Raw genomic sequence first — 43614 nt, forward strand, 5'->3', positions numbered from 1 at the left:
CGACATCGGCACCGACGTGGCGCTGATGCACCTCAACGGCATCGCGAACAAGGTCAAGTTCAAGGGCCTCAAGGAACGCGCCGAGGAGAAGATGCGGGCGGTGGCCGAGCGGATCGGCCTCAGCAGCGAGCAGCTCGCCGACCGGCTGGTGCCCGACCTGGGCCTGGACACCGACGGGTCGATGGTCCTCGACTACGGGCCGCGCAAGTTCACCGTCGGCTTCGACGAACAGCTCAAGCCCTTCGTCACCGACGAGAACGGGTCTCCCCGCAAGGTGCTGCCCAAGCCCGGCGCGAAGGACGACGAGGACCTGGCCCCGCAGGCGTACAAGCTGTTCGCGGGCTTGAAGAAAGACGTCAAGACCGTGGCCGCCGACCAGGTCCGCAGGCTGGAACGGGCCATGGTGTCGGGCAGGCGGTGGAGCGGGCGGGAGTTCACCGAGCTGTTCGCCGCCCACCCGCTGCTGTGGCACCTGGCCCGGCGACTGGTCTGGGGTGTCTTCGGCGAGTCGGGCGAGCTGCTGGGCTCGTTCCGGCTGGCCGAGGACCGCACCCTCGCCGACGCCGAGGACAACGCCTTCACCCTGCCCGACGACGACACGACCACCGTCGGCGTGGCACACCCGCTCACCCTGGGCGAGTCGGTGGGGGCCTGGGGTGAGCTGTTCGCCGACTACGAGATCCTGCAACCGTTCCCGCAGCTCGGCCGCCCCGTGCACCGGCTCACCGACGAGGACCGCACGTCGCGGCGCCTCACCCGGTTCGCGGGCGCCACCGTCCCGACCGGGCGCGTGCTGGGCCTGGTCCACCGCGGCTGGGTCCGGGGCGAGCCGCAGGACGGCGGTGTGGAGCTCTGGATCACCAAGCCGGTGGACGCCGACCGGGTCCTGGTGCTCGACCTCGCCGAGGGCATCGCGATCGGCTACGTCGACGCCTTCCCCGAACAGCGGATCGAGGGTGTCCGCCTGGCCGCGACGGCGCGCGACTACTGGACCCACAAGGACGACGGGGACATCTTCGACGACATCGACCCCGTCGTGGCCTCGGAGTTCCTGGGCGACCTGGCCATGCTGACCGGCAAGGCCACGCCATGACCACGACCGCCGTCGACTGGCCCGACGAGGACCGCTACGACCCGCCCGCCGAGCTGATGCGGTGGGCGCTGCCCCGCCGCGGCAGGCCGTGGCCGCGCCAGGAGATCACACCGGACCTGCTGGCGCGAGCCGAAGCGCTGCTCGCGGAGGCCGAGCTCGGTGTCGTCGCCGGGCTGGCGAGCCCCCGGACCGATCCGGAGCTGCGCGACGCCGGGACCGGTCAGCTCCGGGGGGCGCCGTCGCCGCTGGGCGCGGCGGTGGTCTACCACCTCGCCGTCCGCAGGCGGGGCCTGGGGTCGGAGGCGTCGTTGGCCGTCCTCGCCGACCAGTGGGTGGCGCGGTGGGGGCTCGCGTTCGCCGTCGAGGCGCTGATGGCGTTGACCGACCTCACCGCCCGCGGCAAGCACCAGTCCGACAACCACGTCGAGTACTGGATCGAGCGCGGTGGGCGGCAAGATCTGCGGACCTGGTGCGGGGAGCCGGTGGCCGACCGGCTTCGGGACAGCATGGCCAGTGCGGACGAGGAAGAGCACGCACGCGCCATCGAGGTGCTGGCCGGGCTGCGGGACACCCCGCGGCGGCAGGCCATCGCCGCCTACCTGGCGCCCGCGGAGCGGCACTGGGTGGCGCAGGCCCGGCTGGCCCCCCGCGGCGGGCCGGACACCCTCGAGATCCGCATGGTGCTGGGGACGGTGGAGACCCTGGCGGAGGCCGTGGCGATGGTGGGCAGGAACGCGCCGTGGGGTTACTCGCTGAGGCAGGTGAGCGTGTCGCCCGCCGCGCTGCCGACGCTGGTCGAGCAGGTCGGGCCGGAGATCGCACCGCTGCTGGAGTGGTGGCTGGGCGCCGACGGCGGGCCCATGGACGGGGTCCTCCTGGGTCACCTGGCCAGCTTCCCGACCGACGAGGCCGTGGCGGTCCTGGCGCGGCGGGCGGCGCAGCGCGGGGTGGTCCCGTTCCTGCGGGAGGCGCTGCGGCGATTCCCCCGGCGCGGGGCTCGGGTCCTCGCCGATGTCATCGCCGCGCGCACGGATGCCGCCATCGAGGAAACGCTCTTGGCGGCGCACCTGCTGGCCTGGCCCGGTGTGGCTGACGTGGCGGAGATGTCCGCGCGCGGCAGGGCGGTGGTCGACCGGCTGCTCGCCACGACCACGGCGCGGCTGCCGGTCGCCGACCTCGCCGACCTGCCGCCGGTGCTGGTCGACCCGCCGTGGACGCGCGAGCGGACCAAGGTCAAGTCCGTGGTCGTCGCGGGCTTGACACCGCTGGGCGCGGACGCGGTGGTGTGGGCCGAAGGCGAGCGGCAGCGGTGGGTCGACTCCGCCGCGAGGTCCGAGCGGCCGTACGAGGTGGTCGGCGACGTCGACTGGGGCGCTCTGTTCCGGCAGTACGGCGGGGCCACCGACAGCGACCACTGGTTGACCATGCCGATGATGGCCCTCGGCCCCGAGGAGGACGCTTGCGGCCTGCTGCGGCGCTGGCGCCCCGAGCACCTGACGTCGGTGGACGGCTGGGGCCGCGCGATCGTGGGCCGGTTCGGGCTCGACGCGCTCGACGCCTTCCTGCACGTCGCGGGCACACAGCCCGCGCTGGCCGCCCCCTGCCTGCTGCCGTTCACCGGCCCCCGGGTCGCGCGGGTCATGGCCGACTGGGCGGCTCGGCGCAAAGCGGTGCGCGGCAAGGCTTTGGCCTGGTTCGCCCGACACGGCGCGGACGGCATCCGGCCGCTGGTGCCCGGCGCGCTGGCCAAGGCGGGCAAGGCGCGCACCGCCGCCGAGGGCGCGCTGCGCCTGGTCGCCCAGCGCGCGGGTGACGACGCCGTGCTGGCGGTCGCCCGCGAGTACGGGCCCGACGCCGAGGCGGGGGTGCGCGCGCTGCTCGCGGCCGATTCGTTGAATGTGCTGCCCGCCAAGCTGCCCGCCATCGGCGACTGGGCCAACCCCGCCTTGCTGCCGCGGCTCGCGCTGGCCGATGGCCGGTCGGCGGTGCCCGCCGAGCAGGTCGGGCACCTGCTCACCATCCTGGCGCTGGGCAAGCCCGGCGAGCCCTACGCCGGTCTGGCCCAGGTCAAGGCGGCCACCGACCCGGCGTCGCTGGCCCGGTTCGGCTGGCGGCTGTTCTGCCTGTGGATGATCGACGGGTACGCCGCCGAGGACGGCTGGGTGCTCACCGCGCTCGGTGCGGTCGGCGACGACGAGGTGGTGCGCGGGCTGTCGCCGTTGATCCGCGCCTGGCCGGGGGACGGCGGGCACCAGCGCGCCGTCGCCGGGCTGGACGTGCTCGCCGAGATCGGCACCGACGTCGCGCTCATGCACCTCAACGGCATCGCGAACAAGGTCAAGTTCAAGGGGCTCAAGACCAAGGCCGTCGAGAAGGTGGCGGCCGTGGCCGACGGCCTGGGCCGCACCGGCGAGCAGCTAGCCGACCGGCTGGTCCCCGACCTGGGCCTGGACGCCAACGGGGCGATGGTCCTCGACTACGGGCCGCGCAAGTTCACCGTCGGCTTCGACGAGCAGCTCAAACCGTTCGTCACCGATGAGGACGGAGTGCCCCGCAAGGTCCTGCCCAAGCCCGGGGCGAACGACGACCAGGACCTGGCCCCGCAGGCGTACAAGCTCTTCGCCGGGTTGAAGAAGGACGTCAAGACCGTCGCCACCGACCAGGTCCGCAGGCTGCAACGGGCCATGGTCACCGGCAGGCGGTGGAGCGCCCACGAGTTCACCGAGCTGTTCGCCACCCACCCCCTGCTGTGGCACTTGGTTCGGCGACTGGTCTGGGGCGTCTACACCGGATCGGGCGCGCTCACCGCCTCGTTCCGGCTGGCCGAGGACCGCACCCTCGCCGACGCCGACGACACCGCGTTCACCCTCCCCGACGACTCCTCGGTCGGCGTGGCGCACCCGCTGCACCTGGGCGAGTCGGTCGACCGGTGGGGCGAGCTGTTCGCCGACTACGAGATCCTGCAACCGTTCCCCCAGCTCGGCCGCGAGGTGCACGCGCTGACCGAGGACGACCGGCACTCGCGGCGGCTCACCCGGTTCGAGGGCGTCACCGTCCCCACCGGACGCGTGCTGGGCCTGGTCCACCGCGGCTGGGAGCGGAACTCGGGCATGGCGCGCCGGGTCACCAAGCACGTCGGGCCCGACCGGGTCCTGGTCGTGGCCCTGGACCCGGGGATCTCCGCGGGCTACATGGACAATGACCCCGAGATGACGATCGAGCGCGTGTGGCTGGCAGGCGACACCGGCGGCCGGTACCGGGCGGGCGAGGACGACGGGCACACCTTCGACGGCCTCGACCCGGTCGCGGCCTCGGAGTTCCTGGCCGACCTGACCGCGCTGACAGGCGAACGGGCCTTGAGGGGAAACGGGAGAGCATGAGCAAGCAGGACGAGACCCTTCAGCGGCCGCCCGCGGAGGTCCGCTACGCCGACGAGCTGGCGCGGCTGCGCGTGGGCGACACCTCGCCCAGGCCGCCGGGCTGGTGGCTGAGCATGGACGCCGCGCGCCGGTTCATCGTCGGCGACGAGCGAAACGGCATCAGCCGCAAGTTCGTCGGCGACCCGTCGCTGATCGACCGGTCGCTGGTGACCCTGGCGACCAGCCGGGGGCTGATGCTGGTCGGCGAGCCGGGCACGGCCAAGTCGCTGCTGTCGGAGCTGATCGCCGCGGCGGTCAGCGGGGTGTCGACGCTGACCGTGCAGGGCGGCGCGGCCACGACCGAGGACCAGATCAAGTACTCCTGGAACTACGCGCTGCTGGTGTCCGAGGGCCCGTCGGCCCGGTCGCTGGTGCCCGCGCCGATGCTGCGCGGCATGGCCGAGGGCAAGGTGGTCCGGTTCGAGGAGATCACCCGCTGCCCGCTGGAGGTGCAGGACTCGATGCTGTCGCTGCTGTCCGAGCGGGTCATCGCGGTGCCGGAGCTGACCGGGCCCGACGGCATGGTGTTCGCCCGCGAGGGGTTCAACGTCATCGCCACCGCCAACACCCGCGACCGGGGCGTCAACGAGATGAGCGCGGCGCTCAAGCGGCGGTTCAACTTCGAGACGGTGTTCCCGATCTCCGACTTCGCCACCGAGCTGGCGCTGGTGGAGCAGGAGGCGGAGCGGCTGCTCGCGCAGTCCGGTGTGCAGGCCCCGCAGCGCAAGGACGTGCTGGAGGTGCTCGTGCGGGCCTTCCGCGACCTGCGCTCCGGGACCGGCGGCCGCGACGGCGAGAAGCTCTCGACGGTGATGTCCACGGCGGAGGCGGTGTCGGTCGCGCACGCGGTGGGCCTGCGCGGGTGGTTCCTGCGCGGCGAGTCCGGGTCGGCCGAGGACATCGTGGCCTGCCTGGCGGGCACCGCGGCCAAGGACGACGCCGAGGACCTGGCCCGGCTGCGCCGCTACCTGGAGCAGCAGGCGCCGCGGCGCAAGGGCGCGGCCTGGTCGGAGCTGCACGGCGCCCGCTACCTGCTGCCCGGCTGATGCCCGCGGTCTTCATTGGCGTGCGCCACCACAGCCCGGCGTGCGCGCGGCTGGTCCGGGAGCGCGTCCGCGAGCTGGCGCCCGCGCACGTGCTCATCGAGGGCCCGGTCGACATGAACGACCGGCTCGACGAGCTGCTGCTGGACCACGAGCTGCCGGTGGCGGTGTTCAGCTACCTGCGCACCGATGAGGGCACCCGGCTGTCGTGGTCGCCGTTCTGCGAGTACTCCCCGGAGTGGGTGGCGCTCACCGAGGGCACGGCGGCGGGCGCCCGGGTCCGGTTCATCGACCTGCCCGCGTGGCACCGCGCGTTCGCCGACCGCGACAACCGGTACTCCGACGGGGAGATGCGCTACAGCGAGGTCACCGCGCGGCTGTGCCGGGAGTTCGCCGTCGACAACAACGACACGCTCTGGGACCACATGGTCGAGATCCGCGCGGGCTACGGCCCGGGCTGGGCCGATGAGCTGTCCGAGCGCCTGGAGACCTACTTCGACCTGCTGCGCGGCGAGACCGACAGCTCCGCGGCCGACACCGAGCGCGAGGCGTACATGGCCGCGTGGGTGCGCGCGGCGGTGGCCGACGCGGGCGACCGGCCGGTGCTGGTGGTGACCGGCGGGCTGCACCGGCCCGCGCTGATCCCGTTGGCGGCCACCGGCGGCACGGCCTGGCCGGAGGTCCCGGAGCCGCAGGCGGGCGCGGTGGGCGGCAGCTACCTGGTGCCGTACTCGAACCAGCGGCTGGACGCCTTCCGCGGCTACCAGTCCGGGATGCCCTCCCCCGGCTACTACGAGCGCCTGTGGGCCGACGGCCCGGAGCGGGCGGCGCAGGGGTTGCTGGAGTCGGTGGCGCTGCGGCTGCGCAAGCGCAGGCAGCGGGTGTCCACAGCGGACCTGATCGCCGCGCGCACCCAGGCGGGCGGGTTGGCCGCGCTGCGCGGGCACGCGGTCCCGGCGCGCACCGACGTGCTCGACGCGCTGGTGTCCGCGCTCGTGTCCGACGCGCTCGAGCAGCGGCTGCCGTGGACCTCCGACGGTGTGATGGCCCCGGGCGCGCACCCGGCCGTCGTCGAGATGGTCAACGCGCTGACCGGCGAGACCAAGGGCAGGCTGCACGCCGACACACCGCTGCCGCCGCTGCTGTCCGCCGTGGACACCGAGCTGGCCGAACTGGGCCTCGACGGCGACGGCCGGGTGCGGCTGGACCTGACCGGTGAGCAGGACCTGCGCCGCAGCCGGGTGCTGCACCGGCTGCGGGTGCTGGGCATCCCCGGCGTCGACCGGCACAGCGGCCCGAGCGGCGGCGCCGACCCGACCGCGGTCGAGGAGTGGTCGCTGCGCCGGTCGGACCTGTGGCTGGCCGCGCTGATCGAGGCCGCCGCGCACGGGGCGACCCTGCCCGGGGCGGCGACGGTGGCGCTGCGGCGCCGGGCCGGGCCGGGCGCGGGTGTCGGCGCGCTGGCCGGGGTGCTGTTCGACGCCGCGCTGTGCGGGGTCGACGTGCTCACCTCCGGCCTCGGCGACCGCGTCGCCGAGGGGGTGGCCACCGCCAGCGACCTGGGCGCGGTGGGCGAGGTGCTGGGGACCGTGCTGGGCCTGTGGCGCCACGACCGGCTGCTGGGCAGCGCGGGCAGCCCGCTGCTGGCCGAGGTGCTCGACGCGGCGGCGGTGCGGGTCATGTGGCTGGCGGAGGGCACGCTCGGGTCCGGCCCCGCCGACCTGGCCCGGCTGGCGGCCATCGCCGCGCTGCGCGACGCGCTGCGCCACGCCGGGGACGTGCTGTCGGTGCACGCGGGCGACGCGCTGGGACTGGCGCGGCGGATCGCGACCCACCCCGGGGTCCCGGTCGACCTGGCGGGCGCCGGGATGGGGCTGAGCTGGGCGCTGGGCGCCCCCGGTGAGCTGCGGCTGCCGACGGACCCCAAGCGCGCCGGCGACTACCTGGCCGGGCTGTTCGCGCTGGCCCGCGAGGAGGTCATCGCCGACGACGAGGTGCTCAGCGCGCTCGACGCCCACGTCGACGGCCTGACCGAGCACGAGTTCCTGGTGGCGCTGCCCGCACTGCGGCTGGCGTTCGAGTTCTTCCCGCCGCTGGAACGGGAGGCCATCGCGCGCGGCCTGCTGGCCCGACGCGGTCTGCGCGGCCCGGCCACGGCGCTGCTGCGCGGCCCGGCCGACCCGCTGCTGGCCGCCGAGGCCGCCGAGCTGGAGGCCAGGGTGGCGGGCCTGCTCGCCCGCGAGGGCCTGCTGGGCGCGCCGACCACTGTGGAGGTCCAAGATGACTGAGCCCGATCCCGCGCTGCAGCGTTGGCGACTCGTCCTGGGCGAACCCGCCAGCACTCTGTGCCCCGAGGGCTTGAGCCAGGGCGCCACCGAGCAGGACAACACGCTGAACTGGCTCTACGGCCGCGACCCGGACAACACCAAGCGCGACCTGCGCGGCGGCACGGGCGACTCCGACCTGACCACCGTCGACTGGCTCGACAACGTGCACCGGCTGTTCCCCAAGGAGACCATCGAACGGCTCGAGCGCGACGCCGTCGAGCGCTACCAGATCGACGACGTGGTCACCAACCCCGAGGTGCTGGCCAGGGTCGAGCCCAACCAGGCGCTGCTAGGCGCGGTGCTGCGCACCAAGCACCTGATGAACCCCGAGGTGCTGGCCCTGGCCAGGCGCATCGTCGAGCACGTCGTGCGCGAGCTGTTGGAGAAGCTGCGCACCGAGGTGCGGGTCAGCTTCCACGGCACCCGGGTGCGCAGGCCGTCGAACATCCCGCTGGCCCGCAACTTCGACTTCCGCGGCACCATCAAGGCCAACCTGGGCCACTACCGCCCCGAGGACAAGCGGCTGGTGATCGAGCGCCCCCGGTTCCACTCGCGGGCGCGCAAGCACGTCGAGCAGTGGCAACTCGTGCTGCTGGTCGACCAGTCCGGTTCGATGGTCGACTCGGTGATCCACTCCGCGGTCACCGCGGCCTGCCTGTGGGGCCTGCCGGGCCTGCGCACCCACCTGATCGCCTTCGACACCAACGTCGTCGACCTGACCGCCGACGTGACCGACCCGGTGGAGCTGCTGATGAAGGTGCAGCTCGGCGGCGGCACCAACATCGCCAAGGCGGTGCAGTACGGGGCAGGCCTCATCACCACCCCCCGCCGCTCCATCGTCGCCCTCATCAGCGACTTCTACGAGGGCGGCGACTCCGAGCGGCTGGTCGGCCTGGTGCGGGCGCTGTGCCAGCAGGGCACCGAGTTCCTCGGCCTGGCAGCGCTGGACAGCGAGGCGACCCCCAACTACGACCGGGAGATGGGCAAGCGGCTGGTGGGCGTCGGGGCGCACGTGGGCGCGATGACACCGGGCCAACTCGCCGACTTCGTCGCGGAGAGGATCGGGCGATGAGCCGGGCGGACCTGCTGGCACTGACCCCGGACGCACTCGCCGCACTGGCCAACCGGGGCCTGGTCAAACGCGCCGCGAAGGAACTGGACAACGGTGTCGTACCGGAGGTCTCGGTCGACGCCGACAAGGTGGTGCACGGCGTGTTCCCGGACGGGGTCACCACCACCCTGCCCCCCGGCGCCGGACTGGACGCGGGCACCTGCTCCTGCGGGGCACCAGGGGCGTGCAGACACCGGATCGCACTCGTGCTGGCCTTCCAACGCGTGGCGACCGCCAAACCCGCGCCAGCCGAGGCCACCGCCACCCTGCCTCCCGACGCCCTCGGGTTGACTCCTCAGCGATCGGGGGCCGCCGAACCCGCGCAACCGGTCGTTCAGCGGGCAGACCTGATGGCACTGACCCAAGACGCACTCACCGCACTGGCCAACCGGGGCCTGGTCAAACGCGCCGCGAAGGAACTGGACAACGGTGTCGCGCCGGAGGTGTCGGTCGACGACGACGGGACTGTGCGCGGGGTGTTCCCGGACGGGGCCACCGCCACCCTGCCTCCCGGCGTCGGCCTGGACGCGGGCGATTGCTCGTGCGGGGCACCAGGGGCGTGCAGGCACCGGATCGGGCTCGTGTTGGCCTTTCAGCGTGTGGGGGCCGCTGAACCCGCGCAACCGGTGGCGCAGCGGGCAGACCTGATGGCACTGACCCAAGACGCACTCACCGCACTGGCCAACCGGGGCCTGGTCAAACGCGCCGCGAAGGAACTCGATTCCGGCGTCACGCCAGAGGTGTCTATCGACAACGACGGGACTGTGCGTGGTGCCTTCCCCGACGACGTGGTTGCCGCGCTTCCGCCGGGTGTCGGTTTGGAAGCGGGTGTCTGCTCGTGCGGGGCGCCGGGGGTGTGCAGGCACCGGATCGCGCTGGTGCTGGCCTTCCAGCGGCGCGCGGGTGACGCGCCAGCGGAGGAGTCCGTCGTCGACTGGTCCCCCGGTGAGTTCACCGATGAGCAGCTCGACAGCGCGTTCGGGGCGCGGACGATGGCGGCCGCCCGCAAGGCGTGGCGGGCGGGGTACCCGGCCCACGTGCGCCGCCCGGTGGGCGACGACCCGGCCCTGGTCGAGTTGGCCGCCTCCACCGTGCGCTTCCTGGTGCGCGGCGAACTCGGCTACGTCGACACCGACACCACCGCCACCCGCCGCGACCTCAACGTCGTCCTCGCCGTCTGGGCGTTCCGCGCGGCGGACGACCGCGACCGCGCGGCCCCGTCGCAGCGCATCGATGTCGGTGGGACCGGCGAGGCCGCCGACACCGGTCTGGGCACCGCCCTGGCCGCGGTCGACGACGTGCTGCGGTCGGGGGCGGTGCACGCGGGGCCGGTCCTCGCCGCGTCGCTGCGCCGGGCCGCCGACGAGGCGGAGTCGCGCAACCTGCGGTGGCCCGTCGCCGTCCTGGAAGACCTCAGCGGCCAGCTCACCGCGTACCAGGAACGGGCCGCCACCTACCGCTCCGAGCGGCTGGCCGCCCTGGTCGCCGAACTGCACGCCCGCCACCGCGCCGTCACCTCCGGCGGGGCGAGCCTGCGCTCCCGGGTCCTGGGCACCGAGGAACGCGCCAGCACCCCCCTGCGCCGAGTCCGCCTGGTCGGCCTCGGCTGCCGGGTCACCGGCGTCGGCGAGGCCCGGCAGGTCGAGGTCTACCTGGCCGACCCGCACACCGGCACCGTCCTGGTCCTGCGCCGCGAATGGGCCGCCGAGGACACCACCACCGGCCACGACCTGGCAGGCCGCCGCATCGTCGGCGCGTCCCTGCGCTCCCTGTCGATCTCGAACGTCGTCAGCGAGTCAGCCACCCGCAGTGCGGGCCGCGAAATCCGCATCAGCCAGGGCCAGCTAGCGAAGACCGCAGTGACGCCTCTGGGCGAGGCGTGGTCGTCGTTGCCTCCGTCGCTGCGGGTTGAGTCGTACGCGGAGCTGTCGGCGGAGCTGGCCGAGCTGCCGCCGTGGTGCGTGCGGCCGAGGGTGGCGGCGGAGTTCGTGCGCGTGCTGCGGGTCGAGTCTGTGTCTTGGGTGTCTTACGCGCCGGGGGCGCAGCGGCTCACCGCGGAGATCGTGGACGGGACGGGGGCCTCGGCGATCGTGGTGTGCGATCACCGGTCGGTGGCGCCGGGGGCGTTGGACGCGTTGGCGGCGTCGTTGCAGGACGCGGTGTACCTCAGCGGGACCGTTCGCCGGATGGGCGGGACGGTGTTCGTCGAGCCGATCGCTGTGCACCGGGGGGCGGCGGTGGAGGTGTTGGACCTGGCCGCCGCCAAGCGCGGGGAGTTGGCGACGGTGGAGCGGGAGGAGTCCGATCCGCTGGTGGCGGCGTTGGACTCGGGGTTGGCGGTGTTGGCGGAGGCCGCGCATCGGGGGGTGCAGCATGCCTCGCCGACGTACGCCGATCGGGTCGCGGCGGCGGCGGAGGGGTTGGGACGGGTGGGGTTGGGGCGTTGTGCGGCGGCTTTGCGTGGGTCTGTGGGGTCGTTGAAGGATTGGGTGGACGCGTTTTTGTTGCTGTCCACCGTTTCGGAGTTCCGGTAGCGGGGGTGCTGGGCCGGGTGGGGCCGCGGGAACGGTGCTAGTTGGCGCGTTCCGGTTCGGTTTCTACTCGGCGGACGTCGGCTCCCAGGCGCTGCATGTTCTCCACGAACTTGGGGTAGCCGCGGTCGATGTGGAAGACGTCCCAGACCTCGGTGGTGCCCTCGGCGCAGAGGCCTGCCAGGACCAGGCCCACGCCCGCGCGGATGTCGCTGGCCCAGACCGGGGCGCTGGACAGGGTCGGCACGCCGCGGATCACGGCGTGGTGGCCGTCGGTGCGGGCGTCGGCGCCGAGGCGGACCATTTCCTCGACGAAGCGGAAGCGGGCCTCGAAGAGGTTCTCGGTGATCATGCTGGTGCCGTCGGCGATGGCGGTCAGGGCGATCGCGAAGGGTTGCAGGTCGGTGGCGAAGCCGGGGTAGGGCAGGGTCACGAAGTCGACCGCGCCGGGGCGGTCGCGTTGCAGGACGCGGAAGCCGTCGTCGTGGATGGTGATCTCGGCGCCCGCGGTGCGCAGCTTCTCCAGGACCAGGTCCAGGTGGTGCGGGTCGACACCGCGCACGGTGATGTCGCCCCGGGTCATGACGGCGGCGAAGGCCCAGGTGGCGCCGACGATGCGGTCGCCGACGACGCGGTGTTCGGTGGGGCGCAGCGACTCGACGCCGTGGACGGTCAGGGTGGAGGTGCCCGCGCCCTCGATCTTGGCGCCCATCTGCTGGAGCATGACGCACAGGTCGACGATCTCGGGCTCGCGGGCGGCGTTGTCCAGGACGGTGACCCCGTCGGCCAGGACGGCGGCCATCAGGATGTTCTCGGTGGCGCCGACGCTGGGGAAGTCCAGCCAGATCTGGGCGCCGTGCAGGCCCTCGGCCTCGGCCACCACGCAGCCGTGCTCGATCTCGGTGGTCGCGCCGAGCTGGCGCAGGCCGTTCTGGTGCATGTCCAGCGGCCGCGAGCCGATCGCGTCCCCGCCGGGCAGGGCGACGACGGCGCGCTTGCACCGGCCGACCAGCGGGCCCAGCACGCACACCGAGGCGCGCAGCTTGCCCATCGACGACGAGTCGGCGCGGTGGTTGAGCTGGGCCGGGGTGGTGATCGTGGCGGTGTCGCCCGCCAGCACCACCTCGCAGCCCAGGCTGCGCAGCACCTCGGCCATCAGCGGGACGTCGAGGATGTCCGGGCAGTTGGTCACCGTGGTCGTGCCCTCGGCCAACAGCGCGGCGGCCATCAGCTTGAGCACGCTGTTCTTGGCGCCCACGACGTCGACCTCGCCGACGAGGCGGGCGCCGCCGTTGACCTGGAAATGCTCTGTCACGTGCGCAATCATGCCCCGGTGTCCCAGCGGGTGGACCGGTGGGGGGCCGCCCCCCGGTTACCCTGGCCGCATGTCGGTCCACATCACGCGCGTTTACACCAAAGTCGGCGACAAGGGCACCACGGCGCTGGGCGACGGCAGCCGCGTCCCCAAGACCTCGACCCGGCTCGCCGCCTACGCCGACGTCGACGAGGCGAACTCGGCGATCGGCGTCGCGGTCGCCGTCGGCGGGCTGTCCGCGGACCTCGTGGAGGTCCTGCGCGCGGTCCAGAACGACCTGTTCGACGTCGGCGCCGACCTGTGCGCCCCGGTCGTCCCCGACCCGCCGTACCCGCCGCTGCGGGTCACCGAGGCCTACGTGACCCGGCTCGAGGGCTGGATCGACGAGCACAACGCCCGGCTGTCCAAGCTGAACTCGTTCATCCTGCCCGGCGGCACTCCCGGCGCGGCCTACCTGCACGTGGCGCGCACGGTCTCGCGCCGCGCGGAGCGCTCGGCGTGGGCGCTGCTGGAGGAGGACGCGGACCGGACCAACATCCTCGCCGCCAAGTACCTCAACCGGCTCTCGGACCTGCTGTTCGTCCTGGGCCGGGTGGCCAACCCGGACGGCGACGTGCTCTGGCAGCCCGGTCAGGGCGCCTGACGCGCCGATCAGCCCAGCGCCTGACGCGCCGATCAGCCCAGCGCCTGACGCGCCGATGGGGGCGGGGAAACCCCGCCCCCATCAGGACGTGCGAAGCTCAGGAAGCCCAGGGCAGGCGACGCCCCGGCGGGGCGCTCTCCAACCAGGACAGGAAACCGGTCAGCGCGTCCGGGCTCATCGCCAGCTCGAACGGCGTGATCCCGGTGGCCGCGGGCGGGTCGAACCGCAGCACCCGCGACCCGGCGGGCATGTTCGGCGTCTCACCGCGCTCGGGCTCCCGGCGCGAGGCGATCTCCAGGCCCTCGCGGGCGATGAGCCGGTCCGGTCCGGCCCGCAGGCTCAGCGCCCGGAACCAGGCGAACTCGTCGCCCTGGTAGCGCCCGACGCCCAGGTGCCAGCCCTTGCCGGAGTCGTCGACCCTGACCCGCATGGCGACGTGCACCCCACCGGAGCGCAGCAGCCGGACGCGGCGGTAGACCAGGGCGAGCAGGACGACGAGGACCGCGGCCAGGACCGCGACGACGACCTCGCTGATGTCCACCCCGGCCGCTCCCGCCCTGTCGCCCGCCGCGCGCTAGACCGACTGGCCTGCCGCGCGCAAGCTCGCCTGCGCCCTGGCGCGCTCGGCCGCGTCGTCCGCGTCGAGCCGGGAGCGCGCGGAGTTCACGTCGATCTCAGAGGAGAGCTGCGCCGACTCGGCGAGCACGCTGACCGTGTCGGCGGTGACCGACAGGAAGCCGCCGAAGACGGCCGCGGTGACCTTCTCGCCGTCGGCGGCGGTGATCGTGACGACCCCACCCTCGACCAACTGGCCGAGCAGCGGCTCGTGGCCGGGCATGATGCCGATCTCGCCCTCGGTGGTCTGGGCGACGACAAAGGTGCCGGTGCCCGACCAGAGGCGTCGTTCCACGGCGACCAGTTGGACGGACATCTCAGCCACGCGATTCTCCTTCGTCTCGCTAGTTACCCGTGAGTCTAGTCGGAACCGGCGCAACCTCCCGAGGCAGGCCGGTGTCAACCACCACATGGAGATGAACTGGGGGTGGCTGGGATCGACGCTGACGAGTTCTCCGACTTCGTGACCCACCGGTCCGCCGCACTGCTGTCGACCGCCTACCTGCTCTGCGGCGGCGACCGGGAGGCGGCCCGGGATCTGCTGCAGGACGTGCTGGAACGGGTCTACCTGCGACGCAGGCGGGTAACCGGGCCGCTCGAGCCGTACGTGCGCGCGGCGCTGGCCAACGCCTCCGCGAACCGCTGGCGCACCCGGTCGCGCAGGGTGCTCGAGACCCCGTTGGAGTCATCACCCGAGCAGGGGACCGATGGCCCCGAGGCAGCGGTCGCCGACCGCGACCAGGTGGCCAGGGCCCTGGGCGGGCTGCCGCCGAGGATGCGCGCGGTCCTCGTCCTGCGCTTCTTCGACGACCTGTCCGAGGCCGAGACAGCCGCGGCGCTGGGCTGCTCCACGGGCACGGTCAAGAGCCAGACCTCGCGCGGCCTGGACCGGCTGCGCACCATCCTCGACACCGAGGCGGTGATCCAGTGAACGAGACTGAGCGGCTCTCCCACGCGCTGCGCGCGGCAGTGGCCGACATCCGACCCGACCCGGGTCTGGCGGGGGCGGTGGTGCGCGGCGCCAAGCGCAGGCGCAGGACGCGCTGGACCGCCGCCACGGCGGGCACGGTGCTGGTCGCCGTCTTCGCCATCGGGGCAGCGACCTCCCTGGCGGGCAAGCCGGTGGGCGAGGTCGCCAACACCGTGCCCGCCGAGGTGTGGATGCAGGGACCGACGCGCGGTTCCCTGGGCGGCGACAGGGCCTTCTTGGACCGCGCCCTAGCCGCTTGGGCCACCGGCATCCAGGTGAGCCCCAACAAGGACCACCTGATCGGACTGACCGGTCAAGCGCACGTCTACTGGGCGGGCACCACCCCCGCCGGGCCCACGGCCATCGTCGCTGAGGACGCGGTCGCGGGCGGGGAGCGCTGGCCCGTGCTGGGCCTGCTGGTCGGCGAGACCCCCCGGCTGGTCACCGATCTGCCGACCGTGTCGCTGGAGCGGCGGGACGCCCCCGTCGCTTTCCAGTTCGGTGACGGAGACCTGGTGACCCTGGTCCCCAACCCGCTCGACGAGCCCCGCTACCTGTCCCCCGCCTTCGACCGAGCCGAGCCCGGCGGGCGCGCGTGGCTGCCCATGGCAGGGCTGGACGGGGTCGCGCTGACCACCCTCCCGGCCGGGTCGGACCCCGCGGACGTCCGGGTGGCCGCCACGCCGGACCCCGACATCCGGGACGCCTACTTCACCTACCCCAGCGCCCACTACACAGGCGGCTTCGCCCAGCAGTCGCAAGGCGGGCCCGTCGAATTCGGGCCACTGTCCCGGGAGACCATCGAGCGCTCCGACGAAGCCCTGCTCGTCCCGGGCAACACCTCGGGCAGCCTGTGGGCTCTGGAGTCCGCGTCGCACAGGGAGGTGTTCAAGGAGTGGATCGACCCGCTGGCGAGAGCCACCTACTTCGGCTACGAGACCGTCGTCGACCTCGGGGACGGCCGCACGGCGCACGCGTTCCCCTTCTGGCAGAAGCCCGACCACCTGCAACTGCTGGTTGTCGAGCGGAAGGAGGGCGAACCGGACCGCGTCTTCGAGGGCTCGGTCGTGCAGGCGGAGCCGTTCCTGGCCACCGCACCCCTGCCCGGGGGGCGCACACTGGTGACCTCCCTCTTCGGGGAGGTCAGCCACACCACCGGCGGCACCTGGATCGCAGCCACGGGCAGCGCCGCGGTCCTGCCCGCCGACGCCACCGCCTTCCGGGTCGCCGGGACGGGGTTCCCTGGGGGTGACATCCCGCTCTGAGCCACCCGGGAACGCACTGGGGCCCGGTATCCGAATCGGATACCGGGCCCCAGTGGTGCTTGCGAGAAGATCAGATCTTCTTGCCGGTGAGCTCCTGGTAGCGGCGCTCCAGGTCGTCCAGGCCACCGATCGAGAGGAAGGCCTGCTCCGGGACGTGGTCGAACTCGCCGCGGGCGACCTTGTCGAAGGCCTCGATGGTGTCCGAGAGCTTGACGAACGAGCCCACGTCGCCGGTGAACTTCTCCGCGACGAAGAAGTTCTGCGACAGGAAGCGCTCGATGCGCCGCGCGCGGTTCACCGTCACCTTGTCCTCTTCGGACAGCTCGTCCATGCCGAGGATGGCGATGATGTCCTGCAGCTCCTTGTACTTCTGCAGGATGCGCTTGACCTCCTGGGCCACCCGGTAGTGCTCGTCGCCGACCACGCTCGGGTCGAGGATGCGGGAGGACGAGGTCAGCGGGTCGACCGCCGGGTAGATGCCCTTCTGGGAGATCGGACGGGAGAGCTCCGTCGTCGCGTCCAGGTGGGCGAAGGTCGTCGCCGGGGCCGGGTCGGTGTAGTCGTCCGCGGGGACGTAGATCGCCTGCATCGAGGTGATCGAGCGGCCCCGGGTCGAGGTGATGCGCTCCTGCAGCTCGCCCATCTCGTCAGCCAGGGTGGGCTGGTAGCCGACGGCGGAGGGCATGCGGCCCAGCAGCGTCGACACCTCGGAGCCCGCCTGGGTGAAGCGGAAGATGTTGTCGATGAACAGCAGCACGTCCTGGTTCTGGACGTCGCGGAAGTACTCCGCCATCGTCAGCGCGGACAGCGCGACGCGCATGCGGGTGCCCGGCGGCTCGTCCATCTGACCGAAGACCAGCGCGGTGTCCGGGAGAACGCCCATCTCCTCCATCTCGAGGAAGAGGTCGGTGCCCTCACGGGTGCGCTCGCCGACCCCGGCGAACACCGAGGTGCCACCGAAGTTGCGGGCGATACGGGTGATCATCTCCTGGATGAGCACCGTCTTGCCGACGCCCGCGCCGCCGAACAGGCCGATCTTGCCGCCCTCGACGTACGGGGTGAGCAGGTCGATGACCTTGACGCCGGTCTCCAGCATCTTGGTCTTGCCCTCGAGCTGGTCGAAGGCCGGGGGACGGCGGTGGATGCTCCAGCGCTCGGCGTCCGCGGCGTGGCCCGGGGTGTCCAGGCACTCGCCGAGGGCGTTGAACACGTGGCCCTTGACCGCGTCGCCGACCGGCACCGAGATGGCCTTGCCGGTGTCGATCACCGGGGTGCCGCGGACCAGGCCGTCCTGGGGCGCCATGGAGATGCAGCGCACCAGGTTGTCGCCGAGGTGCTGGGCGACCTCGAGGGTGATGGTCTTCTTCAGCGCCTCGAGCTCGACGTCGACCTTGAGGGCGTTGAACAGCTCCGGCACCGAGTCGCGGGGGAACTCGACGTCGACGACGGGGCCGATGACGCGGACCACGCGGCCGGTGTTGGTGCGGGTGGTGGGTTCCTGGACAGCGGTCATGGCTTATTCATCACTTCCTGCGGCGGAGAGCGCCTCGACGCCGCCGACGATCTCGCTGATCTCCTGGGTGATCTGCGCCTGGCGGACCTGGTTGGCAACGCGGGTGAAGCTGCGGACGAGCTCGTCGGCGTTGTCGGTGGCGGCCTTCATGGCCGTCCGGCGGGCCGCCGACTCCGAGGCCGCCGACTCCAGCAGCGCCGCGAAGATCCGCGTGTTGACGTACTTCGGGAGCAGGTTGCCGAGGAGGACCTCGGCGCTCGGCTCGAACGCGTACGCCGAGCTGAGGCCGCTGGGGGCGGCGCCCTCCTCGGCGTACTCGACCTCGAGCGGGGCGATCCGCTTGGCCACCGGCTTCTGCGACAGCATCGACACGAACTCCGTGTAGACGATGTGCAGCTCGTCGACACCGGCGACGCCGTCGGGGCCGGGCTCGTCAGCCTGGTCGTCGGCGCCGTCGAGGAACGCCTTGATCAGGACCCCGCCCGCCTCGGCCGCGTTGACGTAACCGGGGGCCTCGGAGAACCCGCTCCAACTGTCCGCCACCGCGCGCTGGCGGAAGCGGAAGTAGTTGAGGCCCTTGCGCCCGATCACGTAGATCACCGGGGTCTTGCCCTGCTCGCGCAGCAGCGATTGCAGCTCCTCGGCCGCACGCAGGACGTTGGCGTTGTACCCGCCGCACAGACCGCGGTCGGAGGTCACCACGAGCACGCCGACGCGGCCCGTGCGCTTGCGCTCGACCAGCAGCGGCGAGTCCAGGTTGGACGCGCCGGTGGCCAGGGCGGTCAGCACGTTGGTGATCTCGTCCGAGTACGGCTTGGCGGCCGCGACCCTCGCCTGCGCCTTGCTGATCCGCGAGGTGGCGATCAGCTCCTGCGCCTTGAAGATCTTCTTGAACGACTGCGCGGACTTGATCCGCTGTCGGATTTCCCGGAGTTGTGCCATCTCGTCAGGCCTTCGGCGCGGGCTTGTTGACCTTCACCGTCTCCTGGCCGACCGCGGACTCCTCGAGCGCCTCGGCCTCGGCCTCGGTGCCCAGCGGCTTGCCGTCGGAGCCGGTGAAGGACTTCTTGAAGTCCTCGACCGCCAGCTTCAAGCGCTCGGTGTTGTCCTCGGTCAGCTTCTTGTCGGTGCGGATCTCGTCCAGGATGCCCGCGTTGCGGTGCCGGAGGCTGTCCAGGAACTCCGCCTCGAAGCGGCGCACGTCAGCGACGGCCACGTCGTCGAGGAAGCCCTTGGTGCCGATCCAGATGGAGACGACCTGCTCCTCCATCGCGACCGGGGAGAACTGGCCCTGCTTGAGCAGCTCCATCATCCGGGTGCCGCGCTCGAGCTGGGCCTTCGAGGTGGCGTCCAGGTCGGAGGCGAAGGCGGCGAACGCCTCCAGCTCGCGGTACTGGGCCAGCTCCAGGCGCAGCGTCGAGGCGACCGACTTCATCGCCTTGGTCTGCGCGGCGGTGCCGACGCGCGACACCGAGGTGCCGACGTTGACCGCCGGGCGCTGACCGGAGTTGAACAGGTCCGACTCCAGGAAGCACTGGCCGTCGGTGATGGAGATGACGTTGGTGGGGATGTAGGCGGAGATGTCGTTCGCCTTGGTCTCGATGATCGGCAGACCGGTCATCGAGCCGCCACCGAGCTCGTCGGAGAGCTTCGCGCAGCGCTCCAGCAGGCGGGAGTGCAAGTAGAAGACGTCGCCGGGGTAGGCCTCGCGGCCCGGCGGGCGGCGCAGCAGCAGCGAGATCGCGCGGTAGGCCTCGGCCTGCTTGGTCAGGTCGTCGAAGATGATCAGGACGTGCTTGCCCTGGTACATCCAGTGCTGGCCGAGCGCGGAGCCGGTGTAGGGCGCGAGCCACTTGAAGCCAGCGGAGTCCGAGGCGGGGGCGGCGACGATGGTCGTGTACTCCAGCGCGCCCGCCTCCTGCAGCGCGGACTGGACACCGGCGATCGTGGAGCCCTTCTGGCCGATCGCGACGTAGATGCAGCGGACCTGCTGCTTCGGGTCGCCGGTCTCCCAGGCCTTCTTCTGGTTGATGATCGTGTCGACGCAGACCGTGGTCTTGCCGGTCTTGCGGTCGCCGATGATGAGCTGGCGCTGGCCGCGGCCGATCGGGGTCATCGCGTCGATGGCCTTGATGCCGGTGGGCATCGGCTCCTCGACCGGCTGGCGCTGCACCACGGTCGCGGCCTGCAGCTCCAGGACGCGGACCTCCTCGGCCTCGATCTCGCCGAGGCCGTCGATCGGCTTGCCCAGCGGGTCGATGACCCGGCCGAGGAAGTTGTCGCCGACCGGCACCGACAGGACCTTGCCGGTCCGCTTGACCTCCTGGCCCTCCTCGATCTTGTCGGAGTCGCCGAGGATGGCGACACCGATCTCGCGGGAGTCCAGGTTCAGCGCCACGCCCACGACGCCGCCGGGGAACTCCAGCAGCTCGTTGGCCATGGCCGAGGGCAGGCCCTCCACGTGGGCGATGCCGTCACCGGTGTCGGAGACGACGCCGACCTCTTCCCGGTTGACGTCCGGGGAGTAGCTGGAGACGTAGTTCTCGATCGCACTGCGGATCTCGTCCGACGAGATCGTCAGCTCCGCCATTGAAGTTCCTGCTCTCGCTTCGTTACTGGAAAAGTTCTAGGGGGATTCAGGAGAACCGGCGCCGCAACGCGTCGAGCCGTCCTCGGGTGCTGCCGTCGATGACCTCGTCGCCGACCTTGATGACCAGGCCGCCGCCCAGGCCGGGGTCGACCTCGACGTGCAGCGCGATCGGGCGGGAGTAGATCCGCCGCAGCGACGCGGCCAGGGACTCCTGCTGCGCCGCCGAGAGGGGGCCCGCGGAGACCACGTGCGCCACCGAGCGCTCGCGCCGCTTGGCCGCCGCCGCGGCCAGTGCCTCCAGACCGCCGACGAGGTCCCGACCGCGCGGCTGCGCGACCAGGTTCTCGACCAGCACGGCCGTCAGCGGGTCGGTCTTGGCGCCGATCAGCTCGCGCACGAGGGAGAGCTTGCCCTCGGTCGCGGCCGTCCGGTCGGACAGCACCTGGTCCAGGCGGGTGTCGCCCGCGACGATGCGGCCGAGCCGGAACAGCTCGTCCTCCACCGCGTCGAGCCGCCCGGCGCGCTCGGCGCGCACCAGGACCGCCGTGGTGGCCAGGTCCTCGACGCCGTCGACGAACTGGCGCGGGCTCGACCAGCGGGCCACCACCGCGGCGACGACGACGTCGAGCACGTCGCCGCTGACCTTGCCGCCGAGCAGGTCGCGCACCAGGCGCTCGCGGTCGGCGGGTTCGGTGGAGGGGTCGGCCAGCGCCCGGCGCAGGCCGATCTCCCGGTCGAGCAGGCCCGCCACCGCGAACAACTGCTGGCCGAAGTCATCGGTCGTCGAGTCCTCGAGCGCGCCGATCAGGGTCAGCTCGACCCCGGCCAGCGCCTCCCTGCTCGCGGCTTGCAGTGCCATCTGAGTTGCCCCTTAGTTCTTCGCCGGAGCGGAGACCGAGTCCAGCTCGGACAGGAAGCGGTCGACGGTGCCCCGACGCCGAACCTCGTCCTCAAGGGACTCGCCGACGATGCGCTCGGCCAGCGTGACGGCCTGGCGACCCAGGTCGGCACGCAGCTCGGCGACGATCTGGGCACGCTGCGCCGACAGCCGGGCCTCGCCCTGGCTGACGATGCGGTCGGCCTCCTCCTGGGCCTGGGCCCGGAGTTCGTCGCGGATCTGCTCGGCCTCGGCACGGGCGTCGTCGCGGATGCGAGCGGCCTCCGCGCGGGCCTCGGCGAGCTGCGCCTTGTACTGCTCCAGCGCGGCAGCAGCCTCGGCCTGGGCCTTCTCCGCCTTCTCAATGCCGCCCTGGATCTCCTCGGTCCGCTTCTCGTAGAGCGCCTCGAAGCGCGGCGAGACGAACTTGGAGATCACGAACAGCAGCAGCAGGAAAGCGATGAACCCGATGATCATCTCGATCGGGTGCGGGACAACCGGGTTCAGTTCTCCCTCGGCGGCAAGGATCACTTGCGCTTGAAGCATGGCGCCTCCCTCTATCTAGGCAGGAACCGGATCAGACCAGGAAGAAGACGACGAGGCCGATCAGCGCGAGCACCTCGACGAGCACGAAGGTCGTCCAGGCGATGCCCATGAGCTTGCTCTGGGCCTCCGGCTGACGGGCGGTGCCGTTGATGACGGCGGACCAGATCAGGGCCACACCGATGGCGGAGCCGATGACGCCGAGGCCGTAGCCGATGGCGGCGAGACCGCTGGCCAGGGCCTCAAGACCCTCGACGGGCGTCTGGGCGAGAACGAGAGCGCTCACTTTTGCGTTTCCCTTTCCAAATTCGCTCCGCGGTCAACCCGCGGATCGGGGGGTTTGTCGAGGGGCCGGCTCTGCCTGCCCCGTCGGGTCAGGTCAGTGGTCCTCGGCCAGCGCCATTCCGATGTAGGTGGCGGACAGCAGAGCGAAGATGTAGGCCTGCAGGATCTGGATGAAGGCCTCGAGGAAGGTCATCGCGATGGCGAAGGCCCACGAGATGAGCGAGACGGGCTTGGCCAGGATCGGTCCGTGCAGCAGCAGGAACTCGCCCGCGAGGGTGAACACCAGCAGGATCAAGTGGCCTGCGAACATCGCCGCGAACACCCGGAGTGCCAGGGTGATCGGGTTCAGCAGGAACTTCTGCAGGAACTCAATCGGCGCGAGCAGGATGTAGACCGGCCAGGGCGCCCCTGGGGGCAGCAACTGGTTCTTCATGTACTGCGAGAAACCGTGCCGCTTGAAGCCGACGAAGTGGTACACCGGGTAAACGACGAACACCGCGATCGCCAACGGGAAGCCAAAGTGCGACATCGTCGGAAACTGGACCACCGGGATGATGCCGAAGATGTTGTTCACCAGCACGAAGGTGAACAACGAGACAATCAGCGGGATGAAGGGCTTGAAATCCTTCGACCCGATCTGCTCCCTGGCGATGTTGTTGCGGCCGAAGTCGTAGATGGACTCCACCGCGAACTGCATCTTGCCGGGGATGATCTTGAGGTTGCGCGACGTCACCAGGAAGAACACCGAGATGATGATGACCGAGAAGACCACCAGCACCATGGGCTTGGTGACCCCGCCGAAGATCGGCGGGAGGAAAAAGTCCCTGACAGAAGGCGGAACGAACTCCGCGCTCTCGGCCAATACCAGCCTGCCCACCTTCGGGCTCCTTCCGGTTCTCCCGGCCGGCGTTCACTCCGCCGGGGGAATCGTCACGATCAGGACCAAACTACCTGAATCACCTGGGGCACCCTGACACCGCCCCTCGCCTTGTGGCGAGGTGCCCCTGAGTGCCCGACCTGCGCCGCAGGCCGCTGACGAGGGGAACCTTATCAGCGGCCGAACGCGGGTCTCACACCCGTACCCGTCAGTAACCCGGGGTGTTGCTCAAGACTCCGAACTTGGGATGATCGTCGGGAGCTTGGTCTTGCGGAAGGCGATCGCCTCGGCGGCCGCGGTGACCAGCACGACCGCGATCATCGTGATGGCCAGCGCCCTCGAATTGACCGCCTCGACCCCCCGCATCGGCAGCATGACGGCCGTCAGCAGGGCGAGCTTGAGGATCATCCCGCCCATCGAGGCGGCGAGCCCGAAGTGCGGACCCAGGTCGGCCGTCGCCCGCATGAGGGCGATGGTGGCCAGCGAGGACACGATCGCGAGCGCCCCGCCGATCAGCGCGCCCACCAGCCCCGGACCGCCGCGCAGGACTCCGAAGAGGACGACGCCGAGCACCGCGGTCGCCAGGGACGGCCACAGCGCGTAGCGGAACATGGCGCCTGCCAAGGTGAGCAGCGCCCGGCCGTGTGGACTCGGTCCCGCCGCCGCGGGACCGGTGCTGTCGAGGTTGTCGCTCATCGGGCATCAGTGTAGGTATCGGGCATCGGACTCTCGACGGCAGGACCCGGCCGCGGGCGCGGATCGCGCGCCCAACGGGACCCCGCCGTCACGGCGAGTATCCCGGCCGGGACGGACGGGCGGTACTCCGCCAAGATCACACGGGCGAGAGGGCCTCGTTTTGTGCTCACCTGGATGAGCGCACCGAGGGCAGGAATGATGCCGCCGCCGCGATGACCACCGCGATGACCAGGCCCCAGGTGACGAAGAACACGTCGAAGATCGTGAACGCCACCGCGCCGAACGCGAGGACCCCGGCCCACAGGTAGATGAGCAGGACGGCGCGGCGCTGGGAGTGGCCGACGGCCAGCATCCGGTGGTGCAGGTGCATCTTGTCGGCGGAGAAAGGACTCTCGCCGCGCCTGGTGCGCCGCACGACCGCCATCAGCAGGTCCAGCAGGGGGACGAAGAGGACAGCGGCCACGATGAACAGTGGGGAAAATACCGCGATCGATTCGGTGGCGCCCCACAGCGACGGGTTCGCCCGGCCCGACACCGAGGTGCTCGCCGCCGCCGCCATCAGTCCGATGAGCATCGATCCGGAGTCGCCCATGAAGATGCGCGCGGGTTGGAAGTTGTGCGGCAGGAAGCCCAGGCACGCCCCGGCGAGCGTCGCGGCGATCAGCGCGGGCGGGTAGTTGTTGACGTCGCCTTTGGACTCGTCGAGCAGGTGCAGCGAGAACGCGCAGGTGGCCGCCGCGGCGATCAGGCCGATCCCGGCGGCGAGGCCGTCGAGGCCGTCGACGAAGTTCATCGCGTTGATCAGGGTGACGGCCAGCAGGATGGCCAGCAGCCCGCCCTGGTTCTGGTCCAGGATCAGCACCGACCCGCCGGTGTCGGAGTCCCCGCCCCACGGCACCCACAGCACCACCCACTGGATGCCGAACAGCACCAGGATGCCCGCGCAGGTGGTCTGCCCGGCGAACTTGGTCAGCGAGTCCAGCTCGAACCGGTCGTCGACCATCCCGATGAGCACCAGGATGCCGCCGCCGATGAGGATCGCGTAGGGGTCCCAGGAGAAGTCGAAGGCCCGGCGCAGCACCGGGAGCTGGTGGGCCAGCAGCATCCCGCCGCACACGCCCAGGTACATCGCCACCCCGCCCATCCGCGGGATCGGCACCACGTGCACGTCGCGCTGGCGGGGGTAGGCGACCGCGCCGAGCCGGATGGCCAGCAGCCGGATGAGCCCGGTGAGCAGGAACGTCAGCACCGCGGTGACCAACGCGACGAGCAGGAACTCCCGCACCGGGAGCACCGAGCCCGCGTCGCCGCCGAGCGGGGACTGGCCCACTAGCTGCTCCGGGCGGGGTGCGGTGCGGGCACGGGGGACTGCCTTTCCTGCTGGGTTGCGCTGCGTGGTGCTCGGTGGTGCGGGGGGTGCGTGCGGGTCAGTCCGCGAGGACCTCGACGCCCAGTGCCTCGGCCACGGCCGAGAGCGCGACCGCGCCCTCGCGCAGCACCCGGGGCTCGGGGCCGGTGAGGTCGACGATGGTCGAGGGGACCGGCTCGCCGACCGGGCCGCCGTCGAGGTAGACCGGCACGTCGTCGCCGAACTGCTCGACGGCCTCGGCGGCGCTGGCCGCCGCGGGCAGGCCGGAGCGGTTGGCGCTGGAGACGGCCATCGGGCCGACCTCGCGCAGCAGCTCCAGCGCCACCGGGTGCAGCGGCATCCGCAGCATGACCGTGCCGCCGGTGCGGCCGAGGTCCCACTGCAGCGACGGGGCGTGCGGCAGCACGATCGACAGGTCGCCCGGCCAGAACGCCTCGACCAGGGTCCTGGCGTGCTGCGGCACCGACAGCACCAGCCCGTCGATGGTGGACCAGGAGCCCACGAGCACCCCGACCGGCATGTCCGGGCCCCGGCCCTTGGTGGCCAGCAGCGCGGTGACCGCGCCCTGGGAGAACGCGTCGCACCCGATGCCGTAGACGGTGTCGGTGGGGAGCACGACCGACCGACCGCCGCGCACGGCGCTGGCGGCGGCGCGGAGGCCGTCGGCGCGCTCGTCCGGGACGCTGCAGTCGTAGACCGTGGTCACCCGGGCGACTCTAGCGGTGCCCGAATCCCGCGTCCCAGGTGCCTCGGGCAGCGTTTCGGGCTCTCCCCCGGCCCGGCGACCACGCACACAGCTTCCGCGCGGCCTCCTGCGGAATCAGACACAGGCCTGCGGCGGCTCAGCCGCCGCGGCGGGCCCGCGCGAGGCGCCAGCGCTGCCTGCGGCAGCGGACGATGATCAGGTAGAGCAGGGCGCTGCCGAGCACGATCCCGGCCAGGACGACGGGCACGCTGCCCGCCGCGCCGCCGATGGCGACGAGGGTCAGGCCGAGCGAGACCGCCAGCACGGCCAGGCTCACCGCGATCCCCTCCGGCCGCCACTGGTAGCGCCTGCCCGCGCGCACCTCGGACAGCAGCCGCTCGGCGACCCGGTTCAGCTCGTCGTCGTCGACCTCGAGCTCGAGGATGCGCAGGGCGGCGTGCTCGCAGACCTCGAGCTGGTGCTCGTCGGTGAAGACCAGGACCTCCTCGGCCGTGCGGTCGCGGACCTGGTCGGCGGCCGAGCACCAGGTGCTGGCCAGGTAGTAGCGCAGCACCGGGTCGGTCCCGTCGGCGCCGAAGGCGGCCTCCAGCTCGTCGGCCACCGCCTCGGCGTCGCCGCCCGCCACCCTGGCCTGGGACAGGCCGAGCAGCGCCAGCCGGTCGTCCGGGTCGAGGTCGAGCGCGGCCCGGTACTCGGTGACCGCCGAGCGCACCCGCCCCCTGGCCAGCGCGACGTCGCCGAGGCCGACGTGGTCGTGCGGGTGGGCGCGGTCCGCCGCGGCGCGGCCGAAGGCGGCGAGCGCGGTGTCGAGGTCCCCGCTGAGCAGGGCGGACCTGCCGTCGCGGTGCTCGCTCGGCCCCTCGTCGGGGGCCAGCCGCCACTTGGCGGTGACGTCTTGCCAGGTACGAAGCATTGGATCACCCGGGACGGCACGCTACCCTCAGTGCGCCGAAACCGGGGAGCCGACCAGGGGAGTCGCCACGTACCGCCGACCATCACCGCGACAGCGGCGGGCGAGCGCGCAGCAGATGAGCTCGCGCTGGCTCGCCTCGTCCCTCGTGGTCGCGTACGCCGGGGTGAGCGCCGCCGTGGGCATCGTCCTGCTCAACGCGCCGAAGGACCCGGTCGCCCTCGACGCCCCCGCCATCACCTACGTCGACGTCCCGCCACCGGGCCAGGCCACCCCGCGGCAGGGCCCCGGCCCATCCCGGGTGTCGATGCCCGCGCCCGCGGGCTTCGAGCGGATCACCGGCCCCGCGGGCCTGGTCACCGCCATCCCGGCGGGCTGGCTGATCACCCGCGCCACCGGCCCCGGCGCCCTGCAGGCCACCGACCCCACCGACCCGCTGCGCTACCTGCGCTTCGGCGGCGCCCCCGCCCCCGCCGACGACCTCCTGCGCTCGCACGAGGAGTACGAGGCCCGCTTCGCCCCGCCCCGCCGCGACTACCAGCGCTTGAGCCTGGGCACGGCCGCCTACCGCGGCACCACGGCCGTGGACTGGGAGTTCGAGCACGACACCGCCGACGGCCCCCGCACCCACGTGCGCTCGATGTACTGGCGCGCGGGCGGCGTCGAGTACTTCATCTACGCCGCCTCCCCCGCGGCCCGCTGGGCGGAGACGGCCCCGATCTACTCCACGATGATCGCCCAGTCGACGACCCCGTGATCGGGGAGCAGCCCGCACCCGTCCACGCGAGCGGTCCGGCGTCGCGCTAGCCGCGCCGGGCTGTGGTGAAGCGGGGGCGTTCGGCCAGGTCGTGGTGCAGTTCCACGTCGGTGAACAGGGTCCGGGCGCTGAACAGGGCGGGGACCGCCGCGCCGTGGGTGTCGTCGTGCTCGACGCCGAGGGCGGCGCCGGGGCGCAGGAGTCGGGCCATCAGGGTGACCAGGGGCCGGATGACGTCGAGGCCGTCCGCGCCCGCGAAGACGGCCTCGTGCGGGTCGGTGGCGACCTCCGGGGAGACCCGGACGCCCGCGGGGACGTACGGCGGGTTCGACACGACCAGGTCCACACGGGACTCCAGGTCGGCCAGCACGTCCGGGGCGGTGACGTCGGCGGAGTGCAGGGTGACCGGGGTGTCGCCCGCGGCGGCCCTGGCGTCGGCGTTGCGGCGGGCCCAGGACAGCGCGGACGGCGACTTCTCCACCGCGTGCACCACCGCGTCCGGGCGGGCGTGGGCGATCGCCAGCGCGAGCGCGCCGGTGCCCGTGCACAGGTCCACCACGACGGGGGACGGGACGCCCCGGAGCGCTGAGAGCGCCCAGGCGAGCAACTGCTCGGTCTCCGGGCGGGGGACGAACACGCCGGGGCCGACCGCCAGGTCCAGCGCGCCCAGCGGGGCGGTGCCGGTGATGTGCTGCAGCGGCTCGCGCGCCGCCCGCCGGGCGACCATCGCGCCCAGCGCGGTGACGACCTCGGCGTCGACGAGCGGCACCATCAGCAGCTTGCCCCGGTCGACCCCGAGCAGGTGCGCGGCGAGCAGTTCCGCGTCGGTGCGCGGACTGTCCACTCCGGCCTCGGTGAGCACCCTGACCGCCTCGGACACCGCCAGCCGCAGCAGGGTCCTGGTCACGTGTGCGCGGAGAGGCGGTCGGCGCGGTCGGCGACGGCCAGGGCGTCCAGCACGGCGTCGAGGTCGCCGTCGAGAACCGCCTCCAGGTTGTGCGCCTTGTAGCCCACCCGGTGGTCGGAGATGCGGTTCTCCGGGTAGTTGTAGGTGCGCACCCGCTCGGAGCGGTCGACGGTGCGGACCTGGCTGCGGCGGGCGTCGGAGGCCTGCTTGGCCGCCTCCTCCTCGGCCGCGGCGGCGAGGCGGGCGCGCAGCACCTGCATGGCGCGCGCCTTGTTCTGCAACTGCGAGCGCTCGTTCTGGCAGGACACCACGATGCCGGTCGGCAGGTGCGTGATGCGCACGGCCGAGTCGGTGGTGTTGACGCTCTGCCCGCCCTTGCCCGAGGACCGGTAGACGTCGATGCGCAGGTCCTTGTCGGCGATCTCCTCGTCGGCGACGTCGTCGGCCTCCGGGTAGACCAGCACGCCCGCGGCGGAGGTGTGGATGCGGCCCTGCGACTCGGTGGCGGGCACCCGCTGCACCCGGTGCACGCCGCCCTCGAACTTGAGCCGGGCCCACACGCCCTCGGGGTCGCTGGCCTTGGCCTTGATCGCGACCGTGACGTCCTTGTACCCGCCCAGGTCGGACTCGGTGCCGTCGAGGACCTCGGTGTTCCAGCCGTGCCGCTCGGCGTAGCGCAGGTACATGCGCAGCAGGTCGCCCGCGAACAGCGCCGACTCCTCGCCGCCCTCGCCGGACTTGACCTCCAGCACCACGTCGTCGCCGTCGTGCGGGTCGCGCGGCAGCAGCAGTTCGGTGAGCCGGTCCTCCAGCTCGGGCACGCGCACGGCCAACTGCTCGGCCTCCTCGGCGAACGCCGCGTCCTCGTCCGCGAGCTCCTTGGCCGCCCCCAGGTCGCTGCGGGCGGACTCCAGCTCGCGCAGCGTCTTCACCACGGGGGTGAGCTGGGCGTAGCGGCGGCCGAGCTTGCGGGCGCGCGCCTGGTCGGCGTGCACGGCCGGGTCGGCCAGCGCCTGCTCCAGCTCGCCGTACTCGGCGACCAGGTCGGAAAGAGAGGTCGAGTCCACCGGGGTCACCTGCTGTTCTGCTCGGTCGGGTTGGTCAGGACGTGAGACGGCGCCCGCCCCTGGTGCGGGGCGGGCGCCGTCCGGCTGGCTAGAAGATGGTGGTGTGCCGGGTGTGCGTCGCGCGCCGCGCTGTCGTCCGCATGCTGGTCGCCTCCCCTTGGCTCAAACCGACAGTGTGCCAGACCGGGCGGGCGCGGGCTGCGACGCGGCGGGGCCACGCGTTCTCGCGATGCAGTATTCCGACCATTCACCGCGCCCCAGTCCCTGTTCGTCGCTGCCGGCCGCCGCTCGCAGACGCCCAGCGCCTGCCGTCGCCCGCTGTCGCAGACTGGATCGCGTGTTGTGCGGGGTGGAACGGCCACTGTCGGTGTCGGCCTGGCTCGGCGCGCCCGCGTTGTTCGCCGCCGCCGTGGTGGGGCTGACCGGCGCGGGCGGGCTGGTGCTGCGCGCGGACTGGCCGGTGACGCTGCCGAGCTGGCTCTGCGGCAGCGGCGCCGCGCTCGCCATCGCCCTGGCCGAGTCGGTGGCGTGGCGTTCCCCGGCCCAGCGCCGCCTGCTGGCCGTCGGGTACCCGCTGATCCTGCTGGGGCTCGGGTTGCTGACGGGCGGGGTCGCCCTGCCGCTGCCGGTGGCCATGGCCCTCGGCCTGCCCGGCGCGGTGGTGTTGGTCGGAGTGGTGCTGCACCGCCTCGCCGAACCCACCCCGCCCGCGCCACCGCGCACCCCGCCCCGGAAACGGACCAGGCCCCCACCGCTGACGGTGAGGGCCTGGCGAGGAACTGGCTCCAAAGCCGTGAACTCCTGACCACCTACCGCCCACCTCCCCGACCGGCGGCCCTCCCGCCAAGTCGGGGACGATGCCGGGCGGGGACGTGGGGGTGGGTGGCGGGAGAAATAAACTCAGTCGTCGTTGGACGATCCCGGCGTGGTCTTGGCGACCTGCATGAGGAACTCGATGTTCGTCCGCGACTTGCGCAGCCGGTCGAGCAGCAGCTCGATCGCGGCCTGACCGTCGAGCGCGTGCAGCACCCGGCGCAGCTTGACCGTGACGGCCAGCTCGTCCGGGGACAGCAGCAGCTCCTCCTTGCGGGTGGACGACTGGTCGACGTCCACCGCCGGGAAGGTCCGCTTGTCGGCGATCTTGCGGTCGAGCTTGAGCTCGGCGTTGCCGGTGCCCTTGAACTCCTCGAAGATCACCGTGTCACCGGCCGACCCGGTCTCCACCAGCGCGGTGGCGAAGATGGTCAGCGAGCCGCCGCCCTCGATGTTGCGCGCCGAGCCGAGGAAGCGCTTCGGCGGGAACAGCGCGGTCGAGTCGACACCACCGGAGAGGATGCGGCCCGACGCGGGGGCGGCCAGGTTGTAGGCGCGGCCCAGGCGGGTGATCGAGTCCAGCAGCACGACCACGTCGTGGCCCATCTCCACCAGGCGCTTGGCGCGCTCGATGGACAGCTCGGCCACGGTGGTGTGGTCCGACGGCGGGCGGTCGAAGGTCGAGGCGATGACCTCGCCCTTCACCGACCGCTGCATGTCGGTGACTTCCTCCGGCCGCTCGTCGACGAGCACGACCATGAGGTAGACCTCGGGGTTGTTGGTGGTCACCGCGTTCGCGATGGCCTGCAGCACCGAGGTCTTGCCCGCCTTCGGCGGCGACACGATGAGCGCGCGCTGCCCCTTGCCCACCGGCATCACCAGGTCGATGACGCGGGTGGTGAGGATGTGCGGCTCGGTCTCCAGGCGGAGGCGCTCGTTCGGGTAGAGCGGCGTCAGCTTGGTGAACTCGGGGCGGTTCTTGGCCGCGTCCGGGTCCAGGCCGTTGATCGTCTCCACCCGCACCAGCGGGTTGAACTTCTGCCGCTGCTGCTCGCCGTCGCGCGGCTGCTTGACCTGGCCGGTGATCGCGTCGCCGCGGCGCAGGCCGTGCTTGCGGACCAGCGACAGCGACACGTACACGTCGTTCGGCCCGGCGAGGTAGCCGGAGGTGCGGACGAACGCGTAGTTCTCCAGCACGTCGAGCACACCGGCGACCGGGAGCAGGACGTCGTCGTCGCGCACCTCGGTGTCGTGCTGGCCGGTGCCGCCCTCGGCGCGGCCACCGCGGCGGCGGCGGTCGCGGAAGCGGCGGCCGCGGCGGCCACCGCCCTCGTCGTCATCGTCGTCGGACGGCCGGTTGTCCCGGTTGTCCTGCTGACCGCGCCCGCGGTCCTGACGGTCGCCGCGGTCCTGACGGTCCTGGCGGTCACCGCGCTGTCGGTCGCCGCGGTCACCGCGCTGGCGGTCGCCACGCTCCTGACGGTCACCGCGGTCCTGGCGGTCACCACGGTCCTGGCGGTCACCGCGCTCTTGGCGGTCGCCGCGGTCCTGCCGCTCACCGCGCTCCTGGCGCTCACCGCGGTCGGAGCGCTCAGCGCGCTCCTCGGTCCGGGCGACGCGCTGCTCCGGTGCGGACTCGCCGTCGGACCCACCGGCCGGTCGCACAGCGGCGCGACGGCGGCGGTTCTGCCGGGGGGAGTCCTCGACGGGCTGCTCGGCAGGCGCCTCGGCGCGCTGCTCGGCGGGCTTGTCCGCGACGGGCTCCGCCGGGGCCTCGGCGGGCTTGCCCACCGCGGCCGCGGCCTCGACGGCCTCGCTGACCTTCGCCGGGGCCGTCGCGCGGGTGGCCCGGCGCGGCTCGCGCTTGGGCTTGGCCACGGGGGCCTCGTCGCCGTTCAGCGGGAGCTGCTGCGCCGACGAACCGCCGCCGCCCGCGCCCTGCCGCTCCTTGATGGCAGCGATGAGGTCGCCCTTGCGCATTCCGGTGGTGCTGGAGATGCCCAGCTGACCGGCCAGCTCGCGGAGGTCGGCGAGCACCATGCCCGACAGCCCGGCGCGGCGCTTCGGCGCGGCGGCCTTGCCCTCGTCCTGGCCCGCGGCCTCGGCCGTGTCGCTGCTCAACAGATCGGTATTGCTCACACAAGTCCTTCCTGACCGGTCCCCGCCTCCTACGTGGACCAGCGGACCACCGTCCGGCGGTGTGCGGGACGGCGGCTCTCTCCTGCGCTTGACCACCTCGGCCGCCATTTCGGCCAGGCGTTGAGCCGCACGTGCGACTCGGCCACCAACAGGGAGCATCTGGTCACCACGGTCGTCGGGAACCTGAGAGCCCCGGCCCGGACCCTTCGCGAAGGAACTGAGCCGATACCCCGGCAGATGATGCGACCCGGAAAGAATTCCCCGGGAACGACACCGGGCGCCCGTGCGCGCGGTGACTGAACGACCCCGAGGGTAGACGGCCCTCACTCCGGGTGCAACAACCGGGCCGCTGCGCGTCGCCACCGCACCCACCCGATCACCGGTGATCTACCTCACCAGCGGCACCGAACGGCCCAGTGCCGCGACCACGCGCGGTGCTCGCGGTCAGGTCAGCGGGGTGGTGACGACACCCGCGCGGTCCACCGGCAGCGGCAACGGGCGGAACCCGGAGAGGTCCACCCCCGGTGGCAGGACACCGTCCGTGGTCAGCGCCAGGACCGTCGGCCCGGCACCGGACACGGTGGCGGCGACACCCGATGAGCGCAACGCCCGCACCAGCGCGAGCGTCGCCGGGTACGCGCTCTCGCGGTAGTCCTGGTGCAGCGTGTCGGCCGTCGCGGGCAGCGCCAGCGCGGGGTCGGCGGTCAGCGCGTGCACCGCGAGGGCCGCCCGCCCGGCGGCGAAGGCGGCGTCGGCGTGCGGGACGGTCGCGGGCAGCAGGCCGCGGGTGACGTGCGTCGCGGACTGCGCATCGGGGATCAGCGCGACCGGGCGCAGGTCGGCGTGCGGCTCCACCCTGGCCGCGCGGAAGCGGACCCGGGCCGACCCCGGTTCGCGCTCGGCCCAGGTCACCGCCAGCCCGCCGAGCAGGCTGGCGGCGACGTTGTCGGCGTGGCCCTCGAACTCGGCGGCCAGGTGCAGCGCGTCGGCCAGGTCCGCCCCGGTCAGCTCGCGGCCGGCCAGGCCGTAGGCCGCGGCGACCCCGGCGACGATGGCCGAGGCCGACGAGCCCAGGCCGCGCGAGTGCGGGATCACGTTGGCGCAGCGCACTGCCAGCCCGCCCGGCCGGTGCCCGACCAGCTCGCAGCCTGCGCGCAGGGCCCGCACCACCAGGTGCGTCTCGTCCAGCGGCACGGCCGCGGCGCCCTCGCCGTCCACCCGCACGGTCAGGCCGCCGCCGGTGCGGCGCACCTCGACCACGTCGTGCATCGCCAGCGCCAGGCCGAGCGCGTCGAAGCCCGGGCCCAGGTTGGCCGAACTGGCCGGGACCCGGACCCGGACCCCGGTCACGCCAGCTCCAGCGCCGAGGCCACCGCCGTCGCGTCCACGGGCACCGGCTCGACCTCGGCCAGGCCGAGCAGCGCGGTGTCGGGGTCCTTGAGGCCGTGGCCGGTGACGGTGCACACGACCGTGGAGCCGCGCGGGACGCGCCCGTCGGCGGCCGCCACCAGCAGCCCGGCCACGCTGGTGGCCGACGACGGCTCGACGAACACGCCCTCGCGGCCGGACAGCAGCCGGTACGCGGCGAGGATCTGCTCGTCGGTCAGCTTGTCGAACAGGCCGCCGGACTCGTCGCGCGCGGTCACCGCGCCCGCCCAGGACGCGGGGTGCCCGACCCGGATCGCGGTGGCGATCGTCTCCGGGTTCGGCACCGGCTCGCCGAGCACCAGCGGCGCCGCGCCCGCCGCCTGGAAGCCGTACATCTTCGGCGTGGCCTCGATGATCCCGTCGGCCCGGTAGTCGCAGTACCCGCGCCAGTAGGCGGTGATGTTGCCCGCGTTGCCCACCGGCAGGCAGTGGATGTCGGGCGCGCGGCCGAGCACGTCGCAGATCTCCCACGCGGCCGTCTTCTGGCCGATGAGCCGCACCGGGTTGACCGAGTTGACCAGGCCGATGGGGTACTCGGCGGAGGTCTTCTGCGCCAGCTCGAGGCAGTCGTCGAAGTTGCCCTCGATCTGCAGGATCTTCGCGCCGTAGGCCACCGCCTGGGCCAGCTTGCCCTGGGCGATCTTGCCGCGCGGGATGAGCACCGCGCAGGTCATCCCGGCCCGGGTGGCGTAGGCCGCGGCCGAGGCCGAGGTGTTGCCGGTGGAGGCGCAGATGACCGCCTGCAGCCCGCCGGCCTTGGCGTGGGTGATCGCGCCGGTCATCCCGCGGTCTTTGAACGAGCCGGTCGGGTTGGCGCCCTCGACCTTGAGGTAGACCGTGCTGCCGGTCAGCTCGGACAGGTGCGGCGCGGGCAGCAGCGGGGTGTTGCCCTCGCCGAGGGTGATGACCTCGGCGCCGTCGGGGACCGGGACGCGGTCGCGGTAGGCCTGGATGATCCCGGGCCAGCCCGCTCGGGCGCCGAGGCCGTGGGTGGGGGTGGTCATGAGTCCTCGCCTTCGACGCGCATGACGCTGACCACCTCGTTGACGAAGGGCAGCCCGGCAATCTTGTCCACAGTGGAGCGCAGTGCGGCGTCCGCGGCTGAGTGGGTGACGACCACCAGGCTCGCGTCCCGGGGCCGCCCCTCCTGCCGCACGCCCGCGATGCTCACCTCGTGCTCGGCGAACACCGCGGCCACGGCCGCCAGCACGCCCGCGCGGTCGGCCACGTCCAGGCTGATGTGGTACCTGGTCGAGGCCTGCGCGATCGGGCGCACCGCCAGGTCGGCGTAGGCCGACTCGCGCGGTCCGCGCCCGCCGACGACCCGGTTGCGGGCGACCGCGACCAGGTCGCCGAGCACGGCGCTGGCGGTGGGGGCGCCGCCCGCCCCCTGCCCGTAGAACATGAGCTGGCCCGCCGCCTCCGCCTCGACGAACACGGCGTTGAACGCGCCGCCGACGCTGGCCAGCGGGTGGCTGCGCGGGATCATCGCCGGGTGCACGCGCACCGCGACGGACTCCGTGCCGTCGGCGTCGAGCACCCGCTCGCAGATGGCCAGCAGCTTGATGGTGCGGCCGAGGCCGCGGGCGGCTGCGACGTCGGCCGGGGTGACCGCGGCGATGCCCTCCCGGTAGACGTCGCCCATCGTCACCCGGGTGTGGAAGGCCAGCGACGCCAGGATCGCCGCCTTGGCCGCGGCGTCGTAGCCGTCGACGTCGGCGGTGGGGTCGGCCTCGGCGTAGCCCAGCCGCGCGGCCTCCTGCAGCGTCTCGGCGTAGCCCGCGCCGGTCTCGTCCATCGCCGACAGGATGAAGTTGGTGGTGCCGTTGACGATCCCCATGACCCGGGTGATCCGGTCGCCCGCCAGCGACTCGCGCAGCGGGCGCAGCAGCGGGATCGCGCCCGCGACGGCGGCCTCGAAGTACAGGTCCGCCCCGGAGGCGTCGGCGGCGGCGAACAGGTCGCCCTGGTGCTCGGCCAGCAGCGCCTTGTTCGCGGTCACCACGGGTTTGCCCGCGTTGAGCGCGGCCAGCAGCCACTCCCGGGTCGGCTCGATGCCGCCGACGACCTCGACCACCACGTCGACGTCGTCGCGGGTGACGAGCCCGGCGGCGTCGGTGGTCAGCAGCTCGGCGGGCACGTCGCGGTGCCGGTCGGCGCGGCGCACCGCGATCCCGACCAGCTCCACCGGCGCGCCCGACCGGGCGGCGAAGTCGTCGGCCTGCTCGGTGAGCAGCCGCACGATCTCGGCGCCGACCGTTCCGCAGCCCAGCAGGGCCACGCGGATCGGGGGGACCTCGATCTGGTTGGCAGCGCTCACGTCGTCTCCAGTCTCAGCAGGTCGTCCACGGTCTCCCGGCGCAGCAGCAGCCGCGCGGCCCCGTCCTTGACCGCGACCACCGCGGGCCTCGGCAGGCGGTTGTAGTTGCTGGCCATCGAGTAGCAGTACGCGCCGGTCGCCGCCACGGCCAGCAGGTCGCCCGGCGCGAGGTTGTCGGGCAGCCAGCAGTCTCGCACCACCACGTCACCGGACTCGCAGTGCTTGCCCACCACGCGCGAGAGCACGGCCTCGCTGCCGCGCTCGCCCTCCCCGGCGGAGCGGGACACCAGGCGGGTGTCGTAGACCGCGTCGTAGAGCGCGGTGCGGATGTTGTCGCTCATGCCGCCGTCGACGCTGACGTAGCGGCGCCCGGCGCCCTGGCCGAGCGCGACGTCCTTGGTGGTGCCGACCTCGTAGAGGGTCACGGTGCCCGGCCCGACGATGGCCCGGCCCGGCTCGACGGCCACCTTGGGCAGCGGCACCCCCGCCTGCTCGCACTCCTTGGCGACCACGGTGCGCAGTTGCTCGGCCAGCCACGCGGGCGGCGGCGGGTCGTCCTGGGCGGTGTAGGCGATGCCCAGGCCGCCGCCGAGGTCGACGGTGTCCAGCTCGGCCAGCGCCTCGGCGCCGTGCTCGGCGTGCAGGTCGGCCAGCAGCGCGATGACCCGGTGCGCGGCGATCTCGAACCCGTCGGCGTCGAAGATCTGCGAGCCGATGTGGCTGTGCAGGCCGACCAGCGCGAGCCCGCCTGCCTTGAGCACCCGGCGCGCCGCCTCGACCGCGGCGCCGCCCGCCAGCGAGAAACCGAACTTCTGGTCCTCGTGCGCGGTGGCGATGAACTCGTGCGTGTGCGCCTCGACGCCCACGGTGACCCGGATCAGCACCCGCGCGCGCAGGCCGCGTTCGCGGGCGAGCTGGTCGAGGCGGGCGATCTCGAGGAAGGAGTCGACGACGATGGTGCCGACGCCCGCGTCCAGCGCGCCGGCCAGCTCCTCGACGGACTTGTTGTTGCCGTGCAGGGTGATCCGCTCGGGCGGGAAGTCCGCGCGCAGCGCCACGGCCAGCTCGCCGCCGCTGCACACGTCCAGGCTCAGCCCCTCCTGGGCGACCCAGCGGGCGATCTCCACCGACAGGAACGCCTTGCCCGCGTAGTGCACCAGCCCGGGGTCGCCGAAGGCGCTGGCGTGTTCGCGGCAGCGGGCGCGGAAGTCGTCCTCGTCCACGACGAACAGCGGGGTGCCGTGCGCCTCGGCGAGCTCGCGCACGTCGGCGCCCGCCACGCGGACCACGCCGTCGTCGCCGCGCGCGGCGTTGCGCGGCCAGACCTCGGGGTGCAGCCGGTCGAGCGCCGCGGCGGTGGTCGGCCGCTCGCTCGCGGTGTTGCTGGGCGGGAGGATCTCCGCGTGCCTCGGTCCCGCCGGGTGTGCCCTCATCCTGGGTTCCTAAATCCGTTCCGGTGCGTCGACGCCGAGGACGCCCAGGGCCGCGGCCAGCGCGCGGCGGGTGGCCGCGCACAGGGCGAGCCTGGCCGGGCTCGACCCGTCGGCGGGTGCGTCCCCGATCGGGAGGACGCGACCGCCGTCGGCCAGCGCGTGGGCGGCCTCGGCCAGCTCCGCCGCGGCCTGGGCGACCCGGTGCGGTTCGCGCAGCCGGGCGGCCTCGTCCAGGGCGGATCGGTGGTCCGCGAGGGCGCGGACCACCCCAAGTGTGTCCGGCGGGGGCGCGGGCGCCGCACCCGGGGTGGGCGCGGGCAGGCCCAGGTCGGCCGCGCCGCGCAGGAGGCCGCACAGGCGCGCGTGCGCGTGTCGCGCGCGGAAGGCCGGGTTGTGGGGCAGCCGGGGCCCCCAGCGGTCCGGGTCGACGACCGCCTCGGCGGCGAGCGGGGTGGCCAGGACGGCGAAGCGCAGCGAGTCGGGCTCCACCGTCTCGGGCAGCCGGGCCGGGGCCACGGCCAGCCCCGCGTCGTCGGTCCCGAGCCGGGCCAGCGCCTCGGCCACCCAGCGGCGGCGCGGGTCGGCGTGCGCGCTCGGCGCGACCGCGGGCGGCAGCGGCTGGGCGAGGGCTTCGTCGACGATCCGGGCGCGGGCCCGGTCGGACAGGGTGATGGTGACGAACCCGGGGCCCGCGGCGACGGCGGAGACGTCCTCGCCGGTCAGCGCGGCGGCGATGCGCTCGGCGAGCTCGCGGGCGGGCACCCCGGCGACCTTGGCCAGCCGCAGCGGCAGGCTGGTGGTGTAGTCGGCGGCGGCCTCGACCGGGCGGCGCAGCGGGATGTCGGCGGGCAGCCCGGTCGGGTCGCCGAGGACGCCCAGCGCGGCGTCGCGCACCAGGTCGGCCAGTGCTTCCCGGGTCACCAGGCGAGTCTAGGGAGCGCGGGCGGGCAGGCCCAGGGACTGTTCGCTATCCCACGGCTTGTCACGGACGGCTACTCTTCGTGCGCATGAAACGCCTGCTGCCCTCGGTCGCCGCCGTTTGCCTGCTGCTGAGCGCCTGCGGCTCGGCCGCCCCACCCGCGGACGACGTGCGCGCCTACGCCCCGACGGCGGAGGACAAGGACCCCACCGAGCGCATCGAGGGCGTCTTCAAGAAGAACTACGCGCCAGGCGGGCACATCACCGCCGACCAGCGCGTGGCCTACCGGTACGCGCCGCCGCTCGGCGGCCCGCACGACGAGGTCTGGGCCGCCTGCGACGGCGTCGTCTACCCGCGGCCGGTGCGCACCGAGAACATGGTGCACTCGATGGAGCACGGCGCGGTGTGGATCGCCTACAACCCCGACCAGGTGAGCGGCGACCAGCTCGGCGCGCTCGCCGCCAAGGTCGACGGGCAGCCCTTCACGCTCATGTCGCCGTGGCCCGGCCTGGACTCCCCGGTGTCGGTGCAGTCCTGGGGCAGGCAGCTCAAGGTCGACTCGGCGGACGACCCGCGCATCGACCGGTTCATCGTCGCCACCCGGGCCAACGAGTACCTCAACCCGGAACCCGGCGCGCCGTGCGCACCCGTTGCCCAGGAGTTGTTCGACGTCGACAACCCGCCGCCGTTCGTGGCCGACCCGGGACCGGCCGCGGTGCCCGACGCGGGTGCCTGACGGGAACCAGACACCCCCTCCTTAGACTGGTGCGCGCACCAGTTACCCGTCGAGACGAAGTCCGAGGACGGCATGGCCAGCGGCACGAAGAGCACGAAGGGCCCCAAGGGCGGCAAGAACAGTGTGAAGGCCGCGCGCGCCTCGGTCGTGGCGAGCAAGGGCAAGCCCTGGGGCACGATCATCGGGATCATCGCGGTCATCGCGGTGGCCGCCTCGGTGTTCACCTACGCGATCATCCAGGTGGACGCGGCCAAGGAGTTCACCGTCGCCGAGGACAACCAGGACCCGTCGGTGAACATCCCCGGCGTGACCAGGGTGACCTACGCCCCCGGTGTGCACGTGAGCCCGGACCAGCGCGTGGCCTACGACCAGAGCCCCCCGTTCGGCGGGCCGCACGACGCCGTCTGGGCCGACTGCACCGGGGTCGTCTACCCGTCGGCCGTCCGCACCGAGAACATGGTGCACACCCTCGAGCACGGCGCGGTCTGGATCGCCTACAACCCCGACCAGGTCAACGGCGGGGCACTGGACACCCTCCAGGGCAAGGTCGACAACGTGCCCTACATGGCCATGTCGCCCTACCCCGGCCTGGACAAGCCGATCTCGCTGCAGTCGTGGGGCCACCAGCTCAAGCTGGACGACGCCAACGACCCGCGCATCGACCAGTTCATCAAGTCGCTGCGCGCCAACACCTACCAGCACCCGGAGCCCGGCGGCTCCTGCGACAGCAACCAGAGCGGGTTCAACCTCGCCAGCCCGCCGCCGTTCGTCGCCGACCCCGGCCCCGGCGCGGTCCCGATGGACTACAACGGCGCCGCGGGCGTCCCCCAGGACACCGGCATGCAGCCCACGACCCAGGCGGCACCCACCCAGTGACGGGCGAAGACGTGACCCAGGACCAGGACCCCGCCACCGCGCGCGCGGGGACCCGGTCCTGGGTCGTCTACTCCGCCGCCGCCCTGGTGGTCCTGCTGCTCGGCGCGGCCGTCGGCATGCTGCTGACCCTGTCCATCAGGGGCTCCAACGCCCCACCGGCGGGCGACTCGGTCGACGTGGGCTTCGCCCACGACATGCGCACCCACCACCTGCAGGCCATCACCATGGCGGGCCTGGCCCGCGACCGCAGCACCGACCCGGCCGTAGAACGCCTCGCGTTCGACATGGAGACCACCCAGCTCGACCAGAGCGGCCAGATGTCGGGCTGGCTCACGAGCTGGAACCAGCCCGTCCTGCTGCCCCCCGGCGAGAAGCACATGAAGTGGATGACCGAGTCCGGCCACTCCCACGGCGGCGCGCGGATGACCCCCGACGGCGTGGACCGGATGCCGGGCATGGCCACCTCCGAGGAACTGCAGCGCCTGCGCTCGCTCTCCGGCAAGGACCTCGACGTCTACTTCCTGCAACTCATGCTCCGCCACCACCGCGGCGGCCTGGCGATGGCGGCCTACGCCGCGGACCACGCCCAGTTGGCCTTCGTCCGCAACCTCGGCCAGAAGATCGAGAACGCCCAGTCCAGCGAGAGCGAACTCCTCGAGCGCATGATCCGCGAACGCGGCGCCACTCCCCTCGCCGACTGAGCCACCGCATGAGCCCACACTCGCCAGGGCTGTTCCCACACCCGAGAGCTGTCCGACCCGGTCACCACGTCAGCTCATCGCAGCGCGAGGCAGACCGGGCGCACTCGACCTGCAGCGTCGCGTGCTCGATCCCGTACTCCCGCTCGAACAGCTCCCTGGCCGCGATCAGCACGTCCCCCTGATCCGTCCCGTCCCCCACGATCAGGTGCGCCGACGCGACCTCCATGCCCGACGTCAGCGTCCACAGGTGCAGGTCGTGCACCCCGGTCACCCCGGGGACCAGGCTCAACCGCGCGGCCAACTCGTCCACGTCGACCCGCTCCGGGGCGTGCTGGAACAAGATCCGCAGCGCCCGCCGGGCCAGCGACCACGTCCGCGGCAGCACCCACAGCCCGATCGCCACGCCGGCGAGCGGGTCAGCCCAGCGCCAGCCGAACACCAGGGTCGCTACAGCGCTCAGCAGCACCCCGACCGACCCGACGAGGTCGGCCAGGACCTCGAGGTAGGCGCCGCGCACGTTCAGGCTCTCCTTGGCGCCCTCGCGCAGGAGTGCGAATGACACGGCGTTCGCGGCCAGCCCGGCGAGCGCGGCGAGCAGCACCGGCAGGCCCGGCACGGCGGGGGGCGCGGAGAACCGGCCCACGGCCTCGAAGACCACGTACCCGGCGACGCCGAACAGCAGCACCGCGTTGGCCAGGGCGGCCAGGACCTCGGCCCGGTACAGCCCGAAGGTGCGCCCCGGCTTGCTGCCCGCCCGGCGGGCCACCACGATGGCCGCCAGGGCGAGGCCTACGCCGACGACGTCGGTGAGCATGTGGGCGGCGTCGGAGATCAGCGCGAGCGACTGGGTCGCCACGCCCACGGTGAACTCGACCACCATGACCACCGCCGCCAGGCCGAACGCGACCCACAGCCTGCCCACCAGGCGCCCGGAGGCGCTGCTCGGCAGCCCATGCCCATGCCCGTGTCCCACGTCGCCTCCCCGTCCGAGATCCGTCGAATAACATATGCGTAGATGCGCATGAGTGCAATGGCCCTCCCGCACTCCGGGAACCCCGTCACCGAGGAGCACCTGTGACCGCCGCGCGAACCGACCCCCCGCTGACCGGCGACGAGCGCACGACGCTGCGCGCCTACCTGGACTTCCACCGGGCGACGCTCGAGGCCAAGTGCGCAGGCCTGACCCACGACCAACTGCGCGCCCGGTCCTCGCCGCCGTCGAGCCTGTCCCTGCTCGGCCTGGTGCGCCACTTGGCCGAGGTCGAGCGGGTCTGGTTCCGGCGCGCGATCGCGGGCGAGGACCTGGGCCTGGTGTGGTCCGCCGAGGGCGACTTCCAGGCCGCCTACGACGTGGCCGGGGCCGACGTGGACGAGGCCTTCGCGGCGTGGCGGGCGGAGGTCGAGCACGCGCGGCGCATCGAGCGGGCGGCCCCGTCCCTCGACGTCACCGGCGTGCGGCCGCGCTCGGGCGCGGTGGTGTCGCTGCGACTGGTGGTGCTGCACCTGATCCACGAGTACGCCCGCCACAACGGACACGCGGATCTCCTGCGCGAGGCGATCGACGGGGCCACCGGAGCCTGAGCGGATTCACCCGAAGGGATTGCTTACCACGAAATCCTCTGTGGACCCTGGTAGACGGGGAGGTGACCTCAACCAGAAACGAGGGCTGTCGTGCCGGTCTCCAGGACTCTCCACCGCGCGGCTGGACTGGCCGCGCTGGCCCTGCTCTGCGCCAGCGCCACCGGCCGGAGCGCCGACGCGCCGTTGGCGCCCGCCGCCGCACCGCTCACAGCCGCCGTCGAACCGGCCAGACCGCTGCTGGTCGCCCTGCCCACCCCCGGCGTCGCGCTGGCCTCGGTCGCCGCGCTGCCCACCGCGCGGGTAGGGGCCGCGGGCGTGCCGGAGAACATGCTGGCCGCCTACCGCTCCGCCGAGGCCGTGATGGCCGGGACGGCCCCGGCCTGCGCGCTGCGCTGGTACCACCTGGCGGGCATCGGCAAGATCGAGTCCGGCCACGCCCGGGGCGGGCAGGCCGACGCGGCGGGCGACACCGCGCCGCGCATCCTCGGCCCGGTCCTCGCGGGCGGCCCCGGCGTGGCCGCCATCCGCGACACCGACGCGGGCCGCCTCGACACCGACCCCGTCTGGGACCGGGCGGTGGGCCCGATGCAGTTCATCCCCGGCACCTGGACCCGCTACGCCGCCGACGCCAACGGCGACGGGACCGCCGACCCGCACAACATCGCCGACGCCGCCCTCGGCGCCGCCCGCTACCTGTGCTCGGGCAACATGCGGCTGGACAACCCGGCCGACCTCTCCGCCGCCGTCTTCCGCTACAACCACTCCACCGAGTACGTCGCCACGGTCACCGGCTGGATGCGGGTCTACTCCGACGGCGCGGTGCCCGTTCCGGCCCAGCCCGCGGGCACCTCGCCGGACTCGGCGCTGAGCACCAAGCCCACCGCGCCGCCCGCCCCCGCGGCGCAGTTGGTGCCGCTGCCCGACACCGAGCCGCCGGTCCCGCTACCCGACACGGAACCGCTGGTCCCGCTGCCCGACACGGAGCCGCTGGTCCCGCTGCCAGAGACCAATCCGCAGCCCGTGGCCCCACCCGCCCCGGCCCCGGTGCCCGCGCCTGCACCCGCCGAGCAGTCCACATCCACTGAGGAGACCGAGCCGACCGAGCAGCCCACGCCCAGCGAGCAGACCGCGCCCGCCGAGCAAACTGCGCCCGCTGAGCAGCCCACGCCCGCCGAGCAGTCCACGCCCGCCGAGCAAACTGCGCCCGCTGAGCAGCCCACGCCCGCCGAGCAGTCCACG

The 43614-nt window shown here is 72.9% G+C and carries 39 protein-coding genes; 16 read left to right on the forward strand and 23 right to left on the reverse strand.

The features are described from left to right. The 6 genes from GCL84_RS28825 to GCL84_RS28860 form a co-directional block, all read left to right on the forward strand. A partial coding sequence (locus GCL84_RS28825; RefSeq protein ID WP_156758732.1) for a DUF4132 domain-containing protein occupies positions 1-1093 on the forward strand: 1093 nt, incomplete at its 5' end. Next, positions 1090-4473, forward strand: a complete 3384-nt coding sequence (locus GCL84_RS28830) for a DUF4132 domain-containing protein (protein ID WP_156758733.1) — start codon at positions 1090-1092, stop codon at positions 4471-4473. The genes GCL84_RS28825 and GCL84_RS28830, both read left to right, overlap by 4 nt. Beyond that, on the forward strand, positions 4470-5558 hold the full coding sequence (locus GCL84_RS28835; protein ID WP_156758734.1) for an ATP-binding protein: 1089 nt from the start codon (positions 4470-4472) through the stop codon (positions 5556-5558). The genes GCL84_RS28830 and GCL84_RS28835 overlap by 4 nt, the downstream gene beginning before the upstream one ends. Beyond that, on the forward strand, positions 5558-7843 hold the full coding sequence (locus tag GCL84_RS28840; RefSeq protein WP_156758735.1) for a DUF5682 family protein: 2286 nt from the start codon (positions 5558-5560) through the stop codon (positions 7841-7843). Before GCL84_RS28835 ends, GCL84_RS28840 begins: the two co-directional genes overlap by 1 nt. Next, entirely contained in the window at positions 7836-8954 is a 1119-nt protein-coding gene (locus GCL84_RS28845) for a VWA domain-containing protein (protein WP_156758736.1), read from the forward strand. The genes GCL84_RS28840 and GCL84_RS28845 overlap by 8 nt, the downstream gene beginning before the upstream one ends. After that, entirely contained in the window at positions 8951-11527 is a 2577-nt protein-coding gene (locus GCL84_RS28860) for an SWIM zinc finger family protein (RefSeq protein WP_197523591.1), read from the forward strand. The genes GCL84_RS28845 and GCL84_RS28860 overlap by 4 nt, the downstream gene beginning before the upstream one ends. Before the next feature lie 37 nt (positions 11528-11564). On the opposite strand, the gene murA is transcribed toward GCL84_RS28860, so the two are convergent. Next, positions 11565-12839, reverse strand: coding sequence for a UDP-N-acetylglucosamine 1-carboxyvinyltransferase (murA, locus tag GCL84_RS28865; protein ID WP_156758737.1), 1275 nt, complete (start codon positions 12837-12839; stop codon positions 11565-11567). 70 nt (positions 12840-12909) lie between these two features. Here murA and GCL84_RS28870 point away from each other — a divergent pair, with 70 nt between their 5' ends. Continuing rightward, positions 12910-13482 (forward strand): cob(I)yrinic acid a,c-diamide adenosyltransferase, encoded by a 573-nt coding sequence (locus GCL84_RS28870; protein ID WP_156758738.1) that lies wholly within the window; start codon positions 12910-12912, stop codon positions 13480-13482. A gap of 97 nt (positions 13483-13579) precedes the next feature. On the opposite strand, the gene GCL84_RS28875 is transcribed toward GCL84_RS28870, so the two are convergent. Together GCL84_RS28875 and GCL84_RS28880 are read right to left on the reverse strand one after the other, a co-directional pair. Beyond that, complete coding sequence (locus GCL84_RS28875; protein ID WP_156758739.1) at positions 13580-14023, reverse strand: DUF2550 domain-containing protein; 444 nt, start codon at positions 14021-14023, stop codon at positions 13580-13582. 33 nt (positions 14024-14056) lie between these two features. Next, complete coding sequence (locus GCL84_RS28880) at positions 14057-14422, reverse strand: F0F1 ATP synthase subunit epsilon (protein ID WP_156758740.1); 366 nt, start codon at positions 14420-14422, stop codon at positions 14057-14059. A gap of 102 nt (positions 14423-14524) precedes the next feature. Here GCL84_RS28880 and GCL84_RS28885 point away from each other — a divergent pair, with 102 nt between their 5' ends. Together GCL84_RS28885 and GCL84_RS28890 are read left to right on the forward strand one after the other, a co-directional pair. Continuing rightward, positions 14525-15028 carry a SigE family RNA polymerase sigma factor gene (locus GCL84_RS28885; protein WP_156758741.1) on the forward strand — a complete coding sequence of 168 codons (504 nt, stop codon included), beginning with the start codon at positions 14525-14527 and terminating at the stop codon, positions 15026-15028. Then, positions 15025-16332, forward strand: a complete 1308-nt coding sequence (locus GCL84_RS28890) for a hypothetical protein (RefSeq protein WP_156758742.1) — start codon at positions 15025-15027, stop codon at positions 16330-16332. Before GCL84_RS28885 ends, GCL84_RS28890 begins: the two co-directional genes overlap by 4 nt. Positions 16333-16402: 70 nt before the next feature. Here GCL84_RS28890 and atpD read toward each other — a convergent pair whose 3' ends face one another. The 11 genes from atpD to GCL84_RS28945 form a co-directional block, all read right to left on the reverse strand. After that, positions 16403-17845, reverse strand: a complete 1443-nt coding sequence (gene atpD / locus GCL84_RS28895) for a F0F1 ATP synthase subunit beta (protein WP_156758743.1) — start codon at positions 17843-17845, stop codon at positions 16403-16405. 3 nt (positions 17846-17848) lie between these two features. After that, complete coding sequence (locus GCL84_RS28900; RefSeq protein WP_156758744.1) at positions 17849-18787, reverse strand: F0F1 ATP synthase subunit gamma; 939 nt, start codon at positions 18785-18787, stop codon at positions 17849-17851. 4 nt (positions 18788-18791) lie between these two features. Then, positions 18792-20435 (reverse strand): F0F1 ATP synthase subunit alpha, encoded by a 1644-nt coding sequence (gene atpA, locus GCL84_RS28905; protein ID WP_156758745.1) that lies wholly within the window; start codon positions 20433-20435, stop codon positions 18792-18794. A 46-nt stretch (positions 20436-20481) separates the two neighbouring features. After that, the gene (locus GCL84_RS28910; RefSeq protein ID WP_156758746.1) at positions 20482-21294 is read right to left on the reverse strand and encodes a F0F1 ATP synthase subunit delta; all 813 of its coding nucleotides are present in this window, start codon (positions 21292-21294) and stop codon (positions 20482-20484) included. Between the two features lie 12 nt (positions 21295-21306). Next, positions 21307-21858 carry a F0F1 ATP synthase subunit B gene (locus tag GCL84_RS28915; RefSeq protein ID WP_235926840.1) on the reverse strand — a complete coding sequence of 184 codons (552 nt, stop codon included), beginning with the start codon at positions 21856-21858 and terminating at the stop codon, positions 21307-21309. A gap of 31 nt (positions 21859-21889) precedes the next feature. After that, a complete protein-coding gene (locus GCL84_RS28920; protein ID WP_197523592.1) occupies positions 21890-22141 on the reverse strand; it encodes an ATP synthase F0 subunit C in 252 nt (83 codons plus the stop codon). A gap of 93 nt (positions 22142-22234) precedes the next feature. Beyond that, entirely contained in the window at positions 22235-23017 is a 783-nt protein-coding gene (gene atpB / locus GCL84_RS28925; RefSeq protein ID WP_156758747.1) for a F0F1 ATP synthase subunit A, read from the reverse strand. Between the two features lie 228 nt (positions 23018-23245). Further along, the gene (locus tag GCL84_RS28930) at positions 23246-23713 is read right to left on the reverse strand and encodes a hypothetical protein (RefSeq protein WP_156758748.1); all 468 of its coding nucleotides are present in this window, start codon (positions 23711-23713) and stop codon (positions 23246-23248) included. 166 nt (positions 23714-23879) lie between these two features. Then, a complete protein-coding gene (locus GCL84_RS28935) occupies positions 23880-25043 on the reverse strand; it encodes a glycosyltransferase family 4 protein (protein WP_156758749.1) in 1164 nt (387 codons plus the stop codon). 97 nt (positions 25044-25140) lie between these two features. Then, positions 25141-25788, reverse strand: coding sequence for an L-threonylcarbamoyladenylate synthase (locus GCL84_RS28940; protein ID WP_156758750.1), 648 nt, complete (start codon positions 25786-25788; stop codon positions 25141-25143). Positions 25789-25924: 136 nt separating this feature from the next. Beyond that, a complete protein-coding gene (locus GCL84_RS28945; protein WP_156758751.1) occupies positions 25925-26701 on the reverse strand; it encodes a tetratricopeptide repeat protein in 777 nt (258 codons plus the stop codon). A 115-nt stretch (positions 26702-26816) separates the two neighbouring features. On the opposite strand from GCL84_RS28945, the gene GCL84_RS28950 reads away from it, so the two are divergent. Continuing rightward, positions 26817-27455 (forward strand): hypothetical protein, encoded by a 639-nt coding sequence (locus GCL84_RS28950; protein WP_156758752.1) that lies wholly within the window; start codon positions 26817-26819, stop codon positions 27453-27455. Positions 27456-27501: 46 nt separating this feature from the next. Here the strand turns inward: GCL84_RS28950 and prmC are convergent, their stop codons facing one another. Then, positions 27502-28362 carry a peptide chain release factor N(5)-glutamine methyltransferase gene (prmC, locus tag GCL84_RS28955; protein WP_156758753.1) on the reverse strand — a complete coding sequence of 287 codons (861 nt, stop codon included), beginning with the start codon at positions 28360-28362 and terminating at the stop codon, positions 27502-27504. After that, positions 28359-29429, reverse strand: coding sequence for a peptide chain release factor 1 (gene prfA, locus GCL84_RS28960; RefSeq protein WP_156758768.1), 1071 nt, complete (start codon positions 29427-29429; stop codon positions 28359-28361). Before prfA ends, prmC begins: the two co-directional genes overlap by 4 nt. Positions 29430-29778: 349 nt before the next feature. Between prfA and GCL84_RS28965 the strand changes: the two genes are divergently transcribed. Next, the gene (locus tag GCL84_RS28965; protein ID WP_156758754.1) at positions 29779-30234 is read left to right on the forward strand and encodes a hypothetical protein; all 456 of its coding nucleotides are present in this window, start codon (positions 29779-29781) and stop codon (positions 30232-30234) included. A gap of 95 nt (positions 30235-30329) precedes the next feature. Here the strand turns inward: GCL84_RS28965 and rho are convergent, their stop codons facing one another. From rho to GCL84_RS28995, 6 genes are all read right to left on the reverse strand, one after another. Next, positions 30330-32381: a transcription termination factor Rho gene (gene rho / locus GCL84_RS28970; RefSeq protein WP_156758755.1), complete on the reverse strand. Its 2052-nt coding sequence runs from the start codon at positions 32379-32381 to the stop codon at positions 30330-30332. A gap of 444 nt (positions 32382-32825) precedes the next feature. Continuing rightward, the gene (gene thrB, locus GCL84_RS28975; RefSeq protein ID WP_156758756.1) at positions 32826-33731 is read right to left on the reverse strand and encodes a homoserine kinase; all 906 of its coding nucleotides are present in this window, start codon (positions 33729-33731) and stop codon (positions 32826-32828) included. Beyond that, entirely contained in the window at positions 33728-34813 is a 1086-nt protein-coding gene (gene thrC / locus GCL84_RS28980) for a threonine synthase (RefSeq protein WP_156758757.1), read from the reverse strand. The genes thrB and thrC overlap by 4 nt, the downstream gene beginning before the upstream one ends. Continuing rightward, positions 34810-36129, reverse strand: coding sequence for a homoserine dehydrogenase (locus GCL84_RS28985; RefSeq protein ID WP_156758758.1), 1320 nt, complete (start codon positions 36127-36129; stop codon positions 34810-34812). The genes thrC and GCL84_RS28985 overlap by 4 nt, the downstream gene beginning before the upstream one ends. Further along, the gene (lysA, locus tag GCL84_RS28990; protein WP_156758759.1) at positions 36126-37562 is read right to left on the reverse strand and encodes a diaminopimelate decarboxylase; all 1437 of its coding nucleotides are present in this window, start codon (positions 37560-37562) and stop codon (positions 36126-36128) included. Before lysA ends, GCL84_RS28985 begins: the two co-directional genes overlap by 4 nt. Positions 37563-37571: 9 nt before the next feature. After that, positions 37572-38483: a DALR anticodon-binding domain-containing protein gene (locus tag GCL84_RS28995; protein ID WP_156758760.1), complete on the reverse strand. Its 912-nt coding sequence runs from the start codon at positions 38481-38483 to the stop codon at positions 37572-37574. 86 nt (positions 38484-38569) lie between these two features. Here GCL84_RS28995 and GCL84_RS29000 point away from each other — a divergent pair, with 86 nt between their 5' ends. The 3 genes from GCL84_RS29000 (at position 38570) to GCL84_RS29010 (ending at position 40794) form a co-directional block, all read left to right on the forward strand. Then, positions 38570-39217 carry a DUF3105 domain-containing protein gene (locus tag GCL84_RS29000; protein ID WP_156758761.1) on the forward strand — a complete coding sequence of 216 codons (648 nt, stop codon included), beginning with the start codon at positions 38570-38572 and terminating at the stop codon, positions 39215-39217. A 72-nt stretch (positions 39218-39289) separates the two neighbouring features. Further along, a complete protein-coding gene (locus GCL84_RS29005) occupies positions 39290-40093 on the forward strand; it encodes a DUF3105 domain-containing protein (RefSeq protein WP_156758762.1) in 804 nt (267 codons plus the stop codon). An 11-nt stretch (positions 40094-40104) separates the two neighbouring features. Further along, positions 40105-40794, forward strand: a complete 690-nt coding sequence (locus GCL84_RS29010) for a DUF305 domain-containing protein (protein WP_235926841.1) — start codon at positions 40105-40107, stop codon at positions 40792-40794. 61 nt (positions 40795-40855) lie between these two features. Here GCL84_RS29010 and GCL84_RS29015 read toward each other — a convergent pair whose 3' ends face one another. After that, on the reverse strand, positions 40856-41767 hold the full coding sequence (locus GCL84_RS29015; RefSeq protein WP_156758763.1) for a cation diffusion facilitator family transporter: 912 nt from the start codon (positions 41765-41767) through the stop codon (positions 40856-40858). 101 nt (positions 41768-41868) lie between these two features. On the opposite strand from GCL84_RS29015, the gene GCL84_RS29020 reads away from it, so the two are divergent. Next, a complete protein-coding gene (locus GCL84_RS29020) occupies positions 41869-42375 on the forward strand; it encodes a DinB family protein (protein ID WP_156758764.1) in 507 nt (168 codons plus the stop codon). Between the two features lie 90 nt (positions 42376-42465). After that, a partial coding sequence (locus tag GCL84_RS29595; protein WP_235926842.1) for a lytic transglycosylase domain-containing protein occupies positions 42466-43614 on the forward strand: 1149 nt, incomplete at its 3' end.

This window comes from Actinokineospora pegani, from assembly GCF_009745975.1.
Lineage (GTDB): Bacteria > Actinomycetota > Actinomycetes > Mycobacteriales > Pseudonocardiaceae > Actinokineospora > Actinokineospora pegani.

Coding starts and splice junctions, on each gene's coding strand:
- atpA (WP_156758745.1), bottom strand. CDS start 20,435: ATGGCGGAGCTGACGATCTCGTCGGACGAGATCCGCAGTGCGATCGAG.
- GCL84_RS28950 (WP_156758752.1), top strand. CDS start 26,817: ATGAGCTCGCGCTGGCTCGCCTCGTCCCTCGTGGTCGCGTACGCCGGG.
- GCL84_RS29005 (WP_156758762.1), top strand. CDS start 39,290: ATGGCCAGCGGCACGAAGAGCACGAAGGGCCCCAAGGGCGGCAAGAAC.
- GCL84_RS28840 (WP_156758735.1), top strand. CDS start 5,558: ATGCCCGCGGTCTTCATTGGCGTGCGCCACCACAGCCCGGCGTGCGCG.
- GCL84_RS28915 (WP_235926840.1), bottom strand. CDS start 21,858: ATGCTTCAAGCGCAAGTGATCCTTGCCGCCGAGGGAGAACTGAACCCG.
- atpD (WP_156758743.1), bottom strand. CDS start 17,845: ATGACCGCTGTCCAGGAACCCACCACCCGCACCAACACCGGCCGCGTG.
- GCL84_RS28830 (WP_156758733.1), top strand. CDS start 1,090: ATGACCACGACCGCCGTCGACTGGCCCGACGAGGACCGCTACGACCCG.
- GCL84_RS28900 (WP_156758744.1), bottom strand. CDS start 18,787: ATGGCACAACTCCGGGAAATCCGACAGCGGATCAAGTCCGCGCAGTCG.
- GCL84_RS28835 (WP_156758734.1), top strand. CDS start 4,470: ATGAGCAAGCAGGACGAGACCCTTCAGCGGCCGCCCGCGGAGGTCCGC.
- GCL84_RS28860 (WP_197523591.1), top strand. CDS start 8,951: ATGAGCCGGGCGGACCTGCTGGCACTGACCCCGGACGCACTCGCCGCA.
- GCL84_RS28910 (WP_156758746.1), bottom strand. CDS start 21,294: ATGGCACTGCAAGCCGCGAGCAGGGAGGCGCTGGCCGGGGTCGAGCTG.
- lysA (WP_156758759.1), bottom strand. CDS start 37,562: ATGAGGGCACACCCGGCGGGACCGAGGCACGCGGAGATCCTCCCGCCC.
- GCL84_RS28945 (WP_156758751.1), bottom strand. CDS start 26,701: ATGCTTCGTACCTGGCAAGACGTCACCGCCAAGTGGCGGCTGGCCCCC.
- GCL84_RS29000 (WP_156758761.1), top strand. CDS start 38,570: ATGAAACGCCTGCTGCCCTCGGTCGCCGCCGTTTGCCTGCTGCTGAGC.
- GCL84_RS28870 (WP_156758738.1), top strand. CDS start 12,910: ATGTCGGTCCACATCACGCGCGTTTACACCAAAGTCGGCGACAAGGGC.
- thrC (WP_156758757.1), bottom strand. CDS start 34,813: ATGACCACCCCCACCCACGGCCTCGGCGCCCGAGCGGGCTGGCCCGGG.
- GCL84_RS28930 (WP_156758748.1), bottom strand. CDS start 23,713: ATGAGCGACAACCTCGACAGCACCGGTCCCGCGGCGGCGGGACCGAGT.
- GCL84_RS28845 (WP_156758736.1), top strand. CDS start 7,836: ATGACTGAGCCCGATCCCGCGCTGCAGCGTTGGCGACTCGTCCTGGGC.